Annotated in this window: 59 protein-coding genes (2 of these 59 cut by a window edge); 33 read left to right on the forward strand and 26 right to left on the reverse strand. The window is 70.9% G+C overall.

Annotated features, from left to right (window positions below; translation table 11 throughout):
• From polA to coaE, 5 genes are all read left to right on the forward strand, one after another.
• Positions 1–1,597 carry the 3' portion of a DNA polymerase I gene (gene polA, locus AW274_RS15830; RefSeq protein WP_083974347.1) on the forward strand. The gene continues 1,079 nt to the left of window position 1, outside the view, so 1,597 of the gene's 2,676 nt are visible here — the last part of the coding sequence; its start codon lies off the left edge, out of view; the stop codon is at positions 1,595–1,597.
• 115 nt (positions 1,598–1,712) lie between these two features.
• A complete protein-coding gene (locus AW274_RS15835; protein ID WP_062432255.1) occupies positions 1,713–2,825 on the forward strand; it encodes a polysaccharide deacetylase family protein in 1,113 nt (370 codons plus the stop codon).
• Between the two features lie 188 nt (positions 2,826–3,013).
• Positions 3,014–4,480 carry a 30S ribosomal protein S1 gene (gene rpsA / locus AW274_RS15840; protein WP_062432258.1) on the forward strand — a complete coding sequence of 489 codons (1,467 nt, stop codon included), beginning with the start codon at positions 3,014–3,016 and terminating at the stop codon, positions 4,478–4,480.
• Between the two features lie 100 nt (positions 4,481–4,580).
• Positions 4,581–5,078: a GNAT family N-acetyltransferase gene (locus tag AW274_RS15845; RefSeq protein ID WP_062432261.1), complete on the forward strand. Its 498-nt coding sequence runs from the start codon at positions 4,581–4,583 to the stop codon at positions 5,076–5,078.
• A gap of 2 nt (positions 5,079–5,080) precedes the next feature.
• Positions 5,081–5,662, forward strand: coding sequence for a dephospho-CoA kinase (gene coaE, locus AW274_RS15850; RefSeq protein ID WP_062434509.1), 582 nt, complete (start codon positions 5,081–5,083; stop codon positions 5,660–5,662).
• Between the two features lie 120 nt (positions 5,663–5,782).
• Here coaE and AW274_RS15855 read toward each other — a convergent pair whose 3' ends face one another.
• Positions 5,783–6,556, reverse strand: a complete 774-nt coding sequence (locus AW274_RS15855; protein WP_062432264.1) for a sporulation protein — start codon at positions 6,554–6,556, stop codon at positions 5,783–5,785.
• 166 nt (positions 6,557–6,722) lie between these two features.
• On the opposite strand from AW274_RS15855, the gene uvrB reads away from it, so the two are divergent.
• Both uvrB and AW274_RS15865 read left to right on the forward strand, forming a co-directional pair.
• On the forward strand, positions 6,723–8,834 hold the full coding sequence (gene uvrB / locus AW274_RS15860; protein WP_062432267.1) for an excinuclease ABC subunit UvrB: 2,112 nt from the start codon (positions 6,723–6,725) through the stop codon (positions 8,832–8,834).
• 586 nt (positions 8,835–9,420) lie between these two features.
• Entirely contained in the window at positions 9,421–10,209 is a 789-nt protein-coding gene (locus tag AW274_RS15865; protein ID WP_062432270.1) for a class I SAM-dependent methyltransferase, read from the forward strand.
• Here AW274_RS15865 and AW274_RS15870 read toward each other — a convergent pair.
• Together AW274_RS15870 and AW274_RS15875 are read right to left on the reverse strand one after the other, a co-directional pair.
• Positions 10,160–10,771 carry a DUF4126 domain-containing protein gene (locus tag AW274_RS15870; RefSeq protein WP_062432273.1) on the reverse strand — a complete coding sequence of 204 codons (612 nt, stop codon included), beginning with the start codon at positions 10,769–10,771 and terminating at the stop codon, positions 10,160–10,162. The genes AW274_RS15865 and AW274_RS15870 overlap by 50 nt on opposite strands.
• Positions 10,772–10,810: 39 nt before the next feature.
• On the reverse strand, positions 10,811–11,473 hold the full coding sequence (locus tag AW274_RS15875; RefSeq protein ID WP_369408639.1) for an acyltransferase: 663 nt from the start codon (positions 11,471–11,473) through the stop codon (positions 10,811–10,813).
• A gap of 142 nt (positions 11,474–11,615) precedes the next feature.
• Between AW274_RS15875 and pyrG the strand changes: the two genes are divergently transcribed.
• From pyrG to AW274_RS15940, 13 genes are all read left to right on the forward strand, one after another.
• On the forward strand, positions 11,616–13,277 hold the full coding sequence (pyrG, locus tag AW274_RS15880) for a CTP synthase (RefSeq protein WP_062432279.1): 1,662 nt from the start codon (positions 11,616–11,618) through the stop codon (positions 13,275–13,277).
• Entirely contained in the window at positions 13,274–13,885 is a 612-nt protein-coding gene (locus tag AW274_RS15885) for an NUDIX domain-containing protein (RefSeq protein ID WP_062330233.1), read from the forward strand. The genes pyrG and AW274_RS15885 overlap by 4 nt, the downstream gene beginning before the upstream one ends.
• A gap of 15 nt (positions 13,886–13,900) precedes the next feature.
• Positions 13,901–14,818, forward strand: a complete 918-nt coding sequence (locus AW274_RS15890; protein WP_062432282.1) for a site-specific tyrosine recombinase XerD — start codon at positions 13,901–13,903, stop codon at positions 14,816–14,818.
• 103 nt (positions 14,819–14,921) lie between these two features.
• Complete coding sequence (locus AW274_RS15895) at positions 14,922–15,812, forward strand: ParA family protein (RefSeq protein ID WP_062432285.1); 891 nt, start codon at positions 14,922–14,924, stop codon at positions 15,810–15,812.
• A gap of 36 nt (positions 15,813–15,848) precedes the next feature.
• Positions 15,849–16,673: a segregation and condensation protein A gene (locus AW274_RS15900; RefSeq protein WP_062432288.1), complete on the forward strand. Its 825-nt coding sequence runs from the start codon at positions 15,849–15,851 to the stop codon at positions 16,671–16,673.
• Complete coding sequence (gene scpB, locus AW274_RS15905; RefSeq protein WP_062330240.1) at positions 16,666–17,208, forward strand: SMC-Scp complex subunit ScpB; 543 nt, start codon at positions 16,666–16,668, stop codon at positions 17,206–17,208. Before AW274_RS15900 ends, scpB begins: the two co-directional genes overlap by 8 nt.
• Positions 17,205–19,205, forward strand: a complete 2,001-nt coding sequence (locus AW274_RS39235; protein WP_083974350.1) for a pseudouridine synthase — start codon at positions 17,205–17,207, stop codon at positions 19,203–19,205. Before scpB ends, AW274_RS39235 begins: the two co-directional genes overlap by 4 nt.
• A gap of 32 nt (positions 19,206–19,237) precedes the next feature.
• Complete coding sequence (aroH, locus tag AW274_RS15915) at positions 19,238–19,597, forward strand: chorismate mutase (RefSeq protein ID WP_062432291.1); 360 nt, start codon at positions 19,238–19,240, stop codon at positions 19,595–19,597.
• Positions 19,598–19,613: 16 nt separating this feature from the next.
• On the forward strand, positions 19,614–20,702 hold the full coding sequence (locus AW274_RS15920) for a prephenate dehydrogenase (protein WP_062432294.1): 1,089 nt from the start codon (positions 19,614–19,616) through the stop codon (positions 20,700–20,702).
• Positions 20,703–20,783: 81 nt separating this feature from the next.
• A complete protein-coding gene (gene cmk / locus AW274_RS15925) occupies positions 20,784–21,461 on the forward strand; it encodes a (d)CMP kinase (protein WP_232320138.1) in 678 nt (225 codons plus the stop codon).
• 16 nt (positions 21,462–21,477) lie between these two features.
• The gene (der, locus tag AW274_RS15930) at positions 21,478–22,884 is read left to right on the forward strand and encodes a ribosome biogenesis GTPase Der (RefSeq protein WP_083974352.1); all 1,407 of its coding nucleotides are present in this window, start codon (positions 21,478–21,480) and stop codon (positions 22,882–22,884) included.
• A 133-nt stretch (positions 22,885–23,017) separates the two neighbouring features.
• Positions 23,018–24,265 (forward strand): sensor histidine kinase, encoded by a 1,248-nt coding sequence (locus tag AW274_RS15935; RefSeq protein ID WP_062432297.1) that lies wholly within the window; start codon positions 23,018–23,020, stop codon positions 24,263–24,265.
• Entirely contained in the window at positions 24,256–24,903 is a 648-nt protein-coding gene (locus tag AW274_RS15940) for a response regulator transcription factor (protein ID WP_062432300.1), read from the forward strand. The genes AW274_RS15935 and AW274_RS15940 overlap by 10 nt, the downstream gene beginning before the upstream one ends.
• A gap of 7 nt (positions 24,904–24,910) precedes the next feature.
• Here AW274_RS15940 and AW274_RS15945 read toward each other — a convergent pair whose 3' ends face one another.
• From AW274_RS15945 to AW274_RS15965, 5 genes are all read right to left on the reverse strand, one after another.
• The gene (locus AW274_RS15945; RefSeq protein WP_062432303.1) at positions 24,911–26,758 is read right to left on the reverse strand and encodes a multicopper oxidase family protein; all 1,848 of its coding nucleotides are present in this window, start codon (positions 26,756–26,758) and stop codon (positions 24,911–24,913) included.
• A complete protein-coding gene (locus AW274_RS15950; protein WP_062432306.1) occupies positions 26,755–27,207 on the reverse strand; it encodes a DUF6220 domain-containing protein in 453 nt (150 codons plus the stop codon). Before AW274_RS15950 ends, AW274_RS15945 begins: the two co-directional genes overlap by 4 nt.
• 147 nt (positions 27,208–27,354) lie before the next feature.
• Positions 27,355–28,845 carry an MFS transporter gene (locus AW274_RS15955; RefSeq protein WP_232320139.1) on the reverse strand — a complete coding sequence of 497 codons (1,491 nt, stop codon included), beginning with the start codon at positions 28,843–28,845 and terminating at the stop codon, positions 27,355–27,357.
• 4 nt (positions 28,846–28,849) lie between these two features.
• A complete protein-coding gene (locus AW274_RS15960) occupies positions 28,850–29,488 on the reverse strand; it encodes an LppX_LprAFG lipoprotein (RefSeq protein WP_062432309.1) in 639 nt (212 codons plus the stop codon).
• Positions 29,489–29,513: 25 nt separating this feature from the next.
• Positions 29,514–29,969, reverse strand: coding sequence for a MarR family winged helix-turn-helix transcriptional regulator (locus AW274_RS15965; protein WP_062432312.1), 456 nt, complete (start codon positions 29,967–29,969; stop codon positions 29,514–29,516).
• A gap of 60 nt (positions 29,970–30,029) precedes the next feature.
• On the opposite strand from AW274_RS15965, the gene AW274_RS15970 reads away from it, so the two are divergent.
• On the forward strand, positions 30,030–30,968 hold the full coding sequence (locus AW274_RS15970; RefSeq protein ID WP_198169244.1) for a cation diffusion facilitator family transporter: 939 nt from the start codon (positions 30,030–30,032) through the stop codon (positions 30,966–30,968).
• Here AW274_RS15970 and AW274_RS15975 read toward each other — a convergent pair.
• Positions 30,965–31,603 carry a 4'-phosphopantetheinyl transferase family protein gene (locus AW274_RS15975; protein ID WP_062432318.1) on the reverse strand — a complete coding sequence of 213 codons (639 nt, stop codon included), beginning with the start codon at positions 31,601–31,603 and terminating at the stop codon, positions 30,965–30,967. The two genes, AW274_RS15970 and AW274_RS15975, sit on opposite strands and share 4 nt — an antisense overlap.
• Positions 31,604–31,699: 96 nt before the next feature.
• Between AW274_RS15975 and AW274_RS15980 the strand changes: the two genes are divergently transcribed.
• Positions 31,700–32,356 carry a L,D-transpeptidase family protein gene (locus AW274_RS15980; protein ID WP_198169245.1) on the forward strand — a complete coding sequence of 219 codons (657 nt, stop codon included), beginning with the start codon at positions 31,700–31,702 and terminating at the stop codon, positions 32,354–32,356.
• Here AW274_RS15980 and AW274_RS15985 read toward each other — a convergent pair.
• Positions 32,350–33,675: an aminopeptidase P family protein gene (locus tag AW274_RS15985; RefSeq protein ID WP_062432324.1), complete on the reverse strand. Its 1,326-nt coding sequence runs from the start codon at positions 33,673–33,675 to the stop codon at positions 32,350–32,352. The genes AW274_RS15980 and AW274_RS15985 overlap by 7 nt on opposite strands.
• A 134-nt stretch (positions 33,676–33,809) precedes the next feature.
• Here AW274_RS15985 and AW274_RS15990 point away from each other — a divergent pair, with 134 nt between their 5' ends.
• Positions 33,810–34,238, forward strand: a complete 429-nt coding sequence (locus AW274_RS15990; protein WP_062432326.1) for a CBS domain-containing protein — start codon at positions 33,810–33,812, stop codon at positions 34,236–34,238.
• A 63-nt stretch (positions 34,239–34,301) separates the two neighbouring features.
• Here the strand turns inward: AW274_RS15990 and AW274_RS42645 are convergent, their stop codons facing one another.
• Positions 34,302–37,607: a S8 family serine peptidase gene (locus tag AW274_RS42645; RefSeq protein WP_062432329.1), complete on the reverse strand. Its 3,306-nt coding sequence runs from the start codon at positions 37,605–37,607 to the stop codon at positions 34,302–34,304.
• Positions 37,608–37,712: 105 nt separating this feature from the next.
• On the opposite strand from AW274_RS42645, the gene AW274_RS16000 reads away from it, so the two are divergent.
• Both AW274_RS16000 and AW274_RS16005 read left to right on the forward strand, forming a co-directional pair.
• Positions 37,713–37,967 carry a Smr/MutS family protein gene (locus tag AW274_RS16000; RefSeq protein ID WP_061297662.1) on the forward strand — a complete coding sequence of 85 codons (255 nt, stop codon included), beginning with the start codon at positions 37,713–37,715 and terminating at the stop codon, positions 37,965–37,967.
• Positions 37,964–38,248: a VOC family protein gene (locus tag AW274_RS16005; RefSeq protein ID WP_062432333.1), complete on the forward strand. Its 285-nt coding sequence runs from the start codon at positions 37,964–37,966 to the stop codon at positions 38,246–38,248. The genes AW274_RS16000 and AW274_RS16005 overlap by 4 nt, the downstream gene beginning before the upstream one ends.
• Here the strand turns inward: AW274_RS16005 and AW274_RS16010 are convergent.
• The 10 genes from AW274_RS16010 to AW274_RS16055 form a co-directional block, all read right to left on the reverse strand.
• Positions 38,238–38,618 carry a DUF4190 domain-containing protein gene (locus tag AW274_RS16010; protein ID WP_062432336.1) on the reverse strand — a complete coding sequence of 127 codons (381 nt, stop codon included), beginning with the start codon at positions 38,616–38,618 and terminating at the stop codon, positions 38,238–38,240. The genes AW274_RS16005 and AW274_RS16010 overlap by 11 nt on opposite strands.
• Positions 38,619–38,703: 85 nt before the next feature.
• Positions 38,704–39,072 carry a cupin domain-containing protein gene (locus tag AW274_RS16015; RefSeq protein WP_062432339.1) on the reverse strand — a complete coding sequence of 123 codons (369 nt, stop codon included), beginning with the start codon at positions 39,070–39,072 and terminating at the stop codon, positions 38,704–38,706.
• A gap of 11 nt (positions 39,073–39,083) precedes the next feature.
• Positions 39,084–39,464 (reverse strand): dihydroxyacetone kinase phosphoryl donor subunit DhaM, encoded by a 381-nt coding sequence (gene dhaM, locus AW274_RS16020; RefSeq protein WP_062432342.1) that lies wholly within the window; start codon positions 39,462–39,464, stop codon positions 39,084–39,086.
• The gene (gene dhaL / locus AW274_RS16025; RefSeq protein WP_198169246.1) at positions 39,464–40,051 is read right to left on the reverse strand and encodes a dihydroxyacetone kinase subunit DhaL; all 588 of its coding nucleotides are present in this window, start codon (positions 40,049–40,051) and stop codon (positions 39,464–39,466) included. Before dhaL ends, dhaM begins: the two co-directional genes overlap by 1 nt.
• Positions 40,051–41,043 (reverse strand): dihydroxyacetone kinase subunit DhaK, encoded by a 993-nt coding sequence (dhaK, locus tag AW274_RS16030; protein WP_062432345.1) that lies wholly within the window; start codon positions 41,041–41,043, stop codon positions 40,051–40,053. The genes dhaL and dhaK overlap by 1 nt, the downstream gene beginning before the upstream one ends.
• A gap of 56 nt (positions 41,044–41,099) precedes the next feature.
• Positions 41,100–41,642, reverse strand: coding sequence for a class F sortase (locus tag AW274_RS16035; protein ID WP_062434526.1), 543 nt, complete (start codon positions 41,640–41,642; stop codon positions 41,100–41,102).
• An 8-nt stretch (positions 41,643–41,650) separates the two neighbouring features.
• Positions 41,651–42,397, reverse strand: coding sequence for a hypothetical protein (locus tag AW274_RS16040; protein WP_062432348.1), 747 nt, complete (start codon positions 42,395–42,397; stop codon positions 41,651–41,653).
• A 90-nt stretch (positions 42,398–42,487) separates the two neighbouring features.
• Positions 42,488–43,150 (reverse strand): response regulator transcription factor, encoded by a 663-nt coding sequence (locus tag AW274_RS16045; RefSeq protein WP_062432351.1) that lies wholly within the window; start codon positions 43,148–43,150, stop codon positions 42,488–42,490.
• Positions 43,147–44,541, reverse strand: a complete 1,395-nt coding sequence (locus AW274_RS16050) for a sensor histidine kinase (RefSeq protein ID WP_062432354.1) — start codon at positions 44,539–44,541, stop codon at positions 43,147–43,149. The genes AW274_RS16045 and AW274_RS16050 overlap by 4 nt, the downstream gene beginning before the upstream one ends.
• Positions 44,542–44,553: 12 nt before the next feature.
• Positions 44,554–44,832, reverse strand: a complete 279-nt coding sequence (locus AW274_RS16055) for a hypothetical protein (RefSeq protein WP_062432357.1) — start codon at positions 44,830–44,832, stop codon at positions 44,554–44,556.
• A 120-nt stretch (positions 44,833–44,952) separates the two neighbouring features.
• Between AW274_RS16055 and AW274_RS16060 the strand changes: the two genes are divergently transcribed.
• The 8 genes from AW274_RS16060 (at position 44,953) to AW274_RS16095 (ending at position 51,714) form a co-directional block, all read left to right on the forward strand.
• Positions 44,953–45,726, forward strand: coding sequence for a cyclase family protein (locus AW274_RS16060; protein ID WP_062432360.1), 774 nt, complete (start codon positions 44,953–44,955; stop codon positions 45,724–45,726).
• Positions 45,723–47,357 carry a thiamine pyrophosphate-binding protein gene (locus tag AW274_RS16065; protein ID WP_062432363.1) on the forward strand — a complete coding sequence of 545 codons (1,635 nt, stop codon included), beginning with the start codon at positions 45,723–45,725 and terminating at the stop codon, positions 47,355–47,357. Before AW274_RS16060 ends, AW274_RS16065 begins: the two co-directional genes overlap by 4 nt.
• Before the next feature lie 28 nt (positions 47,358–47,385).
• Positions 47,386–48,135, forward strand: a complete 750-nt coding sequence (locus AW274_RS16070; protein ID WP_062432366.1) for a lysophospholipid acyltransferase family protein — start codon at positions 47,386–47,388, stop codon at positions 48,133–48,135.
• Between the two features lie 78 nt (positions 48,136–48,213).
• A complete protein-coding gene (locus AW274_RS16075) occupies positions 48,214–49,605 on the forward strand; it encodes an FAD-dependent monooxygenase (protein WP_062432369.1) in 1,392 nt (463 codons plus the stop codon).
• Between the two features lie 32 nt (positions 49,606–49,637).
• A complete protein-coding gene (locus AW274_RS16080; RefSeq protein ID WP_062432372.1) occupies positions 49,638–49,856 on the forward strand; it encodes a hypothetical protein in 219 nt (72 codons plus the stop codon).
• 1 nt (position 49,857) lies between these two features.
• The gene (locus AW274_RS16085) at positions 49,858–50,319 is read left to right on the forward strand and encodes a Clp protease N-terminal domain-containing protein (RefSeq protein WP_062432375.1); all 462 of its coding nucleotides are present in this window, start codon (positions 49,858–49,860) and stop codon (positions 50,317–50,319) included.
• On the forward strand, positions 50,316–51,266 hold the full coding sequence (locus AW274_RS16090; RefSeq protein WP_062432377.1) for a serine hydrolase domain-containing protein: 951 nt from the start codon (positions 50,316–50,318) through the stop codon (positions 51,264–51,266). Before AW274_RS16085 ends, AW274_RS16090 begins: the two co-directional genes overlap by 4 nt.
• 16 nt (positions 51,267–51,282) lie before the next feature.
• Entirely contained in the window at positions 51,283–51,714 is a 432-nt protein-coding gene (locus AW274_RS16095; protein ID WP_062432379.1) for a DUF3592 domain-containing protein, read from the forward strand.
• Here the strand turns inward: AW274_RS16095 and AW274_RS16100 are convergent.
• The 5 genes in view from AW274_RS16100 to AW274_RS16120 are tightly spaced (at most 58 nt apart) and all read right to left on the reverse strand, a layout consistent with a single transcriptional unit that may run on beyond the window.
• Positions 51,698–52,735 (reverse strand): YihY/virulence factor BrkB family protein, encoded by a 1,038-nt coding sequence (locus AW274_RS16100; RefSeq protein ID WP_083974355.1) that lies wholly within the window; start codon positions 52,733–52,735, stop codon positions 51,698–51,700. The two genes, AW274_RS16095 and AW274_RS16100, sit on opposite strands and share 17 nt — an antisense overlap.
• 19 nt (positions 52,736–52,754) lie before the next feature.
• Positions 52,755–53,615: an LLM class F420-dependent oxidoreductase gene (locus AW274_RS16105; RefSeq protein WP_062432381.1), complete on the reverse strand. Its 861-nt coding sequence runs from the start codon at positions 53,613–53,615 to the stop codon at positions 52,755–52,757.
• Positions 53,616–53,634: 19 nt separating this feature from the next.
• On the reverse strand, positions 53,635–54,174 hold the full coding sequence (locus AW274_RS16110) for a DUF305 domain-containing protein (RefSeq protein ID WP_063813461.1): 540 nt from the start codon (positions 54,172–54,174) through the stop codon (positions 53,635–53,637).
• On the reverse strand, positions 54,171–55,448 hold the full coding sequence (locus tag AW274_RS16115) for a DUF1996 domain-containing protein (protein WP_062432389.1): 1,278 nt from the start codon (positions 55,446–55,448) through the stop codon (positions 54,171–54,173). The genes AW274_RS16110 and AW274_RS16115 overlap by 4 nt, the downstream gene beginning before the upstream one ends.
• 58 nt (positions 55,449–55,506) lie before the next feature.
• Positions 55,507–56,406, reverse strand: partial view of a discoidin domain-containing protein gene (locus tag AW274_RS16120; RefSeq protein ID WP_232320140.1) — the 3' end only. 1,272 nt of this gene lie beyond the right edge of the window; the window shows 900 of its 2,172 coding nt (coding positions 1,273–2,172); its start codon lies beyond the right edge, outside the window; it ends in the stop codon at positions 55,507–55,509.

Here is a 56,406-nt window from a genome sequence, read left to right on the forward strand (position 1 = left end):
CCTCGACCTCACCCGGCTGACCGCCGACGACGAGGCCGACCTGGCCGCCTGGCTGGCCGACGAGACGATCGAGAAGGCCGTCCACGACAGCAAGGGCCCGCTGCTCGGCCTGTGGGCCCAGGGCCTCGACCTGCGCGGCCTCACCTGCGACACCGCCCTGGCCGCCTACCTGGCGATGCCCGGCCAGCGCTCCTTCCCGCTCGACGACCTGGTGCTGCGCTACCTCCACCGCACTCTGGAGAACACCGCCGACGCCGGCGGCCAGACCAGCCTGTTCGACGACGCCGACGACACCGTGGCCCGCGACCTGGCGATGAGGGCCGTGGCCGTGCTCGACCTGGCCGAGGCGCTCGAAGGCCACCTGTCGCAGCGCGGCGGCGCCCGCCTGGTGACCGAGGTCGAGCTGCCGCTGGTCCGGGTGCTGGCCGAGGTCGAACGGGCCGGCATCGCCGCCGACGCCGAATACCTCGCCGCGCTGGAGGCCGAGTTCGCCGCTGCCGTGAAGATGGCCGTCGACGCCGCCCACGCGGCCGTGGGGGAGCAGTTCAACCTCGGCTCGCCCAAGCAGCTCCAGGAGATCTTCTTCGAGCGGCTCAACCTGCCGAAGACCAAGAAGATCAAGACCGGCTACAGCACCGACGCCGACCAGCTCGCCTGGCTCGCCACCCAGACCGAGCACGAGCTGCCCACGATCATGCTCCGCCACCGCGACCAGCAGAAGCTGCGCACCACGGTCGAGGGCCTGATCAAGGAGGTCGCCGACGACGGCCGCATCCACACCACGTTCAACCAGATCATCGCCGCGACCGGCCGCCTGTCGTCGGAGAAGCCGAACCTGCAGAACATCCCGATCCGCACCGCCGAGGGCCGCCGCATCCGCAAGGGCTTCGTGGTCGGCCCCGGCTACGAGACCCTGCTGACGGCCGACTACAGCCAGATCGAGCTGCGCATCATGGCCCACCTGAGCGGCGACCGCTCGCTCATCGAGGCCTTCGGCTCGGGCCACGACTTCCACGCCGCCACCGCCGCCAAGGTCTTCGACACCACGCCCGAGTCGGTCACGGGCGAGATGCGCGCCAAGATCAAGGCGATGAACTACGGCCTGGCCTACGGCCTGAGCGACTTCGGCCTCTCGGGCCAGCTCAACATCCCGGTGGCCGAGGCCCGCGCGCTGAAAGAGGAGTACTTCGAGGAGTTCGGCGGCATCCGCGACTTCCTCAACGCCATCGTCGCCCAGGCCCGCACCGACGGCTACACCTCCACCATCATGGGCCGCCGCCGCTACCTGCCCGACCTGACCAGCGACAACCGCCAGCGCCGCGAGATGGCCGAGCGCATGGCCCTCAACGCCCCCATCCAGGGCAGCGCGGCCGACATCATCAAGGTCGCCATGCTCAACGTCCAGCGGGCGATCGCCGGCATGCGCTCCCGCATGCTCCTCCAGGTCCACGACGAACTCGTCTTCGAGGTCCACCCCGGCGAACTCGACGACCTCCGCCAGGTGGTCGTCAAGGAGATGGCCGCCGCCTACGACCTGACCGTGCCCCTCGACGTCTCGGTGGGCGTCGGCCCCAACTGGGAGGACGCGGGCCACTGAGAACTTCTCCTTCCGTTACGCCTCCGCCCGGCCGGCCCCGACCACCGCGCCCGGTCCGAGACGGTCTTTGTCGGGTTTTCGCCTCCTTCTGGAACGTGATCACGACTAGGGTCAGATGATTGTGCGGAAGGTTGTCTCCCTGACCGGTGTGGCCAACGTCGTGGTGGTCACGCTCGGGCTGATCGCGCTCTCGCTCATGCGCGGGCCGGCCTCCCCGCCCCGCGGCGGGGTGCCCCACACCGAGGCCCAGAAGAAGCCCGAGCAGAGTCAGCAGGCCCCGCCCCAGCCCGTGTTACCCGGCTTCGCCTTACCCGCCCCCGTCGAGGCGACCGAGGAGTCGGCCCGGGAGGCGAAGGCCAACGAGGTCGGGCTGGTGCCGGTGCTCATGTACCACCGCATCCGGTGGGACCGCAGCGCGTCCATCGACCGCACCCCCAAGCAGTTACGCGTCGAGCTCGAACGCCTCGCGCGGGCCGGCTACGTGCCCGTCACGGCGGCCGAGTTCGTCGAGGGCCGCATGGACGTCGCCGCCGGGGCCCATCCGGTCGTGCTCACCTTCGACGACGGCAACCCCAGCCACTTCGCCCTCGGCGACGACGGCGTGCCGATGAAGGACACCGCCGTCCAGATCATCCTCGCGGTGGCCGAGAAGTACCCCTCGTTCCGCCCCGTCGCCACCTTCTACGTCAACCGCGAGCCCTTCGGCCTCAAGGGCAGGGACGCCCAGAAGGCGGGCGTGCGGTGGCTGATGGACCACGGCTTCGAGGTCGCCAACCACACCTACGCCCACAAAGACCTGCGCAGCCTGTCGAACAAGAAGGTCAGCGAGCAGATCGTGCGCGGCGAGCGGCTGCTCAGGCAACTGGGAGTGGAAGATTTCTCCACGTTCGCCCTACCGTTCGGCTCGCGCCCGAGAAAGGGCTCGCTGGGCCGGGGCGGGTCGTGGGACGGCGACAAGTACAGGTACGAGGGCGTGTTCCTGGCCGGGGCCGAGCCGTCCAAATCCCCCTTCGCCAAGGGCTACGACGCCCGGCAGATCCAGCGCATCCAGTCGAACGGGCTGGCCGGCGACTGCCGCAAATGGTGCTCGACCTACTGGCTCAAGTGGCTCGACGACCACCCCGAGCAGCGCTACACGGCCGACGGAGACCCGGACACCCTTTCGCTGCCCCGCCAACTTCGCGCCAATGTTGCGTCAAAGCGTGGCAAAAAGGTTATCTACTATTAAGCTGCGTCCCGGGCCTCCGGATTGACCCCGCTCGCCAGGTCTCATATGCTGATCGCTGCGCTGTGGGCTCGCGCGCGCCTCGAAGGGAGCGGGCTCGCGCTCGCTCAATCCTGATCCCCGGCTTGAACGAAGCAGGCCTGCTGCGCCTCGACACAACGACATCTGTCCGGTTCGGAGCAATTCCACACATGACGAGCAGCACTGAGGCCACCTCGAACACCCCGCAGGTAGCGGTCAACGACATCGGTTCCGAGGAGGCCTTCCTCGCCGCGATCGACGAGACCATCAAGTACTTCAACGATGGCGACATCGTCGAAGGCACCGTCGTCAAGGTCGATCGAGACGAGGTCTTGCTCGACATCGGCTACAAGACCGAGGGTGTCATCCCCTCGCGTGAGCTTTCGATCAAGCACGACGTCGACCCCGCTGAGGTCGTCGAGGTCGGCGAGCACGTCGAGGCCCTGGTTCTCCAGAAGGAGGACAAGGAAGGCCGTCTGATCCTGTCCAAGAAGCGCGCCCAGTACGAGCGCGCCTGGGGCACGATCGAGAAGATCAAGGACGAGGACGGCATCGTCACCGGCACGGTCATCGAAGTTGTCAAGGGTGGTCTCATCCTCGACATCGGCCTGCGTGGCTTCCTCCCGGCGTCCCTGGTCGAGATGCGCCGCGTGCGCGACCTGCAGCCCTACGTCGGCCGTGAACTCGAGGCCAAGATCATAGAGCTCGACAAGAACCGCAACAACGTGGTTCTGTCGCGCCGTGCCTGGCTGGAGCAGACCCAGTCCGAGGTCCGCCAGACCTTCCTCAACACCCTCCAGAAGGGCCAGGTCCGCAAGGGCGTCGTGTCCTCGATCGTCAACTTCGGCGCCTTCGTCGACCTTGGCGGCGTCGACGGTCTGGTCCACGTCTCCGAGCTTTCCTGGAAGCACATCGACCACCCCTCCGAGGTCGTCGAGGTCGGCCAGGAGGTCACGGTCGAGGTCCTCGACGTCGACATGGAGCGCGAGCGCGTCTCCCTGTCGCTCAAGGCGACCCAGGAAGACCCGTGGCAGCAGTTCGCCCGCACCCACCAGATCGGCCAGGTCGTTCCCGGCCGGGTCACCAAGCTGGTGCCGTTCGGTGCGTTCGTCCGGGTCGAGGAGGGCATCGAGGGCCTGGTCCACATCTCCGAGCTGGCCGAGCGCCACGTGGAGATCCCGGAGCAGGTCGTCCAGGTCGGCGACGAGATCTTCGTGAAGATCATCGACATCGACCTCGACCGTCGTCGGATCAGCCTGTCGCTCAAGCAGGCCAACGAGGGCGCCGGCGTCGACGTCGAATTCGACCCGACCCTCTACGGCATGGCCGCGACCTACGACGACCAGGGCAACTACATCTACCCCGAGGGCTTCGACGCCGAGACCGGCGAGTGGCTCGAGGGCTTCGACAAGCAGCGCGAGGAGTGGGAGCGGCAGTACGCCGAGGCCCAGTCGCGCTTCGAGGCGCACAAGAAGCAGGTCGAGCAGGCCCGCGCTGAAGACGCCGAGGCCAGCGAGGCCGCGCCGTCGTCCTACAGCGGCGAGACCCAGACGACCAGCCAGTCGACCGGTGGCGCCCTGGCCTCCGACGAGGCGCTGGCCGCTCTCCGCGAGAAGCTCGCGGGTGGCCAGAGCTAAGTAGCTCGACGAGAGCCCCGTCCACTCCGGTGGGCGGGGCTTTCTGTTGCGCTAATTTTGATCTACTTTGTAAAGGCGCCGGGCCGGGTAAGGTGGCGCGATGGTCATCATCGAGCGCGCCGAGCCCCTCGACGCCGGGGAGATCCTCACCCTCCAGCGCGCCGCCTACGTCAGCGAGGCCCAGCTCTACGGCGACCCCTTCATCGCCCCGCTGGTCGAGTCGCTGGAGCAGCTCCGCAAGGCCGTCGAGAGCGCCGTCCTGCTCAAGGCCGTCGACGGCGGCCGGGTGGTCGGCGCCGTGCGCGGCCTGGTCGCCGACGTGACCCCCGGCACCACCGCCGGCCGCGCCTGCGTCGTCGGCCGCCTCGTCGTGGCCCCCGACCGCCAGGGCGGCGGCATCGGCACCGCCCTCCTGGAGGCCCTCCACGAGCGGGTGCTCGCCGAGCACCCCGACGTGCGCGCCTTCGACCTGTTCACCGGCCACCTGTCCGACGCCAACCTGCGCCTCTACAAGCGCCTCGGGTACGCCGAGACGCGCCGCGAACGCGTGCAGGACCACCTGACGATGGTGCACATGCGACGGGTCGTCCAGCCGTGAAGATCGGGCTCACCGGCGGCATCGGGTCGGGCAAGAGCGAGGTCAGCCGGCGCCTGGGCGAACGCGGCGCGGTCGTCATCGACGCCGACAAGATCGCCCGCGAGGTGGTCGAGCCGGGCACCGAGGGCCTGGCCGAGGTCGTGGCGGCCTTCGGCGAGGGCGTGCTGCGGGCCGACGGCTCCCTCGACCGGGAGAAGCTCGGGTCGATCGTCTTCTCCGATTCCGGGAAGCTGGCTATCCTGAACGGCATCGTCCACCCGAAGGTGGGCGCGCGGGTCCAGGAGCTGCTCGACGACGTGCCGGCCGGGGGAGTGGTGGTCTACGACGTGCCGCTGCTCGCGGAGAACAAGCTGGCCCCCACCTTCGACCAGGTGATCGTCGTCGACACGGCCGACGAGGTCCGGATCAGGCGGCTGGCGGAGAACCGCGGCATGTCCGAGGCCGACGCCCGGGCCCGGATCGCGGCCCAGGCGACCCGGGAGGAACGACTGGCGGTCGCCGATTTCGTGATCGACAACAACGGCGGCCTCACGGAGCTCGACCGCCAGATCGACGAGGTCTGGGCCCGGTTGTCACCGGGCTGAACGGCTACCAGCCCATGTACAGCACGATCGTGTGGGATTCCGCTTTCGTTGCGCCCATCGTGGGCCCAGGAACGGAAAACGGCCTCCGCCCCCGCGGAAGCCGTACCGGAGAAGCAGAGGTCAGAACCAGCCGCGGCGCTGGGCCATCTGGTGGAGGCCGTTGTTGAGGGCCTGCTCGGCCGCGCCGAGGTCGCCGTTGAGGGGGACCGTGAAGCGGTTGTAGGTGTCATGGCTGGAGCTCATGAAGCCGCCGCGCTTGTCGGCCTCCAGGATGACGTCCATCGAGTGGGGGTTGGTGATGAAGGTCAGCTCCAGGGCGTTGAAGTGGCGGCTCCACTGGGGGCCGGCGTAGTACTCGATCTCCTGGAAGAACGGCATGCGGGAGCCCTGGAGGGTGCCGCGCTCGAGGTCGGCCTTGCTGAACCGGAAGCCCTGGCGGTCGAGCGCCATGATCAGGTGCTCCTGGATGGGGAGCGGGGTGACGAACAGCGGGTCGAGGTCACCCTTGTCGAGGGCGCCGGCGAGGGCGAGCTCGGTCTTCACGCCGAGCTTCATGCCGCGCAGCGGGTGGCCGCCGATGGCGCTGATCGGGGTCTCCCACGGGACCGGGATCTGGAAGGGCGCGGAGTGGCGGGCGCCGGCGGTCAGGTGGAACGGGCCGGCCACCTGCTGGCGCAGGAAGCTGTAGTTGGCGTTGTACTCGTTGTCACCGCTCTCGACCTCGACGACGGCCGTGAAGTCGATGAAGATGCCCTCGACGTTGTAGTCGCTGCCGCCGCCCACGAAGTTGACCTGGCCGGAGAGGGTCTCGCCGGGACGGACGGTCGAGGTTGCGAGGACGGTGTCGACCTCTACGCCGGCCCCGAAGGCGGCCATGAGCTTGCGGAAGACCATTTCAGGAGGCTCCTACTGAATTGTGACGGTTGATCGCTCTAACGGCCGGTTCGTGCCGCCGGGTTCCCCAACCTGGTGCGAACGTAACCTAACGAGGCTGACTTGCCGCCCGCTTGCAAACGGGTGACCCCGGAATTGTCGGTGGGGGAGCGTAGGTTATGGAGGCGTGAGGCCGGTAACAGATTTGCAGCGCAAGGTGGCGCCCTTCCAGGTCGTCACAGAGATGTCGCCGTCCGGTGACCAGCCGTCGGCCATCGCCGACCTTGAGCGCCGGGTGAGCGCGGGTGACAAGGACACCGTCGTCCTCGGCGCGACCGGAACCGGTAAGACCGCGACCGTGGCCTGGCTGGTCGAGAGGCTCCAGCGGCCCGCCCTGGTGATGCAGCCCAACAAGACGCTCGCGGCCCAGTTCGCCAACGAGCTGCGCGAGATGCTGCCCAACAACGCGGTCGAATACTTCGTCAGCTACTACGACTACTACCAGCCCGAGGCGTACGTTCCGCAGAGCGACACCTACATCGAGAAGGACTCCTCGATCAACGAGGAGGTCGAGCGGCTGCGCCACTCGGCGACCAACTCGCTGCTGACCCGCCGCGACACGATCGTGGTGGCGTCGGTGTCGTGCATCTACGGCCTGGGCACCCCGCAGGAATACGTCGACCGCATGCTGCGCCTGAAGGTCGGCCAGGAGATCGAGCGCGACCGCCTGCTCCGCCGCCTGGTCGACATGCAGTACGCCCGCAACGACCTGGCCTTCACCCGGGGCACGTTCCGGGTCCGCGGCGACACGATCGAGATCATTCCTCAGTACGAGGAGCTCGCCGTCCGCATCGAGATGTTCGGCGACGAGGTCGAGAAGCTCGCCACGCTCCACCCGCTGACGGGCGAGGTGATCACCGAAGACGACGAGCTCTACATCTTCCCGGCCTCCCACTACGTGGCCGGTCCCGAGCGCATGGAGCGCGCGATCAACGGCATCGAGGCCGAGTTGTCGGGGCGGCTGGCCGAGCTGGAGGGCCAGAACAAGCTGCTGGAGGCCCAGCGGCTGCGCATGCGCACGACCTACGACATCGAGATGATGCGCCAGATCGGCTCGTGCTCCGGCATCGAGAACTACTCCCGCCACATCGACGGCCGTGAGGCCGGCACGGCGCCCTACACCCTGCTCGACTACTTCCCCGAAGACTTCCTGCTGGTCTTGGACGAGTCCCACCAGACCGTCCCGCAGATCGGCGCGATGTACGAGGGCGACGCCTCCCGCAAGCGCACCCTGGTCGACCACGGGTTCCGCCTGCCGTCGGCGATGGACAACCGCCCGCTGAAGTGGGAGGAGTTCCTCGACCGCATCGGCCAGACGGTCTACCTGTCGGCCACGCCGGGCCCCTACGAGATGGGCCGGTCGAAGGGCGAGTTCGTCGAGCTGGTCATCCGCCCGACGGGCCTGGTCGACCCCGAGGTCGTGATCAAGCCGACGAAGGGCCAGATCGACGACCTGATGGAGGAGATCCGCGCCCGCGCCGAGCGCGACGAGCGGGTCCTGGTCACCACGCTGACCAAGAAGATGTCCGAAGACCTGACCGACTACCTGCTCGAGAACGGCATCCGGGTCCGCTACCTGCACAGCGAGGTCGACACGCTGCGGCGCATCGAGCTGCTGCGCGAGCTGCGGGTGGGTGAGTTCGACGTCCTGGTCGGCATCAACCTGCTCCGCGAGGGCCTCGACCTGCCCGAGGTCTCGCTGGTGGCCATCCTCGACGCCGACAAGGAGGGCTTCCTCCGGTCGGAGACGTCCCTGATCCAGACGATCGGCCGCGCGGCCAGAAACGTCTCGGGCCAGGTCCACATGTACGCCGACAAGATCACCCCCAGCATGGAACGGGCGATCGACGAGACCAACCGGCGCCGGGCCAAGCAGATCGCCTACAACGAGGCGGCCGGCATCGACCCCCAGCCGCTCCGCAAGAAGATCGCCGACATCCTCGACTCGCTCAACCGCGAAGACGCCGACACCGCCGAACTCCTGGGCGGCGGCGGCCGCCAGCAGTCGCGTGGCAAGGCGCCGGTGCCGGGCCTGAAGTCCCGTCAAGCGGGTCAGCACGCCAAGGCGATCGTGGGCGACATGCCCCGTGCGCAGCTCGAATCCCTGGTCGAGTCGCTGACCGAACAGATGCACGCGGCAGCGGCCGACCTGCAGTTCGAGGTCGCAGCGCGGTTGCGCGACGAGATCAAGGAACTCAAGCGCGAGGTCCGCGACATGAAGACGGCGGGGGTCGGGTGATCTGAGCGCGGGCGGGCGTTAGTCAGACGGGGTGAGCGCCACGCGGCCGAACTAAAGCAACCGTGCCCGATGGCATGGCCGTCATAGTTCGGTCGTGCGCACCCTGTTCCTGCCGGCTGGGTGGCCGGGGTTTAGCGCCCCTGCGAAATTTGATTTGGGAGCTGGGGTAAGGCGGATCGGGCATGGCATGGCCGTGATCGTTCGGTCGTGCGCACCCGGCCCCCGTCGGCTGCGCGGCGGGGATTCAGCCGCCTGGCGCATTTGGTGCGAGGGCTGGGGTGAGGCGGATCGGGCATGGCATGGTGGTCATTGTTCGGTCGTGCGCACACAGTCCTTGGCGGCTGGGTGGCGGGGGTCCGACGCGCCGGGCGCATGTGATGCGGGAGCTGGAGTGAGGCGGGTCGGGCATCACATGGCCGTGATCGTTCGGCCGCGCGCACCCGGTCCTTGGCGGCTGCGCGGCGGGGGTCTGGCGCATCTGGTGCGGGAGCTCGGGTGAGGCGGGTCGGGCATGACGTGGCCGTCATCGTTCGGTCGCGCGCACTCGGTCCCAGGTGCGCTTGGCACGTCTGATGTGGGAGTTGGGATGAGGCGGGTCGACTACGACCGGGAGCAGTATCGCGACTACGCGCGGGGCCGGGCGCTGACCGGGCGGCAGCGGCGGGTGTGGCTCGATGCCTTCTCGGCGGTGTTGCCGCAGCGGCGGCCGTTGGACGGGCTCGACGTCGGCTCGGGCACCGGGCGGTTCACGCCCGCGTTGGCCGAGGAGTTCGGGCCGGTCATCGGGGTCGATCCGTCGGTGCGGATGCGGGAGGTCGCGCAGGAGTTGTCGCGGCATCCCGATGTGCGTTATCTGGCGGGTTCCGCCGAAGACCTGCCGGTGGAGTCCGGCAGTGCCGACTACGCGCTCATGTTCCTGTCCTGGCACCACGTCCAGGAGAAGCGGCGGGCGGCGCGGGAGCTGGCGCGGGTGCTCCGGCCGGGCGGGCGGTTGTTACTTCGGGCGAACTTCAGCGATCACCATCCCCGCCCGTGGTGGCTGGAGCACTTCGACCGGGGCTTCGAGATCGACGCCGCCCTGTTCCAGCCGCTCCACGAGGTCATCGAGATCTTCACGTCGGCCGGGTGGCGGGTGGCGAGCTTCGGGACCGTCGTCCAGCCGTCGTCCGGCACCCGTGAGGAGGTGCTCCAGAGGCTGCGGCTGCGTACCTTGTCCTTCTTCGCCCAGTTGGGCCCTCAGGAGCTGGAGGAGGGCTTTGAGCGGCTCGAGAGGGCCGTGGCGGCCGATCCCGGGGCGCCGGCGCCGGAGTTCTCCGACACGCTGCTCACTCTCGAGCGGCCCGCGACGCCTTCGCCAGGGCCCGGTTCCGCCTGAAACGGGAGGCTTTGCGCAGGGCTGCCCAGCCGATTGCGATCATCGCCGCCAGGAAGACCAGCACCAGCACGGGCAGGAACACCGCCACGAGGCTGAGCGACAACGAGCCGGCGTCCTCCACGGTGCTCACGACGGGCGCTCCGACGCCCGCTGTGGTGGCGTTCACCACCGGGCGGGTGCCCGACTTCACGAGGTGGACGATCAGCGCCGTCACGATGCCCAGGATCCAGCCGACCGCCGGGTGCTCGGCCATCCAGGTCGAGTTGTCGAGCTGGGAGGCCGCCGAGGTCGCGCTGAAGACCACGCCGCCGGCCGCGGGGCGGACCGCGGTCTGGATCATGTCGTTCACGTGGTCGACGACCGGGACCTTGTCCAGGACGAACTCGGCCAGTAACAGCACGCCGATGATGCCGAGCACCCAGCCGTTCGACAACCAGGCGTACTCGGACGGCAGCCGTACCGCGTCGGTCACGTTGGCGAGCACGCCGACGACCATGAGCGGGATGTAGGCGTTCAGGCCGGCCGCCGTGGAGAGCCCCAGGCCGGTCAGTGTCGCGAACACAGCAGATCGTCCTCCCTTCGAGGGGACAACGACCCACTATTACGAAATATCCCCGGAACTTCCCGCGATCCGCATCAACCGGACCTCCGGCGCGACCCAGCCCTCCTCGGGGGAGTACTGCCGCACGATCTTGGCGGGCACCCCCGCGATCACGCAGTGGTCCGGGAACTCGCCCCTGACCACCGCCCCACCGGCCACGACGCACTGGCGGCCGATCGTGGTGCCGGGCAGCACGATGGCCCCGGTGCCGAGCCAGGAGCCCGCGCCGATGCTGACCGGATTGTTACGCGGCCACTGGCGTCCGACCGGGATCTCCGGGTCGTCGTAGACGTGGTTCTGGTCGGTGATGTAGACGTACGGGCCGGTGAAGACGTGGTCGCCGATGTCGATCGAGTGGTGGCCGACGATGTGGCTGCCGCGGCCGATCGAGCAGGAGCCGCCGATGCGGACGAGGGAGTCGGGGCCGAGGTCCACGCCCGGGCCCATCCCGGCCGAGATGGAGACCCGTTCGCCGATCAGGGTGTGGTCGCCGATCTCGATCCACTGCTCGCCGAAGATGGCTCCGACCGGGAACGCGATGCAGACGCCGTCGCCCAGTTTGCGGAACCGGTAGCCGGCCGGGGAGAGGGGGGTGAGGGCCCCGGCCTCGCGGATGTACGCCCACATCCGGTGGATCAGACGGCCCATCAACCGTTGCCGCATCGACATAACGGATCAAGTTACCTTCTTGTGAAATCCCCGCCTATGGCGGGTTCCCGCACGTGGGTGAGCTGGGGACACCAGGATTTGATAGGCTCGAAGCCCGTGGACATGGCCGACACTTTTTCGGACCACGGGAGACCCCTTGCGCAACGCCGTTAGCACCAAACATCTGTTCGTCACCGGCGGCGTCGCCTCCAGCCTCGGCAAGGGCCTCACGGCCTCGAGTCTCGGCCGGCTGCTCAAGCTCCGTGGCCTTCGCGTGACGATGCAGAAACTCGACCCCTACCTGAACGTCGACCCCGGAACGATGAACCCGTTCCAGCACGGTGAAGTCTTCGTCACCGACGACGGAGCGGAGACCGACCTCGACGTCGGCCATTATGAACGTTTCCTCGACACCGAGTTGCACGGTTCGGCGAACGTCACGACCGGACAGGTCTACTCCAACGTGATCGCCAAGGAGCGGCGCGGGGAGTACCTGGGCGACACCGTCCAGGTGATCCCGCACATCACGAACGAGATCAAAGACCGCATCCGCGGCATGGCCGGCCCCGACGTCGACGTCGTCATCACCGAGGTCGGCGGCACCGTCGGCGACATCGAGTCGCTGCCCTTCCTCGAGGCCGTACGCCAGGTGCGCCACGAGGTGGGCCGCGACAACGTCTTCTTCCTGCACGTCTCGCTGCTGCCCTACATCGGGCCCAGCGGCGAGCTGAAGACCAAGCCGACCCAGCACTCCGTCGCCGCGCTGCGCAGCATCGGCATCCAGCCCGACGCGATCGTGTGCCGATCAGACCGGCCGATCACGACCTCGCTCAAGCGCAAGATCAGCCTGATGTGCGACGTCGACGAGGACGCGGTCGTCTCGGCCGTCGACGCCCCCTCGATCTACGACATCCCCAAGGTGCTGCACGCCGAGGGCCTCGACGCCTACGTCGTGCGCCGCCTGGGCCTGCCGTTCCGCGACGTCGAGTGGACCGAGTGGGACCAGCTCCTCAAGCGGGTGCACAAGCCGTCGAAGGAGGCCACCATCGCGCTGGTCGGCAAGTACGTCGACCTGCCCGACGCCTACCTGTCGGTCACCGAGGCCCTGCGCGCGGGCGGCTTCGCCAACGACGCCCGCGTCAACATCCGGTGGGTGACCAGCGACGACTGCCAGACCCCCGAGGGGGCGGCCCGCGAGCTCGACGGCGTCGACGGGGTGCTCATCCCCGGCGGCTTCGGCGTGCGCGGCATCGAGGGCAAGATCGGCGCGATCCGGCACGCCCGCGAGAACAAGATCCCGCTGCTCGGCATCTGCCTGGGCATGCAGGGCATGGTCATCGAGGCGGCCCGCAACCTGGCCGGCATCGAGGAGGCCAACAGCGCCGAGTTCGACCCCGACGTCAAGCACCCGGTCATCTCGACGATGGCCGACCAGGAGGACGTCGTCGCCGGCGAGCGCGACATGGGCGGCACGATGCGCCTGGGCATGTACACCGCCAAGCTCGGCGAGGGCTCGCTGGCCCGCCAGCTCTACGGCAAGGCCAAGGCCGACGAGCGCCACCGCCACCGCTACGAGGTCAACAACGCCTACCGCGAGCGCCTGGAGAAGGTCGGCGTGGTCTTCTCGGGCCTGTCGCCCGACGGCCGCCTGGTCGAATACGCCGAGCTGGCCTCCGACCTGCACCCGTTCTTCATCGGCACGCAGGCGCACCCCGAGTTCCGCTCGCGCCCGACCCGCGCCCACCCGCTGTTCCGCGGGCTGATCGCGGCCTCGATCGCGCGCGCCGAGGGCGGCGCCAAGGCGGTGAAGGCCAAGTGACCGTGGCCGACGTGCGCGAGCGGTGGGAGGTCACCGCCTCGCGCGAGCGGTTCTCGGCCCGGATCATCTCGGCCGTGACCGACACGGTCGTCATGCCGGGCGGCGAGACCGCCGACCGCGACTACGTGAAGCACCCCGGTTCGGTGGCCGTGGCCGCGGTCGACGACGCCGGGCGGGTGCTGCTGCTGCGGCAGTACCGCCACCCCGTCCAGCGGCTGCTGTGGGAGCTGCCGGCGGGCATCCGCGACGTGCCGGGGGAGCCGCTGGTCGACTGCGCGGCGCGCGAGCTGGCCGAGGAGGCCGGATACCGCGCCCGGACCTGGCACACCCTGGTCGACCTCTACACCTCGCCGGGCATGAGCGACGAGCGCATCCGCGTCTTCCTGGCCAGGGATCTGGAAAGGATTCCTGACGAAGAGAACACCTACGTCCGGCATCACGAAGAGATCGACATGCCGGTGGAATGGGTACCTCTGGACGAAGCGGTAGAGAAGGCGCTGGCCGGAATGATCCACAATTCCCCCGCCATCGCCGGTATTCTCGCCGCGTACGCCGCATCCTCCGACGACTACAAGGGCCTGCGGGCCGCGAGCGCGCCGGAGGCCTGAACCAGGGGACCTACGCTGAGCTCGCCGGAAGCCGTACTCACCAGCTACCTCGCCCACCTGGCGGTGGAGCGGGGCCTTTCGGCGAACACGCTGGCCTCATACCGCCGTGACCTGCGTCGTTACGTCGACCATCTGACCGCCCGCGGCCTGGTCGCCATCGGCCAGGTCGCCGAGTCCGACGTGGTGGCGTTCCTGGCCGCGCTGCGGGAGGGCGACGACGATCATCCGGCCCTGGTCGCCAGTTCGGCGGCCAGGGCCGTCTCGGCGGTCAGGGGGCTCCACCGGTTCGCGCTGCGCGAGGGCGTCTCGGGGCACGACCCGGCCAACCAGGTGCGGCCCCCGCGCACGCTGCGGCGGCTGCCGAAGGCGATCACCGTCGACGACGTGGAGCGCCTCATCGCCGCGTCGGGTCCCGACGAGTCCCCCCTGACGTTCCGGAACCGGGCCCTGCTCGAGGTCCTGTACGGAACCGGCGCCCGCATCTCCGAAGCGGTGGGCCTGGCCGTCGACGACATCGCCGCGGCCTCCCAGGTGGTGCTGCGCGGCAAGGGCGGCACCACCAGGATCGTCCCGCTGGGCCGCTACGCCCGCTCGGCCCTCGACGCCTACCTCGTGCGCGCGCGTCCCCAGATCGCCTCTCACGGCCGGGGGACCCCGGCTCTGTTCCTGAACGCCCGGGGCGGCCGGCTGACCCGTCAGGGCGCCTGGGAGGTCCTCCAGTCGGCGGCCGACCGGGCCGGCCTGTCGGGGGTGTCGCCCCACATGCTGCGCCACTCGTTCGCCACCCACCTGCTCGACGGCGGCGCCGACGTCAGGGTGGTGCAGGAACTGCTCGGCCACGCCTCGGTGACCACCACCCAGGTTTACACGCTCGTGACGGTCGACAAGCTCAGAGAGGTGTACGCCGCCGCGCATCCCCGTGCCCGCAGGTGATTCAGTTCCGTTACCCTGGCTTTGCTTGGGCGCGGCGCCTTGCCGCATACGTGACTACCCTCTAGATTCGGTCCGATTCGGGACCGTCAGGGAGGATCAACAGGTGACTGCGACCACAGACGAGACGTGGACCGCGGGGAACCCGGGTGCCCTGGGTCCGACCGGGCGCCCCCGCCCCGTCTTCCCCGAGCCGCCGGTGCCCGAGAACCACGGCCCGGCGCGGGTCGTCGCCATGGTGAACCAGAAGGGCGGCGTCGGCAAGACGACCACCACCATCAACCTCGGCGCCGCGTTAGCCGAGGTCGGGCAGAAGGTGCTGCTGGTCGACTTCGACCCGCAGGGCGCCCTGTCGGTGGGCCTGGGCATCGACCCCCGCCCGCTCGAGACGACGATCTACGACCTCCTGATGGAGGAGCCCGACGTCACCGCCGAAGACGTGCTGCTCGGCACCAGCGTCGAGGGCATGGACCTGCTCCCCAGCAACATCTTCCTGTCCGGCGCGGAGATCCGGCTGGTCAACGAGGTCGCCCGGGAATACGCCCTCCAGCGCAGCCTGGAGCCCCTGCTCCCGTACTACGACATTTGCCTGATCGACTGCCAGCCCTCACTCGGCCTGCTGACGGTCAACGCGCTGACCTGCGCCCACAGCGTCATGATCCCCCTGGAGTGCGAGTTCTTCGCGCTGCGCGGCGTGGCCCTGCTGATGGAGTCGATCTCCAAGGTCCAGGAGCGCCTCAACAAGAACCTCGAGATAGACGGCCTCCTCGCCACCATGTACGACCCCCGCACCCTCCACGCCCGCGAGGTGCTGGCCACGATCATGCAGGGTTTCGGCGACAAGGTCTTCCACACGGTCATCAACCGCACCGTGCGCTTCCCCGACGCGACCCTGGCCGGTGAGCCGATCACCCAGTTCGACCCGGGTTCGATGGGCGCCACCGCCTACCGCGAGCTGGCCCGCGAGGTGCTGGCCCGCTGGCCCGCGCGCCTGTAGAGCGCGGCCGTCGCGAACACGCGGGACAATGGCTCGGTGACCGAGCCGGAGACCACCGCGCCAGCCGAAGGGTTCCACGTCCACCTTGAGGTGTTCGAGGGGCCCTTCGACCTGCTTCTCGGGCTGATCGCCAAGCACAAGCTCGACATCACCGAGGTCTCGCTCAGCAAGGTCACCGACGAGTTCATCTCCTACATCCGCTCGCGCGGGCCCGAATGGGACCTCGACCAGACCAGCCACTTCCTGCTGGTCGCGGCCACCCTGCTCGACCTCAAGGCGGCCCGGCTGCTGCCGACCGGCGAGGTGGAGGACGAGGAGGACCTCGCCCTCCTGGAGGCCCGTGACCTGCTGTTCGCGCGGTTGCTGCAGTACCGGGCGTACAAGGAGGTGGCGAAGATCTTCTCCGGCCGGATGGCCGAGGAGGCGCTGCGGTTCCCGCGCCTGGTGCCGCTGGAGCCCGCGTTCGCGAACCTGCTGCCCGAGCTGGTGCTCGGGATCGGGCCCGAACGGCTGGCCGAGATCGCCCGCCGGGCGTTCACGCCGAAGCTGCCGCCGACCGTTTCGATCACCCACATGTACCAACCACTCGCCTCGGTACGCGAACAGGCCGCTATCCTGGTCGAGCGGTTGCGCCGGGCGGGCACCGCGACGTTCCGGGCGCTGACCTCCGACTGCGCCGGCCCTTTCGAAGTGGTGGCGAGGTTCCTCGCCGTCCTCGAACTGTTCCGCGAGGCGGCGGTCTCCTTCGAGCAGGCCGAGCCGCTGGGAGACCTCTACGTGACCTGGACCGGAACCGCCGACGGCACCGTGCTCGTCGGCGACGACTACGACGAGACCCGACAGGGGGAGACCGATGTCTGAGCTGACGATGGGCCTCGAGGCCATCCTGCTCGTCGTCGACGAACCCGTCGCGGAGATCACCCTCGCGCAGGTGCTCGAACGGCCGACCGCCGAGATCGCGGCCGCCCTGCGCGACCTGTCGGCGGAATACACCTCCGCCGGGAGGGGTTTTGACCTGAGAGAGGTCGCCGGAGGATGGCGCCTCTACACCCGCGCCGAATGCGCCCCCCTGGTGGAGCGGTTCGTGCGCGACGGCCAGCAGGCGCGGCTGACCCAGGCCGCGCTCGAGACCCTCGCCGTGGTCGCCTACCGGCAGCCCGTCAGCCGGGCCCGCGTGGCGGCGATCCGCGGCGTCAACAGCGACGGCGTCATGCGCACGCTCGCCGCCCGCGGCCTCGTCGAAGAGGCCGGGACCGACCCGGAGAGCCAGGCCGTGCTCTACCGGACCACCAGCTACTTCCTGGAGAGGCTGGGCCTGCGGGAGCTGTCGGAGCTCCCCGAACTGGCGCCCTTCCTCCCCGACGACGTTGACACCCTTGAGGAGCAACCCAAGTGAACAAGCGCAGCACCCCGTCCGGTGATGGACGCGGTCGAGGCAACTCCTTCCGCGCGGGCCGATCAGGCTCCCGCGGCACCGGCTCGGGCGGCCCCGCCAAACGCGGCGGCTTCGGCGGCGGCTCGTCGGGCGGCGGCTCCGGCTCCCGCGACGACCGCGCCCCGCGCGGCGACAGGAGTTACGGATCCCGCGACGACCGGGCCTCCCGCGCCCCGCGCGAGGACCGAGGCTACGGCTCGCGCGACGACCGCCCCCAGCGTTCCTCCCGCGACGACAACCCCCGCTCCGACCGCCCCTACGGCGACCGGCCCCAGCGCTCCTACGGCGACGACCGCCCCGCCCGCTCCTACGGCGACCGCCCGCAGCGGCCCGGCGGTTCTTACGGCGACCGCCCCCAGCGTTCTGGCGGTTCTTACGGTGACCGGCCCCAGCGGTCCGGTGGATCTTCTTACGGTGACCGCCCGCAGCGTTCTGGCGGTTCCTACGGTGACCGCCCGCAGCGTTCTGGCGGTTCTTACGGCGACCGGCCTCAGCGGTCCGGCAGTTCCTACGGTGACCGGCCTCAGCGGTCCGGCGGGTCTTTCGGTGACCGCCCGCAGCGGCCCTCCGGCGATGACCGCCCCAGCCGTTCCTTCGGCGACCGGCCCCAGCGCTCCTATGGCGACGACCGCCCGCAGCGTTCTTACGGCGACCGGCCCCAGCGGTCTTACGGCGACGACCGTCCCGCGCGTTCCTTCGGGGACCGCCCGCAGCGGCCCGCCCGTGACGACCGTCCCGGCGGCTTCCGGTCGGACCGCCCCTCCGGCGGTGACCGGCCCCAGCGCTCCTACGGCGACGACCGCCCTGCCCGCTCCTTCGGCGACCGGCCGCAGCGGCCTGGCGGTTCTTACGGCGACCGGCCCCAGCGGTCTGGTGGATCTTCTTACGGTGACCGCCCGCAGCGGTCTGGCGGATCTTACGGCGACCGGCCCCAGCGTTCTGGCGGGTCCTTCGGCGATCGGCCGCAGCGGTCCTCCCGTGACGACCGGCCCGAGCGGTCGTTCGAATCGCGTGACGACCGGGGCAACCCCGCCGCCAAGGGCTCCCGGGCGCGGTTCGGCAAGGTCGAGCGGCCCATGCGGGCCGATCGGGGCGGGCGTCGTGACGACGTACAGACCGTTGGGAAGCCGGCGCGGCCCAAGGCCCAGCCCTTCAAGACGTCGGCCCAGCCGAAGCGGGACCCCGACTTCTGGGAGCCCGGTTACCAGGACGAGCGCGACACCACCGAGATCCCCGGCGGCGAGCGGCTGCAGAAGGTGCTCGCGCAGGCGGGCGTCGCCTCGCGGCGCGCGTGCGAGGACATGATCGGTGAGGGGCGCGTCACCGTCGACGGGCAGGTGGTCCGGCGGTTCGGGGCGCGGGTCGACCCGGCCAAGCAGGTCATCCACGTCGACGGCAAGCGCATCCCCACCGCGCCCGACCTCGTCTACTACGCCCTCAACAAGCCCATCGGCGTCGTCTCCACGATGGAGGACCCGGAGGGACGGCCGTGCCTGGCGGACTTCGTCCAGGAACTGGCTCCGCGGCTGTTCCACGTGGGGCGGCTCGACACCGAGACCGAGGGGCTGCTGCTGCTCACCAACGACGGCGAGCTGGCCCACCGGCTGACGCACCCGAGCTACGGGGTGCCGAAGAAGTACTGGGCGAAGGTGCCCGGCCCGGTCCCGCGGGACCTGCACCGGACCCTGCGCAAGGGCGTCGAGCTGGAGGACGGGCTCGCCAAGGTCGACTCGTTCACGATCGTGCAGGAGCACGGTCAGCAGGCGCTCGTCGAGGTCGTGCTCCATGAGGGACGCAAGCACATCGTGCGCCGCCTGCTGGAGGAGACCGGGCACCGCGTGATCGACCTGGCTCGCATCGAGTTCGGGCCGGTCAAGCTCGGCCGGCTCAAGCCGGGTACGATCCGGGCGCTCAGCCTGCACGAAGTCGGCGAGCTCTACGCATCGGTCAAGCTGTAGCCTTTGCGGACGATCAGATAGGAGTCAGGCATATGGTCAGGGCGGTCCGCGGCGCGATCCAGGTTGACGGGAACGACCGTGAGTCGATCATCTCGGGAACCACCGAGCTGGTCACCGAAGTGATGGAGCGAAACCGGCTCACCACCGACGAGGTGATCAGCGTGATCTTCACCGCGACACCCGACCTGACCGCCGAGTTCCCCGCTCTGGCCGCCCGTAAGCTGGGATTCCACGACGTGCCGCTGCTCTGCGCGTCGGAGATCGGCGTCCCGGGCGCGCTGCCCCGCGTGGTGCGGCTGATGGCCCACGTCGCCGTCGACCGCCCGCGCCAGGAGATCCACCACGTCTACCTGCGCGGCGCGGTCGCGCTGCGGGTCGACATCGCTCAATAGATCACCGAGGAAATCCATGACCGAGGGTGGCTCACTCAGCAGTGCTCTGGTCGTCGGCACGGGCCTCATCGGCACGTCGCTGGCGCTGGCGCTGCGCCGCCGTGACATCAGGGTGCTGCTGACCGACCGCGACCCGGGGGCCGTACGGCTGGCCAGCGAACTGGGCGCCGGTGAACCCTGGGACGGCGGCGAGCGGGCCGACATCGCGGTCATCGCGGTGCCGCCGCAGTTCGTCGCCGACCAGCTGCTCGAACTGCAGAAGAACGAGGCGGCCCGGTTCTACACCGACGTGGCCAGCGTGAAGGCCCTGCCGATCGCGCAGGCCGCGGTGCTCGGGTGCGACCTGTCGGTCTTCGTCGCGGGCCATCCGCTGGCGGGGCGGGAGAAGTCCGGCCCCGGCGCGGCCCGCCACGACCTGTTCCTCGGCCGCCCGTGGGCGTTGTGCCCGACGATCGAGTCGAGTCCGCGCACCCGGGAGGCGGTGGCCGAGCTCGTCGCCCTGTGCGGTGGGAACGCCGTCACCATCGGGGCCCAGGAGCACGACCGGGCCGTGGCGGTGATCTCCCACGCCCCCCACGTGGCGGCGGCGGCGGTGGCCGCCCGGCTGGCCGACGCGCCCGAGACGGCGCTCGGCCTCAGCGGCCAGGGCGTCCGCGACGTGACCCGGATCGCGGCCGGCGATCCCGCCCTGTGGACGGGCATCCTGTCCGGGAACGCCGCCCCCGTGGCGGAGGTCCTGGAGGCGGTCGCCGACGATCTCAAGGTGGCGGCGCGGTCGCTGCGCGAGTTCGCGATCGACGGCACCTCGATGGAGGAGGTCATCGACCTGCTCCAGCGGGGCGTGGCCGGCACCGGCCGCATCCCCGGCAAGCACGGCGGGCCCGCGCGCACCTACGCGGTGGTCCAGGTGGTCATCGGCGACCGTCCCGGCGAGCTGGCGCGGTTGTTCCAGGTGGCCGAGCAGGCCGGGGTCAGCATCGAGGACGTCCGGCTGGAGCACGTGCCCGGTCTGCCCCTGGGCGCGGTGGAGCTGTCGGTGCAGCCGGAGGCGGCCGAGATCTTCGCGACCGCGCTGCGGGCGCAGGGCTGGCAGCTGCAGGGCTGACCGCGAAGGCTGTCGGGGCCGGGTCCGCGCCCCGGTAGCCTTTCTGAGGTCGCAACACATACGAGAACAGGGGAGTGGACCGTGCCGGGTCTGGTCGTCGCCATGGACGGGCCTTCGGGGTCGGGCAAGTCGAGCGCGTCCCGCGGGGTGGCCCGTGCGCTGGGCCTGCGTTACCTCGACACGGGGGCGATGTACCGGGCGCTCACCTGGTGGGTGCTCGACCAGGGCATCGACCTGACCGACGCCGAGGCCATCGCGGCGCGGGCCGTCGAGCCGGCGCTGGAGATGTCCACCGACCCCGGGAACCCCGGTGTCACAATCGACGGGATCGACGTCAACGGCCCGATCCGGGAGGCGACCGTGACCGGCGCCGTCTCGGCCGTCGCCGCGGTCCCCGAGGTCCGGGCCCACCTGGTCGCCCTCCAGCGCGCGCTGATCGCCGCGACCCCCGAGGGCATGGTCGTCGAGGGCCGTGACATCGGCACCGTCGTCGCCCCCCAGGCCCCCGTCAAGATCTACCTGACCGCCAGCGCCGAGGCCCGCGCGCGCCGGCGCAACGCCGAGCTGACCGGGTCGACCGTCGAGGCGCAGGTGGCCGACATGGCCCGCCGCGACACGCTCGACTCCACCCGCAAGGCCGACCCGCTGACCATGGCCGCCGACGCGGTCGAGGTCGACACCACTGAGCTGGGGCTCGACGAGGTGATCGCCGAGATCCTGCGGCTCGTGAAGGAGCGCGCCCCGATCGAGGCGCGCTGACAGGAGGAATGCCGCGATGAGCGCGGAGTACGACGACGACGGCTGGATCGAGGCCGAACTGGCCACCCTCGACGTCGAGGGAGGCCACGACGACGAGCCCGATTCGGGTCCGCTGCCCGTCGTGGCGGTGGTGGGTCGCCCCAACGTGGGCAAGTCGACCCTGGTCAACCGCATCATCGGCCGCCGGGAGGCGGTCGTCGAAGACGTCCCCGGCGTGACCCGCGACCGGGTCACCTACGACGCCAACTGGCGGGGGCGCCGGTTCACGCTGGTCGACACCGGCGGGTGGGACCCCGACGCGACCGGCATGGCGCTGAAGATCGCCGAGCAGGCGCAGATCGCGGCCGAGCTGGCCGACGTGATCCTGTTCGTGGTCGACGCCACGGTCGGCATCACCGACTCCGACGAGGCCGTCGGCGGGGTGCTCCGCAAGGCGGGCAAGCCGGTCGTGCTGGCCGCCAACAAGGTCGACAACCAGCTCCAGGAGCTGGAGGCCAACGAACTGTGGTCGCTCGGCCTCGGGCAGCCCTACCCGGTGTCGGCCCTGCACGGCCGCTCCAGCGGCGACCTGCTCGACGTGGTGCTCGACGCGCTGCCTGAGACCCCGCCGCTGAAGTTCGGCGAGCAGCGCGGCCCGCGCCGGGTGGCCCTGCTGGGCAAGCCCAACGTGGGCAAGTCGTCGCTGCTCAACCGGGTCGCCGGTGAGGAGCGGGTGCTGGTCGACCCGATGGCGGGCACCACCCGCGACCCGGTCGACGAGCTGATCGAGCTCGGCGGGGTGCCGTGGCGCTTCATCGACACCGCCGGCATCCGGCGGCGCGACCGCGAGCTCAAGGGCGCCGACTTCTACGCCGCCATGCGCACCCGCGCCGCCCTGGAGCGGGCCGAGGTGGCGATCGTGCTGATCGACGCCTCCGAGGTGCTGACCGAGCAGGACCTGCGCATCATCGGGCTGGTCATCGAGTCGGGCCGGGCCATGGTCGTGGCGTTCAACAAGTGGGACCTGGTCGACGAAGACCGGCGCTACTACCTGGAGAAGGAGATCGAGCGCCAGCTCGTCCGCACCCCGTGGGCGCTGCGCGTGAACATCTCCGCCAAGACCGGGCGCCACGTCGAGAAGCTGGTGCCGGCGCTGGAGCGGGCGATCGACTCGTGGACGACCCGGGTGCCGACCGCCCGGCTCAACCAGTTCCTCACCGAGCTGGTGCAGGCGACGCCGCCGCCCGTGCGGGGCGGCAAGCAGCCGAAGATCCTGTTCGCCACCCAGGCCGCGACCGAGCCGCCGAAGTTCGTGCTGTTCACCTCGGGCTTCCTGGAGGAGACGTACCGGCGCTTCATCGAGCGGCGGCTGCGCGAGGAGTTCGGCTTCGAGGGCTCCCCGATCGAGGTGACGATGAAGATCAGGGAGAAGCGCAAGAAGTAGACCGCCGGCGGGGCCGCGCCTTCGGGCGCGGCCCTTCGTCGTCACAGGCGGCTGTGATGGTGGTGCCAGCCCTACCATCGGTCGGGTGTACGCGGGATCGTGAGGAAAGCCGCCGATTTCTAGGTTGATGGGCATGAGAACACATCTGCGCCGCCTGGCCGCCGACACCGGCTACCTGATGCTGGGCTTCCCCCTGGCGACGGTCGCGTTCTGCCTGATGGTCGCCGGGCTCTCGGCCGGGGCCGGGACCGTCGTCGTCGGCGTCGGGGTGGCCGTCCTGGCCGTCACCCTGCTCATCGCCCGCCTGTTCGGCGACCTCGAACGGGGTCGCATCGCGCTGGTCCTGGAGCGGCCGGTGCCGCGGCCGCGTTACCCGGCGCCGCCGGTGGGCGCGGGCTGGATCCGCCGCCTGGTCAACCCGATGCTGACCCCGCAGTCGTGGCTCGACGTGCTGCACCAGGTGATCGTCTTCCCGATCGCGGTCGCGACGTTCTGCGTGACGACCGCGATGTGGGGGCTGGTGCTGGGCGGGGTGACCTATCCCATCTGGGGCTGGTTCACCCAGCAGATTCCCGGCAACGTGGAACTGCCCGAGTTGCTCGGCTTCAGCGGGACCTACCTGTCCAACACCTTGTTCTACGCGGTGCTCGGCGTCTTCGCGACGCTGGTGCTGTTCCCGGTGATCCGCTTCATGGCGATGTTGCAGGCCAACCTCGGCCGGACGCTGCTCAGCGGCATGGCCGAGCTGCAGGGCCGCATCGACGACCTCACCGAGGGCCGGCACGCCGCCGCCCACGCCGAGGCCGACGCGCTGCGCCGCCTGGAGCGGGACATCCACGACGGCCCGCAGCAGCGGCTCGTCCACCTGGCGATGGAGTTGTCGCGGGCCCAGCGGCTGCTGGAGCGCGACGCCGCGGCCGCCTCGACGACGATCGGGCAGGCGATCACCGCCACCCGGGAGACGCTCGACGAGCTGCGCGCCCTGTCGCGGGGCATCGCGCCGCCGATCCTGGCCGACCGGGGGCTCAACCCGGCGCTGTCGGCGCTGGCGGCCCGCTGCACCGTGCCGGTCGAGCTCGACGTCCGGATCGAGGAGCGGTTCGCGGCGCTGGTCGAGAACACCGTCTACTTCGTCACCGCCGAGGCGCTCACCAACGTCGCCAAGCATAGCCGGGCCACCCTGTGCCGGGTCATGCTCGACCGCACGGGCGACTCGCTGCTGCTGACCATCGGCGACGACGGAGTCGGCGGCGCCCATGTCGCCAAGGGCCACGGGTTGTCCGGTCTGGCCGACCGGCTGCGCGCGGTCGACGGCGAGTTGTCCGTTCAGTCCCCCGTGGGGGGACCGACCCTGATCGTGGCGGAGGTTCCGTGCGGGTAGTGGTGGCCGACGACGCCGTGCTCATCCGGGAGGGTCTGGTACGCCTCCTCGAGGAGTTCGGTTGTGAGGTGGTCGCGACGGTGGGGACGGGCGATGAGCTCGTGTCCGCCGTCGCGGCGCATCGGCCTGACGTGTCCGTGGTCGACGTGCGCATGCCGCCGACCTTCACCGACGAGGGCCTGCGCGCCGCCGTGGCGGCCCGCAAGGAGGTGCCCGGGGCGCCGGTCCTCATCCTGTCGCAGTACGTCGAGGTCTCCTACGCCGACGACCTGCTCGCCGACGCCCGGGGCGGGGTCGGCTACCTGCTGAAGGACCGCGTCGTCGACGTCGAGGAGTTCCTGGCCGGGCTGCGCCGCGTCGCCTCCGGCGGCACCGTCTTCGACCCGCAGGTGATCTCCCAGCTGATGGTCCGGCGGCGGCGCGACGACCCGGTGGCGCTGCTGACGCCCCGGGAGCGCGAGGTGCTGGCCCTGATGGCCGAGGGCCGCTCCAACCCGGCGATCGGCCGCCACCTGGTGGTGAGCGAGGGCGCGGTGGAGAAGCACATCCGCTCGATCTTCGCCAAGCTCGGCCTGTACGCCGACGACGCCGACCAGCACCGCCGCGTGCTGGCGGTGCTGGCCTTCCTGCGGTCGTGAGCAGGGCCTAGGCCGGGTGGTTGCCCGCCGGGCCGCCGACGTCGAACGGGGTCGTGATCCCCTCGTACGCCACGTGGAACTCCATGCCCTGCACCGCGTGGGCCAGGTCGTGGCAGTGGGACATCCACAGACCCGGGTTGTCGGCCGTCAGGGCCACCACCCAGACCTCGCCCGGTTCGACGTCGAAGGTGTCGACGAGCATCCCGTTGGCGGGCCGGCCGTCGCGTGACAGGACCTCGACGTGGTGGCCGTGCGGATGCATCGGATGCAGGTCGCCCGACCGGTTCACGATCGTGATCCTGACCCGTTCGCCCTCGCGCACGACCGGGGTCGGGATGTTCGGGTAGCCCTTCCCGTTGACCGTGTGGGCCAGCCTCGGCAGGCCGTCGACCATGGCGAAGGTCTTGTCGAGCACCCAGACGATCTCCTGGTCGAAGTCCTCCCGCAGGTCGGGCAGCGTGCCGTAGCGGGTGACGTCGAGCAGGTCGCCGGTCGCGGGCGCGGCCCGGCCGTTCAGCGCCAGGCCCGGATGGCCCTCGACGCTGAGGGCGACCGGGCCGTCGGGCATGGTGAAGGCCAGGTCGTAGCGGCCCCCGGCGGCGAGCTTGAGGCGGCGGTCGCGCAGGGGGGTGGCCCCGGCGACGTCGCGGGCGTCGACCGACCGGAGCCGGAAGTCGACGCCCGACAGGCCCAGGACCACCGGCAGGCTGTCGGTGCCGGCGATGCGCAGGCGGACCGGGGTGCCGGGCGGGAGGTCGGCCGTGACCAGGCCGTCGGCCGGGGGCCGGTCGTCGAAGGCCAGGGTCTTGACGTTGCCGTACGAGTGGATCGCCACCGTGTGGTCGCCCTCGGCGGGCTCCACGATCAGCAGGCCGAACAGGCCCTTGGCGACGGCGATGCTGGAGTTCTGGTGGGAGTGGTACCAGTAGGTGCCGGGATCGTCGGCCCGGAAGCGGTAGACGTGCTCGCCGCCGGGCCTGACGGCGTCCTGGGTGACGCCGGGCACGCCGTCCTCCCCGGCGGGCAGGTCGTAGCCGTGCCAGTGGATCGTCACGCCCTGGCCGCCGGGCAGTTCGTTGCGCAGCGTCACCTCCAGCGTCTCGCCCTGCTTGACCCGCAGAGCCGGGCCGGGGTTCTGGCCGTTGAACGACCACGTCTCCACCGTCCGGCCGCCGACGGTCAGGCTGGAGGCCCGCGCCGTCAGGGTGTATCGGCGCGCGTCGGGGTCGGCCGGGCCGCGCAGGGACGCCACCGAGACGCCCCCGGCGTCGGTGTCGTGGCCCGCGTGCATCGGCGGGGCGGAGAGGCTGCCGGTGATCGCCCACACGACGCCGGTCAGCGCCACCGCGAACCCGGCGACCCGCCACCGGTCGCCGCCGGTGCCGGCGACCAGCCGCCACGCCAGGGCCGCCGCGCCGCCCGCGACGAGCAGCACGACCAGCGCCGACGACGGGCTCACCGGGGAGGAGACGACCACGTCGCAGGCCACCCCGGCGACCGCGCCGATCGCGGTCAGGATCAGCGGGTAGGCCCTCTTCGGGTCGCGGTCACGCCGCAGCAGCGCGGGGAGGGTGGTGGTGAGGGCGTACACCATCGGGATTAGCAGCAGCGGCAGGGCCAGCAGCACCTTCTCGGCGGCGAACCACCACCCCGCCTCCAGGAGCCGCACCGTCAGCGCCACCCGCACCCCGCTCACGACGACCGCCCCGGCGCTCAGCGCCAGGGCGGCCAGGTGGAACCGCGGGTCGTGCGGCGGGCGGAACGCCGCGTAGGCGAACCCGGCGGCGGCGGGCCACAACACGGCGGCGACGACCAGCACGATCTGGTCGAGGCCGCCGGCGAGCGCGGTGGTCACGCGACGGCGGCCTGCGGCGCGGGCGCCGCGGCCTTGCTCAGGTCACGGGCCTTCTTCATCAGCACGACCGACGCCCACAGGATCGCCACGCCGTCGAGGGCGTGGAAACCGAGCACGACCAGGCTCCCGGTGGTGGTCTTGTCCATCGTGGCGCCCATCATCCCGGCCAGCTCGAAGATCACGAACAGCTGCACGACGATCAGCAGCAGCGGCGTGATCGACAGCAGGATGAGCCGCCCCCCGGCCTTGGCGACGGCGGCGACGATCGTGGTGAGGATCGACAGGATCGGCAGCACCATCGTGCCGTTGAGGACGTGCGGCGTGATCGCGCCGCCCTCGGCGCCGAGGGCGGGCGCGGGCCGCTCGAAGGCGCCGAACGTCGCGAAGTAGAACTGGGCCAGCACGGAGACGAACATGAGCACCGTGAAGACGAAGAAGACCTTACGCATGAGGGATCCCCCAGACAGAGTGGTGTCGCTGGCGCCAACTGTGGGCCAAGGGGTGTCCCGAGCACATGGGACCGGCGTCCTGAAAGCCCGGGATCGCGGCCTGATGCGATCGTCGCCCCGCTCTGTCGAGGTTGCTTGAGTATCCCCCTACTCCATCGCGAGCGCCACCACGGCCCCGATGCCGCACAGCACCGCGGTGATGAGGAAGATCTCCGAGTATTCGGTGTGCAGGGCCGCCTGCACCGCCTGGGTGTAGACGTCGAGCTGCTTCTGGAAGGTCTCGGGCGACACCCCGAACGGCAGCGGGGTGTCGAGGTCGGCGGTGAGGGTCTGGAACCGGTGGAACCCGTAGGCCGACAGCGCCGCCACCCCGAGCAGCATGCCCATCATGCGGGCGACCACGACCGCGGCGGAGGCGACGCCGTGCTGGGCGGCCGGGATGGTCTTCAGCACGGCCGAGCTGACCGGCGCGATGACCAGGCCCAGCCCGAGCCCGGCGACGACGAGGTCGACGTCCATCGAGAGCCCGCCGGGCACCACCGGCCACCGGCTGATCAGCACGTAGCCGGCGGTCGCCACGACCATGCCCGCCACGGTGACCGGCCGCTCGCCGAACCGGCGGGCCAGCGCGCCCCCGGCGAAGGCGGCGACGGCGAGCGCGACCAGGAACCGGGTGAGCACCAGCGCCCCGCCGGTCGCGTCGGCGCCGAGCAGCGTCTGCGCCACCAGCTGCACGTCGACCAGGGTCACCAGCAGCGCGGCCCCGGCCAGGAAGCTGACGGTCAGGGTCGCGAACACCGGGCGTTTCGGGAGGCCGGTGAGGTCGAGGATGCGGGTCCGGGCGCGCAGCTCCCAGACGACGAACACGACGAGGACGACCGCCCCCGCGACCACCGCCGGGATGCCCCACGAGGGGAGGACCTGCTTGTCGGGCTCGGGGTTGTAGAGCCCGGCCACGAGCAGCCCGAGCCCCAGGGCCAGCAGCACCCCGCCCGGCACGTCGACCTTGGTGGCGGTCCGGGTCCCGGCCGGGACGTAGCGGTGCACCGCCACCGCCGCCAGCGCGGTCAGCGGGAGGTTGATCCAGAAGATCGTGCGCCACCCGTCGAGGAAGCCGACCTGCACGACCGCGAGCCCTGCGCCGTAGAGCGGCCCCAGCACCGCGCCGAGCTCCTGGGCCGCCCCCACCGCGCCCAGGGCGGTGGGACGTCTGCGGACGTCCCAGAGGTCGCCGATGAGGGCCATGGTGATCGGCAGCAGCGCGCCGCCCGCGATGCCCTGGACCGCCCGCCCGGCGGTCAGCAGGGGGATCGAGGAGGCCAGCGCCGTGATCAGCGACCCGAGGGCGAACCCGGCCAGGCAGACCTGGATGACCGAGCGCCGCCCGAACCGGTCGGAGAACTGCCCGAGCAGCGGCATCGCGGCGACGTAGCCGAGCAGGAACCCGGTGACCACCGGGGTGACCCGTTCGAGCCGGTTGACCGGCACGTTCGCCGACGCCGCGATGTCGACCAGGACGGTCACGACGACATAGGCGTCGAGCGCGGCCAGCAGCACGGCCGCGCCGGTCACTCCGAGGACGACCCGCCGGTTCGGCCGCGCGGTCAGGGCCGGGGACTCCTGCTCCACAGACTCCACCGGGTCAGACCGCCGGCGCTTCGATCGTCACCGGGGCGTCGTAGTCGGTGAGGGCCACCTTGACCGTGCCGCCGTTCAGGGGCAGGTCGATGGCCGTCACGCGGCTGGTCGCCTTGTCGATCATCAGGGTGCCCGGCTGGTCGCCCGTCACGCCCGGCACGATCTTCTTCAGCGGGTCGCCCGGCAGGGTCACCTTGACCGTGTAGACCCCGTTCGCCTCGCCCTCGACCGTGGCGCTCTTCGCCGACGTCAGCAGGGCCGGGACCGCCGTCACCACGGCGCTGGGGTCGTAGAGCGCGGCGAGCTGGGCCCGGGACATCGACTTCTGGAAGCCGCCGGTCGGGCCCTTGATGTAGACGGCGTCGCCCGCCAGGACGAACTCCAGCTCCTGGAGCGCGCCGATCATGATCTGGAGCTTGCCCTTGGCGTCGCCCTCGCGGGTCAGGTCGCCTTCTGCGGTCTTCACGGGGATCGGCGGGTTGCCCTCGGTCGTCAGCGAGAAGGCCACCGTCTTGACGGCGCCCATGGCCTCGGCCGACTTCTTCAGGACGTCGGGCGCCGCCGGGAGGCCGCCTTCGGTGGTCGCGGAGGAGCAGGCCGTGACAAAGGCCACCAAGGCCGCCAAGCACAGGATTCTTCTCACGCCAGGGATGCTAGCCCCCCGGGCGCTACCTCCCCTGGAGATGTGCCACGACGGGTGTGTAGATCTCTTCGACCTTCTGGATCTGTTCGGGGTCGAGCAGGTCGATGAAGTGGGCGCGCACCCCGGCCACGTGGTCGGGGGCCACCCGCTCGATCGTGTGGTAGCCGAGGGAGGTGAGGACCGCGAACGTTCCACGGCGGTCGTCTTCGCACAGTTCCCTGGTTACCAGGCCCGCCTGCTCCATGCGAGAGATCTGATGGGACAGCCGGCTGCGCGACTGGACGGTCGCGTCGGCCAGGTCGCTCATCCGCAGGCGGTGGTCGGGGCTCTCCGACAGGTTGACCAGGATCTCGTAGTCGTTGAACGACAGCCCGTGTTCCTGCAACTCGCGGTCGAGGCGGTGGGTGAGGAGCCGGTGGGCCGTGAGATGGGCCCTCCAGGCTCTCTGCTCGTCGGCCGTCAGCCAGCGGGGGTCTGCCATCCCACCAGTCTAAAGATCGTCTGTCACGGTCGTACACGCGAGCGTGACACGATGTCGAACATGAACGACAAAACCGATGGTGGTGACTCCCTCCTCACGGTCATCGTCGCAGGCGGGGCCAATCTCGCCATCGCGGTCGCCAAGTTGGTGGCAGGGTTGGTGAGCGGCTCGGCGTCGATGTTGTCTGAGGCCGCCCACAGCGCCGCCGACACCGTGACCGAGGTCCTGCTCTTCACCGCGATCAAGCGCGGCGAGCGGCCCGCCGACCGGCGCCATCCTCTCGGCTACGGCAACGCCGCGTTCCTGTGGGCGCTGATCGCGGCCTGCTTCACCCTCGTGGTCGGGGCCGGGTTCTCGATCACCCACGGGTTCCACACGATCTTCGACGGCGAGGAGCTCAGCGACTTCACCGTCTCCTACGTCGTGCTCGCGGTCTCGTTCGTGCTCGAGAGCGTCTCGATGTTCCAGGGGCTGCGGCAGTTGCGCCAGTCGGCCTCGCGGTGGGAGACGCGGCCGTTCGCGCTGCTCAGGCGCACCTCCGACACGATGCTGAAGGCCGTGGTGCTGGAGGACAGCGCGGCGCTGGCCGGCATCCTGATCGCGTTCGGCGGGCTCGGCCTGACCCAGCTCACCGGCGACACCGCGTGGGACGGCGCGGGGTCGGTCGCGATCGGCCTGCTGCTGCTGTTCGTGGCGGTCACCCTGATCAGGGCCAACGCCAGCCTGCTGCTCAACCGGTCGGCCTCGCCCGGTCTGGAGCGCCGGATCCTCGCCCACCTGGAGGCGCTGCCCGAGGTCGAGCGGGTGGTCGAGCTGCTGACCGTCGTCATCGGGCCCAACCGCATGCTGGTCGCCGCGCGCATCGACTTCGTCGACGAGGCGACCGGGGCGGCGCTCGAAGCGGCCTCGGCCGAGGTGGAGCGGCGGCTGCGGCGGGACTTCCCGGAGATCCGCGAGGTGTTCCTCGACCCGACCTCCTCGGCCGAAGACCGGTTCTAGCCCCCGATGATCTGCAGGTCGCCGGGCTCGTCGAAGATCGCGGTGGCGATTACCGTCCCGGCGGTCCACTCGACCAGATGACGGCCCTCCCACTGGTGCGTACGCCCGTCGAACGGCAACTTCGACAGGTCGGCGTCCCGTAACCGGTCGAGGGCCAGCTCGCCCCGCTTGACCAGCGCCTCCTTGCGCACCCACTGGCGGATCAGCCGCCGGTTGTCCATCCCGACCAGCCCGGCCTCGGCGGGCGTGAGGGCCATCGCGACCAGGTTCTCGTCGGCCTGCCCGCCGGTCGCGTGCTCGGCGTCGACGCCGACCTTCCCGGCTCCGGCGGCGGCGGTGACGTAGCCGGCGGTGTGGGCCAGGCTGACCGACAACCCGGGGGCCTCGGTGATGAAGGGCCGGCCGTGGGGGCGGCCGCAGCGGTCGCAGCGCTGTTCGAGGGTGAGCACGCAGGGCCGCATGTCCAGGATCTTCGCCGCGCAGTAACGGACCAGCAGGTGGGCGGCCACGAAATCGAGCCGGTCCTGCTCCCGGGTGAAGCGGTCGGCGCGGGCCCGCTCGGTCTCGGTGAGCGTCCCGCCGACGGCGTCCAGGACTTCGTCGGTGTAACCGGCGACGGCCAGTGGGGCGCGCATCACCTCAGCGTATTGGAGGTATATGTCGATCAAGTGAACTACGGGGGGTAAGCAATGAGCCGTTCGAAATGTCTGGTTGTGCTGGTCGGAGCCGCTGTGGGCGCGACGCCGGCGGCCGCGGCGCACGCCGAGCGGTGGCCCTACGAGGTGACCCGGCGTCACCAGGCCGACGTGCCGAAACCGGGGAAGACGAGCGCGGCGAACCGGCGGCTGCAGAAGGACCTGTCGGCGCTGGGGTACTTCACCGGGCCGTGGAACGGCTACTACGGCCCCGACATGGCGCAGGCGTTGTTCGCCGTGCAGAAGGTCAACGGGCTCCGGACCGACGCCCGGTGGAGCGAGGAGGTCGCGCGGAAGATCCGCAAGGGCTTCGTGCCCGTCGCGCGCAGCACCAGCGGCAACCTCGTCGAGGTCGACATCGGGCGGCAGCTGCTGATGGTCGTCCGGGGCGGCAAGGTGGTGAAGGTCTTCAACACCTCCACCGGGAACGGCAAGCCGTACGGCGGCGGCAAGATCGCCAACACGCCCCGGGGCGTGTTCACCGTCCAGCGGCAGGTGGACAAGATGGAGAAGTCGCCGCTGGGGATGCTCTACCGGCCCAAGTACTTCAGCGGCGGCTACGCCATCCACGGGTCGGTGCGCGTCCCGGCGAAGCCGGCCTCGCACGGGTGCGTGCGGGTGTCGTACGAGGCCATGAACTGGTTGTGGAAGACCGGCAGCCTGCCGGTCGGCGGGCGGGTGTGGATCTACTGAAGCCCGCCGAGCCACTCCTCGATCGCGTCGGCCGAACGGGGCAGCGCGCCGGACATCAGCCGCGCGCCGTCGGCGGTGATCACCAGGTCGTCCTCGATCCGCACCCCGACGCCGCGCAGCTCCGGCGGCAGCGTCAGGTCGTCGGGCTGCAGGTAGAGGCCGGGTTCGACGGTCAGCACCATGCCCTCTTCGAGCACGCCGTCGAGGTAGGTCTCGGCGCGGGCCTTGGCGCAGTCGTGCACGTCGAGGCCGAGCATGTGGCCGCTGCTGCACAGGGTGTAGCGGCGGTAGAGGCCCGTCTCGAAGTCCGACTTCAGGCCCCAACCGGCGAGCCCGTCGGCGATCACCCGCATCGCGGCCAGGTGGAAGTCGCGGAAGCGGGCCCCCGGGCGCAGGGTGGCGATGGCGGCGTTCTGGGCTTCGTACACGAGGTCGTAGACCTGGCGCTGGATCGGCGAGAAGCGGCCCGACAGCGGGAAGGTGCGGGTGACGTCGGCGGTGTAGAGGCCGTCGGTCTCCACCCCCGCGTCGAGGAGCAGCAGGTCGGCGGGGTTCAGCGGGCCGTCGTTGCGGATCCAGTGCAGCACGCAGGCGTGCGCGCCCGAGGCGACGATCGAGTCGTAGCCGGTCGCGTTGCCCTCCAGCCGCGACCGCAGGCCGAAGATCCCCTCGACGTAGCGCTCGCCCCTCGGGTGGGCCAGGGCCTGGGGGAGGGCCCGCACGACGTCCTCGAAGCCCCGCGCGGTGGCGTCGACGGCGTGCTGGAGCTCGGCGATCTCGAGCTCGTCCTTGATCAGCCGCATCTCCGCGAGGTACGACGTGAGCTCGGCGTCCTCGCCGAGGGTGCGCCCGCCGGGGCGCAGGTCGTCGATGTGGGCGGTCTCCAGGCCGTACAGGGAACCGGCTTCTCGCAGGTCGGGGCGGCGGCCCACCCAGAACTCCCCGAACCGCCGGTCGCGGTAGAACTCCTCGCCCTGCGAACGCGGCGAGCGGGGCCGCAGGTAGAGCACCGCCTCGCCGGACGGCTCGATCACCAGCACGTCGGCGGGCTCCTGCGCGCCGGTCAGATAGGTGTACGCGCTGTGCGCCCGGAACCGGTAGTCGCTGTCGTTGCTGCGGACCTTCAGATCGCCGGCCGGGATCACCAGCCGCTCACCCGGGAACCGCTGGGCCAGCCGGGCCCTCCGTTTCCGCGTGTACGCCGCCACGGGCAGCTGCGGCAGATCGTCGTGCCGCGTGTCGGCCCAGCCCGTCGTCATGAACGCGGCCAGCTCCGGCGTGATCGGGAGGTCATGGGAACCGGTGTTCTCGGTCGTCATGACCTTGCATGGTATTTCACATTCCACCGACACATTAAGAGTGATTTCCGGGAATGTGAAAAATCCGGCCCCGCTCTTGACGCAGCGTCACCACAAGTTGTTGCCTGAGGAGACAAGCAGAAAGGTGGTGTCGATTGCTCATCGGGACGATCGTGCAGGGAAAGGGCGCCCACGTGGTGACCGTTCCCCCGGATGCCACTGTGACCGACCTGCTCAGCCTGCTGGCCGAGCACAACATCGGCGCCGTGGTCGTCTCGGCCGACGGCCAGACGATCGCGGGCATCGTGTCGGAGCGGGACGTGGTCCGGCACCTGCACATGCGAGGCGGAGCGGTGCTCGGCGAGCCCGTCTCCAGCATCATGACCGTCGAGGTCCGCACCTGCGGCCCCGACGAGAACGTCGACGATCTACGCAAGACCATGACCGTGCACCGATTCCGGCACGTCCCGGTCGTCCAGGACGGACGCCTCATCGGCATCGTCAGCATCGGCGACGTCGTCAAGAGCGCGATCGAGGAACTGGAGACCGAGCGCGCCCATCTCGTCGGCTATCTGCACGGCTGACCTCCTGGGAACGACGGCCCGGCGGCATGACCGCCGGGCCGTCGCCGTGTCTACTGGACGGGCCTACTGGACGGTGATCCGGTCGACCTCGACGGTCACGCCCTTCACCTTCTCGGTGGAGGTCGCCGTCGTGACCGTGCCCTCACCCGCCGACACGCCCTTGACCTTCAGGGTGTACGTCAGCGACTCGCCGGGCGAGCCCGGCGTGGTGGTGACCCGGTAGTCGGAGGCCGCGCCGGCGCCCGCCGGGATCCGGCCGCCCCGGCTGCCGTCGGCGTTCTCCGCCCCGATCGTCAGCCCGTAGGCGTCGCCCGGGTAGGCGATCGGCGCCGGGTAGGCGAACGTGACGTCCTCCGACCCGTCGACCCCGATCCAGGCCTGGAACGTCTTCAGGTCGGCGGTGCCGAAGAGGTTGAGCCGCCACTCGACGACCAGCCAGGTGGAGACGCCGTCGGTGAGCGTCGTGGCGTAGATCCCCGGCGCGCCGGTGCCGTCGAGGTCGGTCCAGAACGGCGCCAGCACCGCGTTCGGCGGGGCGGCGTCGGGCAGATCCTGCGGGACGAAGGTGATCTCCTGGGCGGTGGTGGTCCCGCCCGCGACCATGTAGCCGTTGGAGGTCACGCCCAGGCGGGTGTAGGTCTGCCCGGCGTAGCGGTAGGCCGGGACGGTGAAGTTGAGCCCCTGCTCGTCGCCGATCGGGATCGGTGAGACGCCGAACGCGTCGAGCGGGAGGTAGCCGAACAGCGCGCCGGGGGCGATCGCCGGGGCGTCGGGTTCACGGCCCGCCAGCGCCTTCTTGGTGGTCGCGATCTGGGTGCCGACCTTCGTGGCGCCGGTGACCGAGTTGAGCCGCAGCCGCGAGTTCAGCGTGCTCAGCGCGGTGACCTCGGTGTCGTCGAGCGTGTCGTTGTGGACGGTCACCGTGCACGTCGACTCGCCCGTGTCGCGGGGGATCGACGCGGGCGCGCAGGTCTGCTCGACCGGCACGGCGCCCTCGCCGCGGACGAACGCCACCGGCAGGTGCTGCCGGCGGGAACCGCCGACCTGCTTGAGGTCCACCTGGCCGAAGTACTGACCGTCGGGCAGGTCGGGGGCGGCGATCACGATCTGCACGGTCTGCTTCTTGCCCGGCTTGACGGTGAACAGCGGCGGCACGACCACGATCGACGCCCCCGAGACCGTCTTGCCGGTCGCCGTGTAGGTCAGGGTCGAGCCGGTGACGTTGGTGAAGGTGCGCTTGGCGGTGATGACGCCCGGCATGGTGGTGGCGTTCACCGACGGCAGGTTCAGGTCGATGCGGTTCAGCGGGTCGGCCGCCGAGGCGGCGAAGTTCTCGGCCGACTCGTCGAGCGTCAGCCCCGTGTCGCCGGCCCTGGACAGGTCGATGCGGCCGCCGCCCATGTCGAACGCGTCGGCCGGGGTGGCGCCGTTCTGCTTGACGACGGAGGTCTTCGCCGTGGTCTCCAGGGCGGTCTTGACCTGGCCGGGCGTCCACGTCGGATGCAGCGCGAACAGCAGCGCCGCCGCGCCCGCGACGTGGGGCGAGGACATCGAGGTGCCCGCGATCGACATGTAGAGGTTGCCGGGCGGCCCTTCGAGCGGGGACTCGGGGGTGGGGGTGGTGCCGGCCAGGATGTGCAGGCCCGGCGCGGTCACGTCGGGCTTCAGGAAGTCGCCGCCCGGCCCGCGCGAGGAGAACGTGGTGATCACGTCGCCCTGCCAGGTGGCCTTGGCGCCCCGGGTGAACGACGCCGTGCCCGACGGGTTGGCCGCCTTCCACGCGAGCAGCTGGTCGGCGGCCGGCTTGTCGACGTGCACGGTCGGCAGCCAGTGGTTGTCGGTCATCACGTCGAGCGGCTCGGCGTTGTAGAGGATCATGCCGACGGCGCCGCCCTGACGTACCGAGAACCCCTTCAGCACCCGGTTCGGCCCGCGCTGGCAGGCCACGATCTTCCCGCTGAACAGCCCGGGAGGCGCGGGACTGAGGCACAACGCGTCGCTGTACGGCGGCGCCGACGCCAGCACCACCGGCGTGTTCCCCGGCACCCCCTCGGTCACGCTCGCGCCCTTCAGGGTGGTCCCGCCCGACAGGGAGATCGTCGACTGGTAGGTCCGCGTCTGGGTCGAGGCCGCCACGGTCGTCACCCACGGGCTCAGGTGGTCGGCGGTCGCCGCCCCGGGCCCGGCGTTCCCGGCGGAGGCCGCCACGAACACGCCCGCCGCGTAGGCGTCGAGGAAGGCCAGCTCGACCGGGTCGCTGTACGGATCGGCGCCCCCGCTGATCGAGAAGTTGATCACCCGCACGCCGTCGAGGATCGCCTGCGCCACCGCCTGCGCCGAGTCGGACTGGAAACACCCCTCGGCCCCGCACACCTTGTAGACCGCGACGTGCGCGGCCGGCGCGACGCCGTGGATCGGCCCGCGCGAGATGCCCAGGGGATTGGCGTCGGCCACCGGCGCCCCCGCCGAGGTGGTCGCGGTGTGCGTGCCGTGCCCGTTGGAGTCGCGGGCGCTGTCGCCGTAGACCTCGCCGCCGACGGCGGCGTTGTAGGTGTCGAGGAACGGCTGCCCCGAGATCAGCTTGTTGTTGCAGGCGAACACGTCGGCCGCCGGAGTCTGCGGGTTGTCGCCGAAGTCGCAGGTCCGCGCGGTGCCGTCGGCCTTGGCGGGCGGCGCCGGGATGCCGCCGGACGCGGCGAACTGCGGATGCTCCGGCCACGCGCCCGAGTCGAGGACGCCGACGACGACCCCCTTGCCGGAGTTCGGCGCCCCGCCCAGCTTCGAGTAGACGGTCGGCGCCCCGATGAAGGCCGGGCTGGAGTCGGTGAGCGGCTGCACCATCTTGTCCTCCTGGACGGCCGCCACCCCCTTGATCTTCAACAGCTCGGCGGCCTTGTTCGCCGGCACGGTCAGCGCCACCCCGCCGTAGACGGTCCGCAGCCGCTGCCCGACCTTCGCGCCGCCCACCCGCTTGGGCAGTTCGGCGAGGAAGGTGTTCTCGATGCCCTCGATGTGCCGCAGATAGTTCTTCGCGGCCGTGCTGCGCAGGTCGAGCGCCTTGCCGGTGACGGACGGCGAGGTGCCCGCCAGCCCGTCGACCCCGCCCTCGTAGGCGGCGAGCGCGTCGTAGTCGAGCTTGACCACGACGTTGACGGGACTGGCCGACCGCGACGTGATCAGCGCCTGGTCGCTCCTGGCGAGCTGACCGGTCGGCGACTTGGCGCCGGTGACCCTCTCGGGGTTGGTCAGCGGGGTGGCGGTGAGCCTCGGACTCGGCGAGGGAGCCGGGCTCGCGGTCGCCGGGGGCGAACCCGCGACCACGAGGGTTGCCGCCGCGGCTACGGCGGCTAACCGTGACTTCTTTGACACGTAACCTCCGAACGGGTTTGGAACGGTCTAATCTGAGCCGGAGTCTAACCAGAGGGGTTTACGCCGCCTAGTGTCCACATGTGGCCGCGACCTAGACTCCTGACCATGAAGCTGAAGCTGGACCTGCACGACATCTTCAACAAGGGCGACCAGATCGACCGGGCCCTGCGCGGGATCATCCAGGAGGCCATCGACAAGAAGGCGACCGAGGTCGAGATCATCCCCGGTAAGGGATCGGGCCAGCTGAAGAAGAAGGTGCTGCGTTTCCTCGACCAGAAGGAGATCAAGGCGCTCTACCACCGGATCGACAAGGACGCGAAGAACCACGGCCGCCTGTTCGTGTACTTCCGCCACAAGTGATCGACCTGGTCGTCCTCTACACCGACCGGCTCGACGAGTGCCACGCCTTCTACTCGGGCCTCGGCCTGACCTTCCAGCAGGAACGCCACGGCACCGGGCCCGAGCACTTCTCCACGCAGCTCGGGCCGACGGTCCTGGAGCTCTACCCGGCGGGCGACAAACCGCCGACGGGCCGCCTCCGCCTCGGCCTGACCGTTTGCGCGGGCCACGGGTTCGCGCCCGGCAACCACACAGTGACCGACCCCGACGGCCGCACGATCGCCCTCAGCGTCACCTCTTGAGGGCACCCGCCACACCCAGGGCGATCAGCAGGGCCGGGATGACGAAGAGGTAGCCCAGGATCAGGCCCGCCACCGCCAGGCCGCGCCCGCCCCGCCGCCCGCCCGAGGTCTGCGCCAGGCCGATGTGGCCGAACACCACGGCCAGGAAACAGGGGATCGCGAACAGGCACCAGCCGCCCAGGATGCCGAGGATGCCGAACACCAGCGACGCCGTCGCGCTGCCCGAAGTCGGCGGGATGTGGACGTTGACCTGCGGCGGGTGGAACGGCGGGAAGCCCTGGGCGCCGCCCGGGTAGGGGGCTGCGGGCTGCCAGGCCGGGAGGGGCTGCTTCGGCGCCGCCGGGTTGTAGGGGTGCTCGGGGGGATTCATGTGACTGAGGACGCACCGAGCGTGACCCCGGTTGGCGGTGAAACCTATCGGGAAACCTGAAGTATCCGATTACCCTTGGTGAGGATCACCTGTTCGGGGCCTGGTAGCCCGGCACCGACGGCCACCTGACCGTCAGCACCACCGACTCCTCCTCGGCCACCCACGAGTGGTCGACGCCCTGGCCCCACACCAGGTAGTCGCCCTGCTTCTCCAGGACCACGCTCCGGTCGGGCAGTTCCATGCGGAAGCGGCCGCTGATCAGGACGATCATCGCGGTGCGGGATTCGCCGGTGACCCACTGGGCGCGTTCTTCGCCGGCCGGGTGGACGCCCCACTTGATCTCGACCTCGTCGCTGTGCCGGGCGTCGCCCGACGGCCGGAAGTGGCCGAGCAGCCAGCCTCGGTCGAGCAGCGCGTCGGCGTTCGCGTTGCCTACGTACACCCGTTCTGTCACGAGCGGCGAGGTTAGCAGAGTTTGCCGATCGTCCTGGCCTCCTCCGCCGCCGCGACGACCTCGTCGAGGGCGGCTCCCGTCTGTGCTGTGACCAGGGCGTTCACGGCGCCTTCGACGAAGGGGGCGTCGGCCAGGACCACATCGGCGCGGTCTTCGACGAAGGTGCGGGCGGTGAGGACGGCGCTGCCGAGGTCCATGATGACGACCACGCCGTCGCCCTGGTCGACCTCGGCGACGGCCTCCTCCAGTTTCGTCAGGCTGGTTCCCAGGTCGCCGTCGTCGGTGCCGCCCGCCGGGCGGATGGGGGCGTCCTCTCCGGCGATGCCGACGGCCAGGGCCACCGCCTCCTCGGCCAGGGCGGCGCTGTGGCTGATCAGCACGATGCCGACCATCACGCCGCCCGCAGGGCGTCGACGACCAGGGCCATCGAGGTGGCGCCCGGGTCTTGGTGGCCGATGCTGCGCTCGCCCAGGTAGCTGGCGCGGCCCTTGCGGGCGCGCATCGCGGTCGTCGCCCGCGCGCCGTCGCCGGCCGCCTGCGCGGCCGCGTCGAGTGAGGTTCTCATTCCCTGTACGGCCGGGGCCAGGGCGTCGATCATGGTCTTGTCGCCTTCCTGGGCCGAGCCCAGCTTCATCACGGCGGCCAGGGCCTGCGCGAACGCCTCGGCCAGAGCCTCGTGGCTCACCTCGGCCACGTCGCCGACCGAACGGCCGAGGGTGCGGAACAGGGTGCCGTACAGAGGACCGGAAGCCCCGCCGACCCTGCGGATCAGGGTGGTTCCGGTCGTCGTCAGGACGTCTGCGGGGGTTTCTGGTGGTTTGGCGGCCAGGGCCTCTTCCACGGCGGTGAAGCCCCGGTCGAGGTTGGCGCCGTGGTCGGCGTCGCCGATGGCGCGGTCGAGGTCGGTCAGGTGGTCGCGGTCGGCGCGGACGCGTTCGGTGACGATCGTGATCCAGCGCAGGAAGAAGGCCGTGTCCATCAGCGTCCCCACCGCAGGCCGGGGGTCTCGACCGGGTGGTCCCAGAGCGAGGTGAGCTCGGCGTCGAGCAGGCAGGTCGTGATGGAGAAGCCGGCCATGTCGAGGCTGGTCACGTAGTTGCCGACCAGGCAGCGGGTGGCGGTCGCGCCCTTCTCGCGCAGGTAGGCGTCGGCCTCTCCGTAGGCGACGTACAACTCCATGAGGGGGGTCGCGCCCATGCCGTTCACCATCACCAGCACGTCGCCGGAGAAGGGCAGGTCGGCGTCGATGGCGTCCATGGCCAGGCGGACGAGGTCGCGGGCCTCCCGGAACCGCTCGCGCGAACGGCCGGGTTCGCCGTGGATGCCGATGCCGAGTTCGATCTCGGTCGGGCCCAGGTCGAAGGTGGGTTTGCCGGCCGCCGGGACCGTGCCGGCCGAGAACGCCACGCCGAACGAGCGGCTGCGGTCGTCGACCGTGCGGGCCATCGCGGCGACCGCCTCCAGGGGTGCGCCCTGTTCGGCGAGGGCGCCGGCCATCTTCTCGACGAACAGGGTCGCGCCGGTGCCGCGCCGACCGGCCGTGTAGGTCGAGTCTTGGACGGCGACGTCGTCGTCGACCAGGACGCTCACCACCCTGGCCCCCTCTTCGGCGCACAGTTCGGCGGCCATCTCGAAGTTGAGCACGTCGCCGGTGTAGTTCTTGACGATGTGGAGCACGCCCGCGCCGCCGTCGACGGCCTTGGTGGCCTCGATCATCTGGTCGGGGACCGGCGAGGTGAAGACCTCTCCGGGGCAGGCGGCGTCGAGCATGCCGTAGCCGACGAAGCCCGCGTGCAGCGGCTCGTGGCCCGAGCCGCCGCCCGAGACCAGGCCCACCTTGCCCGGCGTGGGGCCGGAGGCGCGCAGCACGATCCGGTTCTCGACGTCGACGCGCAGCGACGGATGGGCGGCGGCCATGCCCCTGAGCGTGTCGGGCACGACGTCGCCGACGGCGTTGATGAGCTTCTTCACGTCTTGCCTCCACGGCGAAAGGGGAAGCCGTTCTCACGGCTTCCCCTTCCCGGCGATCAGCGGGCGAACACCACGATGTTGTCGCGGTAGGAGCGCCGGCCGCGGTCGAACGTGCCGCCACAGGTGATCAGCCTGAGCTGGGCGCCGCCGCCGGAGGCGTAGACCAGCTTGTTCGGTACGCGGTCCTTCGGGTAGCGGGCGACCCGGTAGACGGTGAACGTGACGCTCGATCCGTCGGCCCGGTTGACGGTGATCTTGTGCCCGGTCCTCAGCTCGCGCAGCCGGTAGAAGACCGCCGGGCCCGACTTGGAGTCGACATGGGCGGCGATGACCGCGACGCCCTTCTCGCCCGGTTCCGGGCCCGACCTGTGCCATCCCGCGACGTCGAACCGCTTCGGGGCGAGGAGCTTGCCCTTCTTGTCGAGCTTCAGCGGGATGACGGCGGCATTGACCTTGATGGCCGGGATGCGGACCCGGGTCGGGTTCGCGACGTCGGCGGCCGCCGCGGGAGCCGCGGCCGCCCGCGCCGCCGGCGCGCCCTCCCCGGCGCACGCCGCGAGCAGCAGCACACCGGCCAGAAAGGCTCCGGTCCTCATCATGTACGTCTTCACGACTCGGCGCCCTGACGACGCCGGGCCAGCACGATCAGACCCGTGACCGCCCCCACGCCGGCCATCCCGGCGATGCCGAGCGGCACCCACGGGTTCGCCCCTTCCTCGGCCGAGACGAACCGCAGGCCGGCGGCACCGCCCATACCGGTGTCGACACCACCGCTGGGCCGGTCGTCGTCATCGTCCTGCGCGCCACCCATACCGGTGTCCACGCCACCGCTGGGCCGGTCGTCGTCATCGTCGTCCGAGGTGCCGCCCTTGCCGGTCTCGACGCCACCACGGGGGCGGTCGTCGTCGTCGGACGTGCCTCCGGCACCCGCGTCGACTCCGCCGCGCGCCCGGTCGTCATCGTCGTCGTCCTGCGTGCCGCCCTTGCCGGTGTCCACTCCGCCACGCGGCTGGTCGTCATCGTCGTCGTCGGAAGTGCCTCCGGCGCCGGCGTTGACCCCGCCGCGGGCCCGGTCGTCGTCGTCATCGTCGTTCGACGTGCCGCCCTTGCCGGTCTCGATTCCGCCGCGCGGGCGGTCGTCATCGTCGTCGTCGGAGGTGCCGCCCTTGCCCGTTTCGACGCCGCCTCGGGGGCGGTCATCGTCGTCGTCTCCGCGGTCGTCGTCATCGTCGTCCGTGGCGGTGGCCGTCCACGTCGGGGCTGCTTGGGCGGCCGCCGGGAGGGCGACGGTCGCGGCGCCCACCGTGGTGAAAGCGGCCAGGGCCAGGAGGGCTCGGCGTGCTTCGAGGTTCATCTCAGCTCCCTGTTCGGGGTTGGGTTCCGGTGCTGAGATCAGCCTGGTGAGCGGGGGTTGGGGCTCTCTGAGAGGCGGGTTAGAGGGGTCTCATCGGGACTTGAGGCGGTAGCCGGTGCCGCGTACGGTCTCGATGCGGTCGGAGCCGATCTTGCGGCGGAGGTAGCGGACGTAGACGTCCACGACGTTGGAACCGGGGTCGAAGTCGAAGCCCCAGACCTGGCTGAGCAGCTGTTCCCGCGTCAGGACCTGTTCCGGGTGGCGGAAGAACGCCTCGGCCAGGGCGAACTCGCGCGTCGACAGGTCGATGGAGCGTTCCCCGGCGTGGGCGCGGCGGGTGCGCAGGTCGAGGGCCAGGTCGCCGACGCGCAGGACCGTCGCCTCGGGGGCGCGTTCGCTGCGCAGCCGCAGGCGGACCCGGGCCAGCAGTTCCTCGAACGCGAACGGCTTGGCGATGTAGTCGTCGGCGCCGCCCTCCAGGCCCGCGACCGTGTCGCCGACGCTGTCGCGGGCGGTCAGGATGATCACGGGGATCTCGGCGCGGGCGGCGCGCAGGCGGCGCAGCACCGTGAAGCCGTCGCTCAGGGGCAGGCCGATGTCGAGGATCATCAGGTCGTGGTCGCCGGTTCTGGCGTGCTCGTAGGCGGCCAGGCCGTCGGTCACCACGGTGGTGACGAAGCCGCTGGCCCGCAGGCCCTTCTCCAGGAACGCGGCGATGCGGCCCTCGTCTTCGGCGATCAGGATGCTGTTCACGCCATCTCCATCTTCTCCGCCACCAGCGGGAACGTCAGGACGAACTGGGCGCCCCCGCCAGGGGCGTCCATCACGAACACCCGGCCGTCGTGGGCCTCGGCGATCGACCGCACGATCGACAGGCCCAGGCCCGAGCCCTCACCGGCGATGCGGGCGCGTTCGAACCGCCGGAAGATGCGTTCGCGGTCTTCCACCGGCACCCCTGGGCCGCTGTCGCGCACCCACAACACGACGTGCCCGTCGCGGACCGCCGAGCCGACCGCGACCAGGTCGCCCTCCTGCGTGTGGCGCACCGCGTTGGCGGTGAGCTGCATCAACGCCTGGGTGAGCCGCTGCTGGTCGGCCACGGCGTACTCCTCGGCGACCTCGTCGACGCGCCACTTGCGGTCGGCCAGGCCGCGGGCGCGGGCGACCACGGCGACCGGGAGCTCGGCCAGCTCGACCGGTTCGAGGGTGAGGAAGTTGGGCTGGCCCGCCTTGGCGAGCGTCAGCAGGTCGTCGACCAGGCGGTTCATCCGGATCAGCTCGTCGTCGACGAGGGCCAGGGTGTCGCGCTGGTCGTGCGGGTCGTCGCCCATCAGCTCCAGGTGGCCCCGGATGACGGTGATGGGGGTGCGCAGTTCGTGGCCCGCGTCGTCGGCGAACGTGCGCTGCGCGGCGAACGCCTGGTCGAGGCGGTCGAGCATGTGGTTGAAGGTGGCAGCCAGCGCCGCGACGTCGTCGTTGCCGGTGACGTCCAGCCGCCGGGTCAGGTCGGAGCTGTCGGAGATCGCCTCGGCGGTCTGGCGCACCAGACGGATGGGGGCCAGCACCCGCCCGGCCACGAACCATCCGGCCGCGCCCGCCAGGGTCAAGGCGGCCAGGCCGGTGACCGCCAGGACCTGGACCGACGCCACGACCTCCTCGCGGTGGTGGTCGTAGAAGACGGCCACCACGAACTGGCCGATCATGGGGTCGCCGGTGATCTGGACGGGGATCGCCGCGTAGCGCACCCGTCCGGCCGAGCTGTCGGTCCACCCGGCCACCGGCCGGTCGGTGACGCGCGCGACCGTGCGCACCAGGGCCTCGTCGGCGTCGAGCGCGGCCGGGGGGCGGTCGCCGCCGGGGATCGACTCGATGCGGCCGCCGACGACCGTGAAGTAGGTCTCCCACCGGTCGGGCGGGTTCACCGACAACCAGCCGTCGAGCAGCGTCTTCACGCTGGCGGGCGGGCCGCCGGCGGTCTCGTTGGCGACGTACCGGCGCAGCTTCTCGGTCTCGTTCTCCAGTTCGGCGCTGACGCGGGCGTCGAGGCGGCCGAGCAGGATGCTCCACGTCGCCGACAACGACACCGACAGGGCCAGCGCCACCAGGAAGAGCATCCAGCCCACGATCCGGGCACGGGCGCTCATCACACCCCGCGATCAGTCGTCGTCACCGTCATCGTCGTCATCTCCGTCGTCGTCGTCCCCGCCCTGCTTCGGGGGCGGCGGTTTGACCGGCTCACCACGAGTCTTCTTCGCCGGGGACGCCGAGGGGCGCGGTGCGGGTTCGGAAGGCGACGCGGACGGCTCGGCCGTGACGACGACGGGGCCGCCCAGCTGGGGGCCGTCGTCGCCGAACGCCGCGAAGACGCCGGACACGGCCAGCGCGGCGACCACCGCCCCGGCGATCAGCAACAGCACCGACACCCTGCGACCCATGGCCCCAGTCTCGGGCCGTTTCGGGAGAACATCATGGGAGCACGATGAGAACACTCTCATCTTCCCCGCGCCGCCGAACCTGTAGGAAGATCACCGGAAGTCCGAGGAAAGGGTTCTGTCATGTCGGTGCTGCGTGATCTCGTCGAAGGCATCCAGGGCGGTTCGATCGAGGTGATCGACCTGACCGCGCCGCTGGCCGAGTCGACGCCGATCCTGATGCTGCCCGAGCCGTTCGGCAACACCGTGCCGTTCACGCTCCAGGAGATCAGCCGGTACGACGACCGCGGCCCCGGGTGGTACTGGAACAACATCTCGACCGGCGAGCACACCGGCACCCACTTCGACGCGCCCGTCCACTGGGTCACCGCCCGCGACGGCGAGGACGTCTCGCAGGTCGCCCCGTCGAAGCTGCTGGCCCCGGCCGTCGTGCTCGACTTCGCCGCGCAGGCCGCCGCCGACCCCGACTTCCTGCTGGAGATCGAGCACGTCAAGGCGTGGGAGGCCGAGCACGGGCCGCTGCCCGCCGGCGGCTGGCTGCTCTACCGGACCGGCTGGGACGTGCGCGCCCACGACCAGGCCGAGTTCCTCAACGCCAACGAGACGGGCCCGCACACGCCCGGCATCTCGGTCGAGTGCGCCCGCTACCTGGCCGAGCAGACCCCGATCGTCGGGCTCGGCGTCGAGACGGTGGGCACCGACGCGGGCGCGGCGCACTCGTTCGACCCGGCGTTCCCGTGCCACTCGTTCTTGCTCGGCGCCGGGAAGTACGGACTGACCCAGCTGCGCAACCTCGACCGGCTGCCGGTCACCGGGGCCGTCGTGGTCGCGCCGCCGCTGCCGATCGCGGGCGGGTCGGGGTCGCCGGTCCGGGTGCTGGGCTTGGTCGAGCGGTGAAAGCAGATGAGGCGATCGGGCGGGCGCTGGCCGCCGAAGGCGTCCGTACGGTCTTCGGGGTCGTCGGCTCCGGCAACTTCCACGTGACCAACGCCCTCGTGGCCGGGGGAGCGCGTTACGTCGCGGCCCGCCACGAGGGCGGCGCCGCGACCATGGCCGACGCCTACGCCCGCATGTCGGGCGAGGTCGGGGTGGTGACCGTGCACCAGGGGCCGGGCCTGACCAACATGATCACCGGGCTGGCCGAGGCGGCCAAGAGCCGCACCCCGCTGCTCGTGCTGGCGGGCGAGGTGACCTCGCCGCTCTCCAACTTCTGGGTCGACCAGGCCGCGCTCGCCCACGCGGTCGGGGCGCTGTCGGTCCGGATCACCTCGGCCGAGACGGCCGTCGCGACGGCCGTGGCCGCCTATCACCTGGCCCTGCGGGAGCGGCGGACCGTGCTGCTGAACCTGCCGCTCGACGTGCAGGGGCACGAGGCCGGGGAACTGCCCGCCGAGATCGTGCCCGCCGGGGCGCCGGAAACAGCTCCGGTCGTGGCGGCCGACCTCGGGACCTTCGAGCGGCTGGCCGAGGTGCTCGCCGCCGCCGAGCGGCCGGTATTCGTGGCCGGGCGCGGCGCCCGGCACGCGCGGCGCGAGCTCGAACTGCTCGGCGACCGCACCGGCGCGCTGCTGGCGACCTCGGCCGTCGCGCGCGGGTTGTTCAAGGGCAACCCCTGGGACCTGGACGTCTCGGGCGGCTTCGCCACGCCGCTCGCGGCCGAGCTCATCCGCGACGCCGACCTCATCGTCGGATGGGGGTGCGCGCTGAACATGTGGACGATGCGGCACGGCGCGCTCATCGCCCCGACGGCCACCGTGGTGCAGGTCGACCTCGACGCCGCCGCCCTGGGGGCGCACCGGTCGGTGAGCTTCGGGGTCGTCGGGGAGGTGGCGGGGTGTGCGACAGCCGTAACGGAACTGATCGAAGCTCGGCGCGACGGATACCGGAGCGATGAGCTGGCCGCGCGCATCGCGGCCGGGCGGCGCTGGCAGGACGTCGCCTACGACGACGAGAGCGGCGCGGGCCGCGTCGACCCCCGCACGCTGACGATCGGGCTCGACGAGCTGCTGCCCGCCGACCGGATCGTGGCGGTCGACTCGGGCAACTTCATGGGATATCCGGCGATGTTCCTGGACGTCCCCGACGAGCACGGGTTCTGCTTCACCCAGTCGTTCCAGTCGATCGGCCTCGGGCTCGCCACCGCGATCGGCGCGGCCCTGGCGCGGCCCGACCGGCTGCCCGTCGCGGCGCTCGGCGACGGCGGCGCGCTCATGGGCGTCGCCGAGCTCGAGACCGCGGTGCGGCTGGGCCTGCCGATGGTCGTGGTCGTGTACGACGACGAGGGCTACGGCGCGGAGGTCCACCACTTCCACGGGGCCCCGCACGACACCGTCACCTTCCCGCCGGTCGACCTCGCCGCCATCGGGCGCGGGTTCGGCTGCGCGGCCGTGACGGTCACCGCCGCGGCCGATCTCGACGCGGTGCGCGACTGGCTCGACGGGCCGCGTGACCTGCCGCTTCTCATCCACGCGAAGGTGACGCGGGAACGGGGTTCGTGGTGGCTGGAGGAGGCGTTCAGAGGGCACTGACCCGGCGTGCGTAGGTTACGGTTCTCGCATGGCTGAGCGCGTGTATCCCCCGGTGATCGGGGTTGCCCTGACGATGTTCAAGGTCCTCGGAATGAAGATCGAGATCGAGGGCGCCGAAAACATCCCGACCACCGGCGGGGCGGTCCTCGTCAGCAACCACATCAGCTATCTCGACTTCATCTTCGCCGGGTTCGCGGCCCGGCCGGCGGGGCGGCTGGTGCGGTTCATGGCGAAGAAGGAGGTCTTCGACCACCGGATCTCCGGGCCGCTGATGCGGGGCATGCACCACATCCCGGTCGACCGCGCCGAGGGCGCCGGGGCCTACATCGCCGCGCTGAAGGCCCTCAAGGCGGGCGAGGTGGTGGGCGTCTTCTCCGAGGCGACCATCAGCCGGTCGTTCACCGTCAAGGAGATCAAGAACGGCGCGGTCCGCATGGCCGCCGCCACCAACGTGCCGCTGGTGCCGATCACGTTGTGGGGCACCCAGCGGCTCTGGACGAAGGGCCGCCCGCGCAAGATCGCGCAGCGGAACATCCCGATCACCATCTCGATCGGCGAGCCGATGCGCCCGCAGCGCCGCGAGGACATGGACGCCGCCGCCGCCGAACTGCACCGCCGCCTGTCGGAGCTGGTCGACAAGGCGCAGCGGTCGTACCCCGACGACGGAACCGGCACCTGGTGGCAGCCCGCCCATCTCGGCGGCACCGCGCCGACGCCCGAAGAGGCGGCGGCGATGGACGAGGCGGAGCGCAAGGAACGCGAGAACCGCGGCGACTGAACCTCCCCGCCACTACCAAGCTATAGCGCACCCCGGGTCTTGCCACAAGCCCCGGGGTGTGCCGCAGAATCACCGCTCATGATTGACGTCATCATCGTCGGCGCGGGGCCGACCGGAGTCATGCTGGCCGCCGAACTCCGCCTGCACGGCGTCGAGACGGTCGTCGTGGAGCGGCTCGCCGAACCGGTCACCCACTCCAAGGCGCTCGGCCTGCACGTGCGCAGCCTCGAAATCATGGACCAGCGGGGCCTGCTCGGCGAGTTCCTCGCCCACGGGCAGCAATACCCCCTCACCAGCCACTTCGCCGGCATCGTCAAACCCTGGCCGGTGGAACTCGACACCTCCTGCCCCTACCTGCTGGGCATCCCGCAGGTCGTCACCGAACGCCTGCTGACCGAGCACGCCACCCGTCTCGGCGCCGAGATCCGGCGCGGGATCGAACTGACGGGCCTCACCCAGGACGACCACGGCGTCACCGCCGAACTGGCCGACGGCACCACGCTCCGGGCGCGCCACCTGGTCGGCTGCGACGGCGGGCGCAGCACCGTGCGCAAACTGCTCGGCGTCGCCTTCCCCGGCGAGCCCAGCCGGGTCGACACCCTGCTCGGCGAGATGGAGCTCACCGCCGCGCCCGAGACGATCGCGGAGGTGGTGGCCGAGGTCCGCAAGACGGAGCTCAAGTTCGGCGCGATCCCGCAGGGCGACGGCGTCTACCGGGTCGGCGTGCCGGCCGCCGAGGTCTCCACCGCCCCGCCGACCCTCGACGACTTCCGCCGTCAGCTGGTCGCTTACGCCGGAACCGACTTCGGTGCCCGCTCGCCCCGCTGGCTGTCCCGTTTCGGCGACGCGACCCGGCTGGCCGAGCGGTACCGCGTCGGCCGGGTGCTGCTGGCGGGCGACGCCGCGCACGTCCACCCGCCGACCGGCGGGCAGGGCCTCAACCTGGGCGTGCAGGACGCTTTCAACCTCGGCTGGAAGCTCGCGGCCGAGGTGACGGGCTGGGCCCCGGCGGGGCTGCTCGACACCTACCACGCGGAACGCCACCCGGTGGCGGCGAACGTGCTGGTCAACACGGCCGCCCAGATGCTGCTGCTGTCGACCGAGCCGGGGCCGAAGGCGGTCAGGGCGCTGCTGTCGGAGCTGATGGACTTCGAGAACGTGACCCGCTTCCTGCTGGAGAAGATCACCGCGATCGGGGTGCGCTACGACTTCGGCTCCGACGACGACCTGGTCGGCCGCCGGATGCGGAACCACAGGTCGCTGTACGCGTCGATGCGCGGCGGCCGGGGCCTGCTGGTCGGCGGTCTTTCCGCGGCGGGGTGGCACGACCGGGTCGACGTCCTCCGCGAGGACCTGGGTGTTCCCAACGCGCTGCTGCGCCCCGACGGGCACGTGGCCTGGGTGGGGGAGGACCAGAAGCAGCTCGACGTCCATCTGGAGAGGTGGTTCGGCGCGAGCAACTCCGGTTGACTAATTGGAAATTAGTCAACTACGGTTGCTTCATGCCGCCCGAACTCACCGATCCCGCCGACGCCCTGGCCGCCGTGGCCGCGCTCCGCCGGCTCGCCGACCAGCTGGAGGAGGCCGCCGTCGAGCAGGCCATGCGCGACGGATGGAGCTGGCCCGAGGTGGCCGAGGCGCTCGGGATCACCCGCCAGGCGGTCCACAAGAAGCACGCCAAACGGCTCATCGAAGCCGGTGTCCCCCTGAGGAGGCGCTGACGTGGCCGCCATCGACCACTACCTGAACACCGTCATCCAGCACGCCCGGCTGGAGGCCTTCGACGACGGCTCGGCCACCCTGGAGGCCCACCACCTGCTGCTCGGCATCGCCGTCGCGGGGGAGAACGCCGAGCTCATCGCGGCCGGGCTCGGCCCCGACCAGATCAGGGCCGCGCTCCAGGGGGAGTTCGAGCACAGCCTCCAGACGGTCGGGGTGTCGGCGGCGGCCTACCGCCTGCCGAAGCCGACCCGCGTGGGCGACCCGCCGACCTCCCTTGGGGCGTCGGCCAAGCTCGCCTTCGACCGCGCCTTCTCCCGGGCGCGCACCAAGAAGGAGCTGCGGCCGGTCCACCTGCTGCTCGGCATCCTCCAGGCCGAGATCGGCACCGTGCCGCGCGCCCTGGCCCTGGCCGGGTTCGACCGGCCCGCCCTGATCGCCCGCTTCTCCGGGGACCCCGCGTGATCCAGGAGATTCTCGACCGCGCCGTCGCCGAGGGCGGCCTGCCCGGCATCGCCGCCGAGGTCCGCGACGGCGACCGGCGCTGGTTCGGCGCCGCCGGCGCGCCGCGCGAGCGCGACCACGAGTTCCGCATCGGCAGCACGACCAAGACCTTCGTCGCGACGCTGATGCTGACCCTGGTCGGCGAGGGCCTGGCCGGCCTCGACGATCCGCAACCGGGCGGCGCGACCCTGCGCCAGCTGTTGTCGCACACCAGCGGCCTGGCCGACTATTTGCGCTTTCAGGACGAGGTGAACCAGCACGAACACCCCGCCCCCGACCAGCTGATCGCCATTGGCCTGGCGAAGCCCCCGGCGTTCCCGCCGGGGGAGGGCTGGCACTACTCTCAGACCAACTACGCCCTCGTCGGGCGGCTCATCGAGACGATCACCGGCCGCCCGCTGAGCGAGGCGCTCGGCCGGATCACCCGCGCCCTGCCCGGCACCTACCTGCCGGCCGGCGACGACATGGACTTCCGGGGCCCGCACGGCCGGCACTTCAGCCGCCTCCACGACCCGTCGCCGGACGCCGAGACCTACGACGTCACGGAGCTCAACGCCTCCCCGTTCTGGGCGGCGGGCGGGATGATCTCCACCATCGCCGACCTGGGCGACTTCTTCACCGCGCTGCTGCGCGGCGACCTGCTGCCCCCGCACCTCCAGAACGAGATGTTCACCACGGTGCCCACCACGGACTGGCTGGCGACCGGGCGTTACGGCCTGGGCGTCTCGTCGCTGACGTTGTCGAGCGGGGAGACGGTGTGGGGCATGGGCGGCGCGATCTTCGGGTCGTGGACGTACGCCTACGGCAGCCGCGACGGGCGCAGAATGCTGGTCGCGAACACCAACGGCGACTGGTCAGACCCGATCGCGATCTTCACCGAGCTGCTGGAGGCGGCCTTCCGGCCGTGAAAGCTACCCTGCGGGGGTGGAGCGCATCGTCCTGGGGCTGATCCTGGAGTTCGTCGGCCTGCACCTGCTCGCCCAGGGCCAGGCGGTGCGGCGGGCGGCGCGGGCCTTCCTGGCCACCGCGGTCCGCGCCGAGGGCGAGGTGATCGCCCTGCGGGTCAGCCGCACGGGGGTGGCGCAGCGGCCCCGGCCGGCCCACGTCTACCTGCCGGTGCTGCGGTTCCGCACCGCCGACGGCCGGGTCGTGGAGGCCCGCTCGCCCGTCGGCGGCAACCCGGCGCCGGCCGCGAAGGGCGACCGCGTCGGCGTGCTCTACGACCCGGCCGACCCGCGTGACGTGCGCATCGACACCGTCGCCGGGCACGGCACGACGGCCGGGCGGGTGCTCATGGGGCTCGGGGCGGCGGTGCTGGCCGTCGCGGTCGGGGTGGTCGTCAGCGGCGTCTGGTGACCCTCGCCAGCAGCACCCGGGCGGCCGCCAGGAGGGCCATGCCGACCGCGCCCACGATCGGTTCCCGCTCCTCCTCCTTGGTGGGGCCGGGGTCGGGCAGCGCGGGTTCGGTCTCGTGGGTGCGGGAGGCTTCGAGCTGCGCCGCGAAGGCCAGGCCGAGGAACAGCGCGATCGAGGTCAGGAACGACCACAGCAGCAGCGCCATCACCGCCGTCAGCGGGCCGTAGGTCTCGCCGAAGCCCTCGTTGAGGCTGGTGTAGAGGGCCAGGCCGAGGGTGAAGGTCGTCCACAACACCAGGGTGACGAGCGCGCCGAAGGCCAGCCACGTGTGGCCGGGCTGGCGGCGCCGGGGCGAGGCGCGGAAGATGACCGAGGTCGCCACCAGGGCCAGCAGGAAGCCGAGCGGCCACCTGACCAGGTCGAACGCGAAGCGCAGGGCGGGGCCCCAGTCGTACACGCGGGTGAGGGCCTCTTTCAGCGCGTCGCCGCCGACCATGATGACGAACCCGGCCACCATGAACGAGCCGGCGGTCGTGGCCAGCACCAGCCCCCGCAGGTATTTGCGGTGGAAGGGGCGGTCGCGTTCGATGCCGTAGATGCGGTTGGCGCCGCGTTCGACCTGGGCCATCGTGCTGACCAGGGCGAACACGGCGGTGCCGAGGCCCGCCCACAACGCCACGGCGTCGGAGCGGGTGCCGCCGTCGAGGATGCTGCGCACGGCCGCGACGCCCTCTCCCGGGCTCAGCTGACTCAGGGTCAGCGCCAGGACCTGGCCGAGGTCCTCGGTGTGCACCACCGAGGAGAGCCCGACCAGGGCGATCGCGCCCGGGATGATCGACAGGCACATCTGGAACGCCAGGGCGCGCGAATGACTCATGCCGTCGCCGTAGCGGAACCGCACGAACGAGTCGCGGGCCAGCCGCCACGCGCCGTAGGCGCGCAGAGCCTGCCAGGCGTCGTCGGCGGACAGGTCGTCGCCGGTCATCGACTGGGTTTGGGGGACGAGGGTCGCTGAGCCCACGCCGCCAAGTTACCCAATCTCAGATCAGCTGCACGACCGGGATCACCTCTGAGCCGATCTGCTCCAGCGGGGTCAGCTCGTACACCCCCTTGACCTGGCCGATCGCCAGGCCGAAGCCCATCTCGGCGAAGCCGCCGAGGTCGTCGACGATCTTCTGGGCACCGTGGGTGGTGTCGTAGGCGTAGTAGACCGTCTTCTGGATGTCGTCGTAGTTGCGGCCGACCGCCTCGCAGTGGCCGCGCAGCACGTCGAGCTTGTGCTGGAGCTGGTCGGACGGGAAGAGGTTGCAGGCGTCGCCGTACTGGGCGACCAGGCGCAGCGTCTTCTTCTCGCCGCCGCCGCCGATCATGATCGGCGGGTGCGGGCGGGTGATCGGCTGCGGGGAGTTCAGCGGCCGCTCCAGCTGGAAGTGCCGTCCCCGGTACGGGCTCTCGTCGCCGTCCCACATCTGACGGCAGATCTGCAGCGCCTCTTCGAGGATCTCGAAGCGTTCGGCCAGCGGCGGGAACGGGAAGCCGAGGCCCTTCGACTCCTCCTCGTTCCAGGCCGCGCCGATGCCCAGCCAGGCCCGGCCCCCCGACAACACGTCGAGGGTGGTGACGATCTTGGCGAGCAGACCGGGCTGCCGGTAGATCACCCCGGTGATCAGGGCCAGCAGCCGCGCCCGCGAGGTGTGCGCGGCGATCCAGCCCAGGGTGGTGTACGCCTCCAGCATCGGCTCCTCGGGAGCCCCCACGCCGTGGATCTGCCAGAAGTGGTCCATCACCGCGATGGTGTCGAACCCGGCCTGGTCGGCGGTGGTGACGATCTGGGCGAGCCGGTCACTGAGCACCGGGTCGCCGGGGTACGTGAAACTCGGGATCTGAAGTCCAACCTTCATGCTTACATTCTTACCGCCATTACCTCGAAAGCCCCGCGAGGGCCTCCCGTTGCGCGGTGCGCGCCGCCGTCATGTCGGCCGCCAGGGCGAGGGCGTCCCCGGCGGCGCCGGCCTTCTGCTCGCTGGCGGTCACCATGGCCGACTGGTCGAGGTGGCCCTTCAGGCTCCTGACCAGGATCTTGTCGAACGCCTTCCCTTTGGCCCTGGCCGCCGCCTCGATCAGGATCGGGGTCGGCATGCCGGGCATGTCGTGCCCCTCGTGCGGGTTGGGGCCCGCCTTCGCGCTGGTCAGGAGCGCGCGAAGACGGGCCAGTTCGGCCCGGTGACCCTGGCCGACGGACCCCGCCAGCTCGGCGAGCGCGGGGTCCGCGGCCCGGTTCGGGGCCAGGTCGAGCACTTTCAGCATGCGCTCGTTCATCGCCGCCATGAGCTGCGCCCACGCCACGTCCGTCGGGTTGTACGAGGCCACGGCCACCACCGGGGTCGGCGGGGGCGGCGGCGCCTCAGACGTACACGAAGAGAGCGCGAGGATCAGGGCGGCGAGAACGAGGCGTCTCATGGGCGGCCGTTGGCCCCGCACTTGATGACCGGACGGATGCAGTCGCGCACCCGCTGCCACATCTCGGCCTCGGGCCAGGCGTTGAAGAAGTCACCGTGCATGGTGAATCCCCGGCCCGACGAGAGGCGGATCCGCGACGGATCGCCGCTCACCGGGTAACGCAGCACCTGGCGCAACTTCGGCACCGGCACCGGGTGGGTCGACGGGCACGCCTGGTTGACCGGGTAGGCCATGTGGCTCTTGTGGTCGGGCGAGTCGAGGTTCACCCCGTCCCAGCACTGCGGGAAGTCCAGGTACGACTCCAGCATCGTCCCGGCCGGGCAGTTCACGAAGTCCTTCGACGCGCCCGCCTCGTTGGCGTGCAGGCACGACCACCGGGCGATCGTCGTGCTGTCGGGCGCGGTCGCCTTGGCGTTGCCGGCGACGATGCGCAGGCCCAGCGGGAGCGGCTGGATCTGCGCGGTGATCTCGGGCCGCACGCCCTCACCGAGGTAGTAGAAGGTCGTGATGACCGGTTCGACGGGCTGGTCGTTGACGTACAGCGTCGGCACCCAGTACGACGACAGGTCGATGCGCGGGTTGCAGTTGGAGTCGCCGGCCAGCAGCGATTCCACGGTCGAGTTCGCGTTCGTCGTCAGGTTGCCGAAGAACGAGTGCATGTGCGAGGCGCCCGGCAGGTTCGGGTAGATGATCGGGTCGTCCGGGAGCCGGTGCGTGAACGGGCAGTCGGCCAGGAACTCCGACACCCGCACGATCGGGCCCTGCGGCTGGGTCGGGGTGGGCGTCGGGGTGGGGCCGCCGCCGGGGCCGTACACCTCGAACTCCCACAGGGACACGCCGTAGCCCGTGGCGCGGGCGGTGGTGTAGACGCGGATGTAGCGGGCGGACGTCTGGGTGAAGCCGATTGTCTGCACGCCGCCGGTCTGCGCGGTGCGGGTGGCGACCGTCGTCCAGCTCGTGCCGTTGGAGGAGGTCTGGAGCTGGTAGGCGGTGGCGTAGGCCGCCTCCCAGCGCAGCACGACCTGGTTCATCGTGGTCGCGGCGCCGAAGTCGACGCGCAGCCACTGCGGGTCGGAGAACAGGCTCGACCACCGGCTGCCGGCGTTGCCGTCGACGGCGTTGGCGGCGACGTGCCCGCCCTCGACCGACGACGCGGTGGCGGTCTTGCCCTGCGAGATGGGGGCCGCTTCGGCCCGTTGGGTGACGATCGTGAGCATCGCCAGGATCAGCACGCCGATCGCGGCGATCCTGGCCCACGTGATGGTCAGGGACATCGCGTACTCCAATGGTGGGGGGTGCTCCCCGGGGGCGTGGGGCCCCCGGAGAGGTGGATCACTGGTACACGCGCACGTAGTCGACGAGCATCTGCTTGGGGAAGCCGGTGGAGGCGTCCGGCGGACCCGGCCAGTCGCCGCCGACGGCGAGGTTGAGGATGATGTAGAACGGGTGGTCGTACACCCACGGGCCGCGGGTCGCCTCGACCTGGGCCTTGCTGAGCGTGAAGACCTGGCGGCCGTCGACGCTCCACGTCATGCCCTGGCTGTTCCAGTCGAGGGCCCACACGTGGTAGTCGTCGGAGAAGTCGGCGCCGTTCGGCAGGGTGTTCGGCGCGCCGATCCCGCCGCCGCCGTTGTAGGCGGGCGCGTGGATCGTGGTGTACGACGTCTTCACGTCCTTGCCGAGCACCTCGACGATGTCGATCTCACCGTTGTACGGCCACGGACGGCCGGTCAGGAAGTCGGCGCCCATCATCCAGAACGCCGGCCACAGGCCGTTGCCCTTGGGCACCTTGATCCTGGCCTCGACCCGGCCGTAGGTGAAGTGGAACTTCGTGCCGGTGTTCATGCGGTGGGAGGTGTACTGGCAGGTCCCGCCCGGACACGACGAGCCCGGCGTGACCTCCTGGCGGGCCTCCATGACCAGCTGCCCGGCGCCGTTCATGTTGGCGTTGTTGTTGTTCGTGTAGTACTCCAGCTCGTTGTTCGGGCCGGTGCCGGGGTCGGGCCGCCACTTCGCCGAATCGGGCTTGGTGCCCGCCGCGCCGTTGAACTCGTCGCTCCAGACCAGCTGCGGGGGGTTGCGCGGGTCGGGCGGCGCGGCGGGCGGGGTGTTCGGGGCGCCACCGGTGCCGTACACCTGGAACTCCCACAGGCTGTAGCCGTAGGGGGTGGCGCGCTGGGTGCCGTACATCCGGACGTACCGCCCGCTCCCCGTCACGTTGATCGACTGCTT

Source organism: Herbidospora daliensis, assembly GCF_001570585.1.
GTDB lineage: Bacteria > Actinomycetota > Actinomycetes > Streptosporangiales > Streptosporangiaceae > Herbidospora > Herbidospora daliensis.

Excerpts from the sequence above, each read along its gene's own strand:
- dhaM (WP_062432342.1), bottom strand. The coding sequence starts at position 39,464 with ATGGTCGGCATCGTGCTGATCAGCCACAGCGCCGCCCTGGCCGAGGAG.
- AW274_RS16115 (WP_062432389.1), bottom strand. The coding sequence starts at position 55,448 with ATGTCCCTGACCATCACGTGGGCCAGGATCGCCGCGATCGGCGTGCTG.
- AW274_RS15920 (WP_062432294.1), top strand. The coding sequence starts at position 19,614 with ATGACCGAGGGTGGCTCACTCAGCAGTGCTCTGGTCGTCGGCACGGGC.
- AW274_RS16060 (WP_062432360.1), top strand. The coding sequence starts at position 44,953 with ATGTCGGTGCTGCGTGATCTCGTCGAAGGCATCCAGGGCGGTTCGATC.
- scpB (WP_062330240.1), top strand. The coding sequence starts at position 16,666 with ATGTCTGAGCTGACGATGGGCCTCGAGGCCATCCTGCTCGTCGTCGAC.
- der (WP_083974352.1), top strand. The coding sequence starts at position 21,478 with ATGAGCGCGGAGTACGACGACGACGGCTGGATCGAGGCCGAACTGGCC.
- AW274_RS15935 (WP_062432297.1), top strand. The coding sequence starts at position 23,018 with ATGAGAACACATCTGCGCCGCCTGGCCGCCGACACCGGCTACCTGATG.
- AW274_RS16055 (WP_062432357.1), bottom strand. The coding sequence starts at position 44,832 with ATGGGTCGCAGGGTGTCGGTGCTGTTGCTGATCGCCGGGGCGGTGGTC.
- AW274_RS16080 (WP_062432372.1), top strand. The coding sequence starts at position 49,638 with ATGCCGCCCGAACTCACCGATCCCGCCGACGCCCTGGCCGCCGTGGCC.
- AW274_RS15975 (WP_062432318.1), bottom strand. The coding sequence starts at position 31,603 with ATGCGCGCCCCACTGGCCGTCGCCGGTTACACCGACGAAGTCCTGGAC.
- AW274_RS15950 (WP_062432306.1), bottom strand. The coding sequence starts at position 27,207 with ATGCGTAAGGTCTTCTTCGTCTTCACGGTGCTCATGTTCGTCTCCGTG.
- AW274_RS15835 (WP_062432255.1), top strand. The coding sequence starts at position 1,713 with ATGATTGTGCGGAAGGTTGTCTCCCTGACCGGTGTGGCCAACGTCGTG.
- AW274_RS15875 (WP_369408639.1), bottom strand. The coding sequence starts at position 11,473 with ATGCGGCAACGGTTGATGGGCCGTCTGATCCACCGGATGTGGGCGTAC.
- AW274_RS16105 (WP_062432381.1), bottom strand. The coding sequence starts at position 53,615 with ATGAAGGTTGGACTTCAGATCCCGAGTTTCACGTACCCCGGCGACCCG.
- AW274_RS15985 (WP_062432324.1), bottom strand. The coding sequence starts at position 33,675 with ATGACGACCGAGAACACCGGTTCCCATGACCTCCCGATCACGCCGGAG.
- AW274_RS16000 (WP_061297662.1), top strand. The coding sequence starts at position 37,713 with ATGAAGCTGAAGCTGGACCTGCACGACATCTTCAACAAGGGCGACCAG.
- AW274_RS15865 (WP_062432270.1), top strand. The coding sequence starts at position 9,421 with ATGAGGCGGGTCGACTACGACCGGGAGCAGTATCGCGACTACGCGCGG.
- dhaL (WP_198169246.1), bottom strand. The coding sequence starts at position 40,051 with ATGGACACGGCCTTCTTCCTGCGCTGGATCACGATCGTCACCGAACGC.
- AW274_RS16070 (WP_062432366.1), top strand. The coding sequence starts at position 47,386 with ATGGCTGAGCGCGTGTATCCCCCGGTGATCGGGGTTGCCCTGACGATG.
- AW274_RS15965 (WP_062432312.1), bottom strand. The coding sequence starts at position 29,969 with ATGGCAGACCCCCGCTGGCTGACGGCCGACGAGCAGAGAGCCTGGAGG.
- rpsA (WP_062432258.1), top strand. The coding sequence starts at position 3,014 with ATGACGAGCAGCACTGAGGCCACCTCGAACACCCCGCAGGTAGCGGTC.
- aroH (WP_062432291.1), top strand. The coding sequence starts at position 19,238 with ATGGTCAGGGCGGTCCGCGGCGCGATCCAGGTTGACGGGAACGACCGT.
- AW274_RS16075 (WP_062432369.1), top strand. The coding sequence starts at position 48,214 with ATGATTGACGTCATCATCGTCGGCGCGGGGCCGACCGGAGTCATGCTG.
- AW274_RS16010 (WP_062432336.1), bottom strand. The coding sequence starts at position 38,618 with ATGAATCCCCCCGAGCACCCCTACAACCCGGCGGCGCCGAAGCAGCCC.
- AW274_RS16110 (WP_063813461.1), bottom strand. The coding sequence starts at position 54,174 with ATGAGACGCCTCGTTCTCGCCGCCCTGATCCTCGCGCTCTCTTCGTGT.
- AW274_RS15845 (WP_062432261.1), top strand. The coding sequence starts at position 4,581 with ATGGTCATCATCGAGCGCGCCGAGCCCCTCGACGCCGGGGAGATCCTC.
- AW274_RS16035 (WP_062434526.1), bottom strand. The coding sequence starts at position 41,642 with ATGATGAGGACCGGAGCCTTTCTGGCCGGTGTGCTGCTGCTCGCGGCG.
- AW274_RS16040 (WP_062432348.1), bottom strand. The coding sequence starts at position 42,397 with ATGAACCTCGAAGCACGCCGAGCCCTCCTGGCCCTGGCCGCTTTCACC.
- AW274_RS15855 (WP_062432264.1), bottom strand. The coding sequence starts at position 6,556 with ATGGTCTTCCGCAAGCTCATGGCCGCCTTCGGGGCCGGCGTAGAGGTC.
- AW274_RS15970 (WP_198169244.1), top strand. The coding sequence starts at position 30,030 with ATGAACGACAAAACCGATGGTGGTGACTCCCTCCTCACGGTCATCGTC.
- AW274_RS16050 (WP_062432354.1), bottom strand. The coding sequence starts at position 44,541 with ATGAGCGCCCGTGCCCGGATCGTGGGCTGGATGCTCTTCCTGGTGGCG.